This window comes from Sebaldella sp. S0638 (assembly GCF_024158605.1).
Lineage (GTDB): Bacteria > Fusobacteriota > Fusobacteriia > Fusobacteriales > Leptotrichiaceae > Sebaldella.
In genome coordinates, this window is record NZ_JAMZGM010000005.1 from 57,672 (window position 1) to 105,233 (window position 47,562).

Consider the following 47,562-nt stretch of genomic DNA (forward strand, 5'->3'; position numbering starts at 1 on the left):
ATACAGGATTTGAATTCACAGACAGTAATGACAGTGAGGAAAAAGTAGATACAATTCAGTTAGGATTACATAATAAATATAATACAGATAACTGGATATTGAAAAATGATCTTACTGGAAGAGTAAGTTTCCATAATATGGAAAGAAACATAGACTGGACACATTCAGGAAAATCTGAAATGACAGCAAGATATGAAAGCTACAGTCTGACAAGTGACAATATACTCGGAAAAGAACTGGAGCTTGGAAAAAGAGCAAGTATAATGCCTTATGGAGGAGTTAAGGTAATGTACGGTGTAAGACCGACATTTAGTGAAAAAGGTCTTGAAGCACTGGAAGTAGACGGTAATGACGCATGGAGCGTAAAGCCGAAAGCAGGAGTGGAACTAAAAGGGGAATATCCTTTAGGAAGCAAAGAAAGCTGGAAGCTGAAAGGGTCTCTTGATTTATCATATGAGTACGAACTTGCTGACTTTAATGAAAGAGAATATGCACGACTTACAGCAGCGGAAGATTCTTATCATAAACTGGCAAAGCCGGAAGATGAAAAAGGAGCTTTCAGAACAAAAGCCACATTAGGAGTGGAAGTAGAAGACAGATACGGAGTATTCCTGACTGGGGAATATAAAACAGGTGATGTAGGAAAAGATGACTACAGAGCAGGAATTAACCTAAAAGCAGTATTTTAGGAAGCATATTAAAATAACAGGGACTGTTGTATTATTTATACAGCAGTTCCTTTTTGAGAAAAAGTATTTTTATTAATAAATGTAATGTAAATACTGAAGTTTTTTATATAGCCGTAATTACTGGTAAAGCAGGATAAAACAGGGTTTTTGATGCTCGAAGACAGTGATTTCCGTACAAAAAATAAAAAAATATAAAAATAAACGTGGAAATAAATAAAAATATATAGTATAATAGATAGTAAATGATAAATTTTAATAAAATGCATACTAGATCGACATCAGGCAGCAGCATTAACACAAAGATAAAAACTAACATATCTAAAATATTTTTATATTCCTTGACAAAGCTATGTTTTTTTATTATAATATCTTGTGAATTATATAAAAATATTTAAAAGATGTTGATTATATATATGTTTTATAGGAAGGAGAAGATTAAGAATGGCAGTACCTAAGAAGAGAACTTCTAAAGCTAAAAGAAATATGAGAAGATCACATGACGGAATTTCTACACCTAATATTATAATAGAGGCAGACGGAACAGTTAGAAGACCTCACAGAGTTAATCTTGAGACTGGTGTATACAAGGGTAAACAAGTAATTGAAATCCAAGATGATACTGAGTAAAATATTGAAAAATACATGAGGCAAGATATTAATCTTGCTTTTTTAAATATACAGATGTATAATAAAAAACCAGTGTTTTTTATCAGTTTTTAATTTGAAAAAATAAATACACATATATTAAAACACACTGAACTGTCTGATTTTTTGCTGTTTAGCCATGAACGGACAGAGGGTGCTGATGTTGTGCATAAAAATAATTTAGTAGGTGATAATATTGAAAATAGGTATATTGGGAATAGGGTCATATCTGCCCGAAAGAATTCTGACAAATAAAGAAATGGAATCTATCGTAGACACAACAGATGAATGGATTACTACAAGAACTGGTATAAAAGAGAGAAGAATAGCTGCAGATGATGAAGCAACTTCGGATCTGTCATATAAGGCAGCATTAAAAGCAATAGAAGATGCAGGAATTGATAAAGATGAAATTGAACTTGTGATAGTAGCCACAACAACACCTGATTACTCAATGCCTTCTACAGCAGCAATAGTTCAGGATAAGTTAGGAATAAAAAAAACTGCGGCTTTTGATATGGAAGCAGCATGTACAGGATTCGTATATGCATTGACTACAGGATACAGCTTTATCAAAGCAGGAATTTATAAAAAAGTCCTTGTCATCGGAGCAGATGTTTTTTCAAGAATCCTTGACTGGGAAGACAGAGGAACATGTATTTTATTTGGAGACGGAGCAGGAGCAGCCGTATTAGGTGAAGTGGAAACAGGAGGATATCTCGGAGGAGATCTTCAGGCTGACGGAGCAGGGGCTTTGGAACTGGTAGTGCCTTCAAGCGGCTCAAGAAAGCCGTTTAGAGAAGATGTTCTTACTAACAGAGAACAGTTTGTAAAAATGAACGGAAGAGAGATTTTCAAATTCGCAGTAAGAGCATTTCCAGAAACTTCGGAAGCTTCATTGAAGAAAGCAGGACTGGAAATAGAAGATATAGATTTATTTATACCTCATCAGGCTAATATCAGAATAATAGAATCTATAGCAAAGAGATTTAAGCAGCCTATGGAAAAATTCTATGTTAATCTGGATAAATACGGAAATACCTCAGCAGCAACAATACCAATTGCTATTGATGAAGCCAGAAACGAAGGGAAAATCAAAAAAGGGGATAAGCTTCTTCTTGTAGGATTTGGAAGCGGACTGACTTATGGTTCATGTGTTTTAGAGTGGTCTAAATAGTATTTTGCAGATTTGGGAAATTAATTAATTCATATTATGGTAGCGAATTTATCATAAAAATCTGACTGATGTTTTATAATAATATATAATAAAAAAGTAAATATTCAGAATGAATTTTTAGGAGGAACGTATGGGAAAGAAAATTTTTTTTGGAATAGGTTTAATATTATTAGGGATACTGTATGGATTACAGGTATTCGGAATGATAAACGGAGATACGATAAAATATATACTTAATTATCAGATAATTCTTATTTTGGTGGGGGTATTCGTAGGAATAGCCAAAAAGAAAACATCAGGATGGATAATAACAGGTGTAGGCGTGTATCTTTATATAAAAGAATTTTTTGAAGGATTTACTAATATAGGAATTACTGCGGGGCTGCTTATAGTAGGAACTGCTATTACAGTTTCAGGAATAATGGACAGAAGAAATAAAAATGAAAAAGCAAATGAAAATGTGAATATCAGCATAAAAAGCAGTAATATAAGCAAAGATGCCGAAGATATAGAGGAAGAAGACGATACCAAGGAGGAAACATGGGAAAAATAGCATTTGTATATCCGGGTCAGGGTTCACAGCAGGTAGGAATGGGACTGGATCTTTATGAAAATGCAGGGATAAAAAAAGATATAGACAATATTTTTGATTCAATAGATAATAAAGAGCTGAAGGAAGTTATGTTTAACGGACCTGAGGAAGAACTGAAAAATACCAGAAATGCACAGCCGGCAATAGCGCTGTTATCTGTAATTCTGACAAAGCTGGTTAAGGAAAAAGGGATAATTCCTGATTATGTGGCTGGTCACAGTCTGGGTGAATATACAGCATTATACGGAAGTGAAGTTCTTAGTGAAACAGATATAATGAAATTAATCTCTAAAAGAGGAGAAATAATGGCTGGTTCCGGAATAGAAGGAACTATGGCTGCGATTCTCGGACTGGAAGCCTCAGAAGTAGAGAAAATCTGCGGTGAGATAGACGGAGTTATAGAAGCGGTGAATTTTAACGATCCTAAACAGACAGTGGTAGCCGGAGATAAGAATACAGTGGAGGGTAATCTGGATACCTTTAAACAGAAAGGTGCCAAAAGAGCTATACTTCTTGCTGTATCAGGACCGTTTCACAGTTCGCTTATGAAACCTGTTGCTGAGAAAATAAAAGATGAGTTTTCAAAATTCACTTGGAATACTCCTAAATGTCCTCTTATTGCTAATACAACGGCAACTGAGCTTGAAAACACAGAAAATATACAAAATGAATTATTTAACCAAACTTTTGGTCCGGTAAAATGGGTTGATACAATAAACAAACTCGCTGAAAACGGAGTAGAAAAAATTTATGAGATCGGCCCGGGAAGTGTTCTGAAAGGTATGATCAAAAAAATAAACGGGAATATAGAAGTAGTTAATATTTCAAAACTGGAAGATTTAGAAAATTTATAATAAATAAAAACTGCATTTGACATAATATTGTTTTATGCAGTTTTTTTGTGATTTTTAAAATTTTTTATTTTTCGTTTTAAAACTGTCAGATTTTAAATCTGATTTTTTTTTGAAAACATTTTGAATATTTAGAAAAAAATATAGATAATATTTTATTTTATCTAGAAATTTCATGAAAAATATTTGTGAAAAATATCGGGGAATACACATATGAAAACTATTTTATGAAATTTTGTTCTAGATAAAATGATATTATATCTATAATTTAGGAAGAAGGTGAAGAAATGAAAGAAGAGATTTTCTGGAATTCAGATATAAAAGACATAAAAAAAGGGTATGTAGAAAATGAAGAATGCTTTGAATGCCTGTTATGCGGAATGAAAACCGAAAAAGGCATAATATATAAAGAGGATAATACACTTCGTGACGCGGAAAAAGAGATGAAGTTTCATATATCCAAAGTTCATGTATCTGTCTTTGATTATCTTATAAATCTGAATAAAAAATTAACAGGAATATCAGAACAGCAAAAAAAACTTTTGAAATTATTTTATCAGGGAAAAAATGATAAAGAAGTGCAAAAAGAAACAGAAACCGGGAGTATGTCTACTATCAGAAACCATAGATTTACACTAAAGGAAAAAGAAAGACAGGCGAAGGTATTTTTATCAGTAATGGAACTTTTGAGAGAAAGAGACCAAAATGCTGCTAAATTTATAGAACCACATAAAACAGCAAGATTCGTAGATGACAGATACAATATAACAGTAGATGAAAATCAGAAAATGCTGGAAAAATTCTTTGAATTTCAGGACGGGAAAGCTGTGAAGCTGAAAAGATTTCCCGGAAGGGAAAAGCAAAGAGTAGTCGTAATAAGGGAGCTTTCCAAAAGTATAGAATCAGGAAAAAAATATTCTGAAAAAGAAATAAACAGTGTAATAAAAAAATTCTTTGATGATTATGTAACACTGAGAAGATACCTTATAGAATACGGTTTTCTGGATAGAAAAAAAGATGGAAGCGAATATTGGTTGAAATAAATATGCAAAAATGATATAATCTTTCAGTATGAAATTTAACGCATTATGAAAGTCGCTTTATATGTTGATATTCGGAAGTAATTCTGTATTATCTGTGATAATTATAAAAATATAGGTAAAAGCAGTTTTATCCTGTAATACCATATATTTTTTATATATTATTTGGATAAATATCGCTTGATTTATTAAAATGACTTTGCTATAATGCTAACATGGAGGTGGATTGTATGTTAGATAAAATAAAAACAATAGTTGCAGAACAATTAGGTGTAGATGAAAGCCAAGTAACAGAGGATGCATCTTTTATAGATGATTTAGGAGCTGACTCATTAGATACAGTAGAATTGATTATGGCTTTTGAAGAAGCATTTGACGTGGAAATTCCTGATGAAGATGCACAAAAAATTAAAACTGTAAAAGATGTAATTGATTATATTGAGTCAAAATAATATAGTTATCTAAGTAGAGGGGAAAAAAACACCCCTTTTTTTAATAATTGTACGAGTGTTATTTTTTCGGCGGGAATTTTTTGACGGGAAAATATAAAAACAGGCAGTTTAAATTTTTGAAAGTTTAATAAATATGCCGATTAGAGGTTATTTTTAGAATAATGATATTATAACAAAGATTATTTTATTTGAAAAAAAAACCAAAATAAAGTAAAATATAGTGAAATATAATTTTTGGTGAGGTGAAAAATGAGACGAGTAGTTATTACCGGAGTTGGGCTAATAACAGCTTTGGGAACTGGTACGGAAAAAACATGGAACTCTTTGTTGAACGGAGACTGCGGAATTAACACAATAGAATCTTTTGATACTAGCGATCAGTCGGTTCATATAGCAGCAGAAGTGCGTGATTTTAATCCGGAAGATTACATAGAAAAAAAGGAATTAAAAAAACTGGGAAGATTTTCGCAATTTGCAATTGCTGCTTCCAAAATGGCACTTGATGATGCAAAACTGGATATAAATGAATCTAATGCAACAAGAGTTGGTGTTATTATAGGTTCCGGTATAGGAGCTCTTGAAGTTATAGAAACTGAAATCGGAAAAATGATAGAAAAAGGACCTAAAAGAATATCTCCTTTTTATATACCGGCAGTTATTACAAATATGGCATCAGGAAATGTATCTATATATACAGGGGCGAAAGGGCCTAACAAAGCAATAGTAACAGCATGCGCATCAGGGACACACTCTATAGGTGATGCTTTCCAGACTATTTTACTTGGAAAAGCAGATGCTGTAATTGCAGGAGGATCGGAAGCTACAATAACAAGAAGTGGAATCGGAGGATTTGCCAGTATAAAAGCATTATCGAATAACCCGGATCCTAAAAAAGCTTCAAGACCGTTTTCTGCAGACAGAGACGGATTTGTAATGGGTGAAGGTGCAGGAATATTAATAGTGGAAGAACTGGAACATGCATTAAAAAGAGGTGCTAAAATATATGCAGAGGTAGTAGGATACGGAGAAACCGGAGATGCATATCATATGACAGCGCCTGAAGAAAGCGGAAACGGAGCAGCACGTGCAATGCAGATGGCTTTGGAACAGGGGAATATTAATCCTGATGAAGTAGACTATATCAATGCACACGGTACGTCAACACCGTTAAACGACAAAATTGAAACACGTGCAATAAAAACTGTGTTTGGCGATCATGCAAAAGAACTTGCAGTTAGTTCTACAAAAGGAGCTGTAGGGCATCTTTTAGGAGGAGCAGGAGGAGTAGAAGCAGGATTCCTTGCACTTGCAATACATGAAGGTATTATGCCTCCTACAGTAAATTATGATAACCCTGATCCTGACTGTGATTTATATTATGTTCCTAATAAATCAGAAAAGAAGGAAATAAGATACGGGATATCTAATACACTTGGATTTGGCGGACATAATGCAGTAATAGCGCTAAAAAAGTATGAAAAATAGTAGTACAATAGAAGTAAGTTTTTTAGAGAGCCAAAATGTCTTATTTTAGGCTCTCTGATGAAACTATTTTTATCATTAATAAAAAACTACAGGAGGTGTAATAAAATGGATGATTCAAAATTAAGAGAATTAATGGAAAAAATCGGATATGAATTTGATGATATTAAGCTTTTAAAAGAAGCATTGATTCATCGGTCATATGCAAATGAACATGGTGAAATAGAGAATATAAATAACGAAAGGCTGGAATTCCTCGGGGATGCGGTACTGGATTTGATATCAACAGAATATATATACACAAAAGAGAAAGATGATAACGAAGGTGATCTTGCTAAGCTGAAAAGTAGAATAATCAGTGAACCTATATTTTCTGCCGTTTCAAAAGAAATAGCACTTGGAGAATATCTTTTTTTGAGTAACGGTGAAGAAATTACCGGAGGACGTGACAGAAAGTCTATACTGGGCGATGCTTTTGAAGCACTGATAGGTGCTATATTTATGGACTCAGGATTTGATGAAGCAAAAAGAATAGCCCTTAAATATCTGAAAGATAAAATAGATAATATAGATGATCTTGAAGAGCTTAAAGATTATAAAACACTTTTACAGGAACTTTTCCAAAGTAAGTTTCACATTATACCCAATTACGAGATTCTTTCAGAAAAAGGACCTGATCATAATAAAAAATTCGAGATAGCAGTAAAATTAAAAGATGAAATAGTAGGCATAGGAACAGGAACAAGCAAAAAAGAAGCAGAGAAAAATGCCGCTAGAGAGGCTTATTTTTTATTCAAAAAATAATTTATACCTTTATCTGTGTGTATGTCAGATATAGAGTTAAGGGCATAAAACCAAATAAGGAGATTCCATGAAAAAAACAGCAGTATACCCAGGGAGTTTTGATCCTATAACAAAAGGTCATATAGACATCATAAAGAGAAGTGCCAAATTGTTTGATGAATTAAAAATAGGAATTTTGATTAATTCGTCGAAGAAAAACTGGTTTACAATAGAAGAGAGAATAGAGCTGGTAAAAAGAATACTTAAAGAAGAAAATATAGAAGCTGAAGTATTGAGTTTTATGGGTTTAACAGTGGATTTTATGGCAGAACAAAATGCTGATATACTGGTAAGGGGACTAAGAGCAGTTTCAGACTATGAATATGAGCTGCAGTTTACTCTGACTAATACTATATTAGCAAAACAACCATTTGAAACGTTATTCTTTACGGCGCCGAGAGAATATCTGTATTTGAGTTCCAGTCTGGTAAAAGAAGTAGCCTTAAACAGCGGGAGACTGGATAAATTTTTACCGGAGGTTATCATAAAAGATATAGAGGAAAGAGCCGAAAGAATTAGAAAAGGATAAGATATGGCGGCAAAATCAGGATATATTTGTTCCGAATGTGGATATACAAGCAGAAAATGGCTGGGAAAGTGTCCTAATTGTGAATCGTGGGGAACTTTTGAAGAGGAAGTGGATATAAAGAAAACACTTTCGAAAATATCAGCAGAAGATGTAGAATTAATAAGGCTCGAAGAGATAGAACTAGGCAAAGAATTCCGTATGGTAACTAAATTCAGTGAATTTGACAGAGTTCTGGGCGGCGGGCTGGTAAAAGGAGAGGTAGTTCTTATAAGCGGAAATCCCGGAATCGGGAAGTCCACTTTTTTGCTGCAATTAATTGATGAATATTCTAAAACCGGAAACGTTTTTTATATATCTGGTGAAGAGTCTCTAAGGCAGATAAAACAGCGTGCAGACAGACTTGGGGTAAAGAGTAAAAGTCTGTATCTCGCGAATGAAACGAATTTGGAAAAGATAGAATCAATAATTTTAAAAGATAATCCTAAGATTGTTGTGATAGACTCTATTCAGACACTATATTCAGAGAATGTAAATTCAATACCGGGAAGTGTAACGCAAATTAGGGAAACAACACTGAAAATAATAGAACTGGCAAAAAGCAGGGAGATATCTTTTTTTATAGTAGGACATATAACTAAAGACGGAAAGGTAGCCGGCCCTAAACTTTTGGAACATATGGTGGACGCGGTTGTTCAGATAGAAGGCGAGGAAAATAATTTTTACAGAATTATAAGAACTCTGAAAAACAGATTTGGTTCTACGAATGAAATATCAATCTTTGATATGAAAGAAGACGGGATAAGTGAAATTACAAATCCATCGGAATTCTTTATAGGAGAAAGAGAAGAAAAAAATGTAGGAAGTATAATAACACCTATATTGGAAGGAAGCAGGGTATTTTTATTTGAGGTACAGTCTCTGCTGACTAACACAACATTCGGACTTCCCCGCAGGATAATCGAAGGCTATGATAAAAACAGGGTAGAAATATTAGGAGCCGTTTTGAGTAAGTTTCTGAAACTGGATCTGAGCTCAAAGGATATTTTTATAAATATTCCCGGAGGGCTTACGCTAAAAGACAGAAGTTCTGATCTGGCAGTAATTTTTTCACTGATTTCTTCTATAAATGCTCTGGCAGTAAGCCAGAAAATAGCAGCAGTAGGTGAGTTAGGATTACGAGGAGAGATTCGACGGGTTGCTTTTATAAAAAACAGAATAAAAGAGTTGGAAAGACTGGGCTTCAAAGGTGTCTATCTTCCTACGGCAAATAAAAAAGATTTAGAATCCGAAGATTTTAAAATAAAACTTATTTACCTGAAGAATATTGAGGAGTTGATAGAGAGGGTGAAAAAATAATGACAAGAAAAGAGATATTAACCGGAATATTTTCCTTAGTCGCACCTGGAACATTATTAAGAGACGGTTTAGGCAGAATACAAGAAGCAGGATTGGGAGCACTGATAGTAGTAGGAGACGAAGAGAATCTGAAATATATGATAGATGGGGGATTCAATTTAAACGTGGATTTTACTCCGCAAAAATTATATGAGCTTTCCAAAATGGACGGAGCAATAATGATATCCGAGAATTTAAGAAAAATTTCGTATGCCAATATTCAGCTTCAGCCAAAGGCTACTATCCATACAGATGAAAGCGGAACGAGACACAGAACCGCAGACAGAGTGGCTAAGCAGACAGGTAATCTGGTACTGGCTGTATCTGAAAGAAGAAATAAAATTACTATATACAAGGGTAGTTTTAGATATGAAATTTTGGACATGAAGGATATACTGGCTAAAACAAGTCAGGCTTTAATGGCTCTTGAAAAATATGCAACAGCAATACATCATCACTTAACTAATCTTACAATACTTGAGTTTGATAACATGGTTACTGTTAATGAAGTGGTGGAAGGAATAAAAAAATACGGTCTTTTATACAGAATAACCGATGAACTGGATGAATATATTCTGGAACTCGGGAGTGAGGGACGTCTGATAGTGCTGCAGTATGAAGAACTGATGCAGGGTATAAAAGAAGACCTCTATGATCTTATAAGAGACTATAATAACAGTGAGGAAACTGTGGATAAAATATTCGGCGATATTAGAAAACTGAATAAGGAAGAACTGCTGGAACTGGGGAAAATCGCACATATAATGGGATTCGGGAAAGCATACAGCAACTTTGACAAGAGAATAACGCCGAGAGGATACAGAATACTGAGCGAAATCAAAAGAATAACAAAAAAAGATATAGAATTATTAATAAAAGCTTTTAATGATTTGCCGGAGATTCTGGATGCCACATCTGAAGATATATCAAAAATAAAAGGAATAAGCAAATTCAAGGCAAGTTCCATTGTAAGAGGACTGAAGAGACTGAGAAATACACTAATAATGGAAAGATAGTTTAGGAGGAAAAAAGTGGATAAAAAAGTAGTAGTAGGCGGACAGGCTGTCATAGAAGGAGTTATGATGAGAGGGCCTAAAGCAATAGCAACAGCTGTAAGAAGAAAAGACGGAACAATAGTATATAGAAAAAAAACACTTGATGAAAAAAAGAATAAATGGTTTAAAATGCCTTTTGTCAGAGGAGTTCTTGCATTATTTGATGCAATGGTAGTAGGAACAAAAGAGCTTATTTTCGCCTCAAATCAGGCAGGCGAAGAAGAAGAACAGTTAAGTGACAAAGAGGTAATGGGAACTGTTTCTATGTCTCTTATTATAGGAATAGGAGTATTTATGGTTATTCCTTCACTTGTAGGCGGACTGGTTTTTAAAGATAATAAATTAATGGCGAACATTGTAGAAGCAGTAATCAGACTTGTAATGTTTCTTGGATATATATGGGGAATCTCGTTTTTCAAAGATGTAAGAAGAGTTTTTGAATATCACGGGGCTGAACATAAGTCAATCTACAATTATGAAATGGAAAAAGCCCTTGAAGTGGGAAATGCCAAGTCATGTACAAGATTTCACCCTAGATGCGGTACAAGCTTTCTGCTTTTAGTTATGTTTATAAGTATAATAGTATTTTCAATTGTGGACTTTATATTTCCGGTACCGGATAATAAATTTCTTCTGATTATTTACAAAATATTTACAAGAATTCCTTTTGTACCTGTAGTAGCGGGGATTTCATTCGAAATTCAGAGATGGACAAGCTATCACCTGAATAGTATAATTGGTAAAATGATAGCAGGGCCGGGGCTTCTTCTACAGAAAATAACTACAAAAGAACCTGATGAAAGTCAGCTTGAAGTAGCACTCGTAGCACTGAAAGTAGCTTTAGGAGAAGAAGTAACTAATGCAGTGGAAGTGGAAAGATAAGTCTGCTCTGAATATTAAGGAGATAGTATGGGGAAGAAAAGTGTATATTTATGCCTTTTAGCAGTAGTAATATTTTTTTTTACAGGGTGTGAGGTCTTGAGGACAGCTTTGCATCATGATTACAAAGTAAATAAATATAATAAAACAGAAAATAAAGAATATGTAGTAGTATTTCACGGAATATACGGAACAGAAAAAGATATGAAACCAATAGCAGAAATGCTGGAAAGTAAAGATTATAATATAATAAGTATTCAATATCCCACAAACAGCGACAGCGTAGAAACAATTACCGAAAAATATATAAAACCTGTTGTGGAAGATCTGGAAAAAGACAGAAAGATTCACTTTGTGGTACATTCCATGGGAAGCGGGATATTAAGATATTATTTGAAAAATAACAGTATGGAAAATCTGGGTAAAGTAGTGTTCATTTCACCGCCAAGCCACGGAAGCGCACTTGCGGATCATGTGATATCCAAAGTGCTGAAAGATCCGTTAGGGGAAGCAGTGTTTCAGTTTAGTGTAAAAGATGACAGTTTTGTTAATAAGCTGGGAGATCCTGATTACGAATGTTATGTATTAATTGGGAATAAAACCAATAATCCGCTGTATTCAGCCATGATACCCGGAAAAGACGACGGAATGGTGCCGCTTGACAGTTCGAAGCTGGATTCCTGTGCATATAAAGTCGTGGATAAGACTACACATACATCAATACTGAAAGATAAAAGAACATTCGATGAAATAGAAAATTATCTGAAAAATTAATAATATAAATGCAGAAAATACTTTTTTGAGGAGATTATCCCTGAAAAGTATTTTTTTTATGTTATATTTTTATTTTATAAATAGCTGATTTTGCTGGGAAAATTAGAGCAATGGAAGAATTTTAGCATGATGTATAAAGAAAATTTCTGGAAATATTCAAAATATATATCATTCGAGTTATTTATTGACAAGATAGATAACAATATGTTATATTTATGGAATAAAAGTAAAAGGCTTTTGCCAGTATCCAAGATTAGGCGTTTTTTTCGGAAAAATTCCTATGAGCATATTGTAAACTGTTTTTGGTTTACTCATTGAGACTGGTTCAATCAGTCTTTTTTTATAAAATTATATATAGGAGAGGGTAGCACATGACTGGGAAAACCAGAATTTTGATAAAAATGCTGATCTTTATAGTGTTATTAGCATTGATATTTAAAACAATCGATTTGAGTTTCCTGAAAAAAAGCGACTGCATCTTTTTACTTCAGGGATTATGGGTAACTGTACAGATAACATTCTGCGGAGTACTTCTAGGTGTAATACTTGGAACTCTGCTTGCATTTTTGAGGTATTTGAATAATCCCGTTATTGATACAATTATAGAAGAATATGTGGATATACTGCGTGGAATACCAGTAACAATACAGCTTCTTATATTTGCTTATTTTATTTTAAGCGGAGTTATTCAGTCAAAATTTCTAATTGCAGTAATTGGTTTTGGTATAAATAGTTCGGCATATGTTTCTGAGATAATAAGGTCGGGAATAGAAAGTCTGGATAAAGGACAGATGGAAGCAGCAAGAGCGTTGGGAATGCCTTATTCTATGTCGATGTTCGAGATAATAATACCGCAGGCTGTAAGAAATATTCTTCCGGCATTAATAAATGAATTTATAGCCTTATTTAAGGAAACATCAGTAGTAGGGCTGGTACTTATAAATATGTATGATCTGACTTTTGCAAGTAAGGCACTGCAAAGTAAATATTATAAACCTGAACCGTATATCCTTGCAGGAATAATATATTACATTTGTGTAAAACTATTTTCAATTTTTGCTGGCAGTCTGGAAAGGAAGTTGAAAAAATGATAGAAATCAAAGGTTTATATAAAAATTTCGGCAGTCTGGAAGTACTGAAAGATATAAATAAAACTATAAATAAAGGCGAAGTGGTAGCTATAATCGGACCCAGCGGAAGCGGGAAATCTACTCTTCTAAGATGTATAAATCTTCTTGAAACACCAACTAAAGGAGAAATTTTAATTGAAGGAACGAATATACTTTCCTCAAAATCAAATGTAAATAAAATCAGACAGAAAGTGGGAATGGTTTTTCAGCATTTTAACCTTTTTCCGCATAAAACAGTATTACAGAACCTTACTTTGGCTCCAATGAAACTGAAAAAAATGTCAAAAGCCGAGGCTGAAAAAACAGCAATGGATCTTTTGAGAAAAGTAGGGCTGGAAGAGAAAAGAGATGTTTATCCGAATACACTTTCAGGAGGACAGAAACAGAGAGTAGCAATAGCAAGAGCTCTTGCCATGAATCCGGAAGTAATATTATTTGATGAGCCTACATCAGCATTAGATCCTGAAATGATAGGGGAAGTTCTGGATGTAATAAAAAAACTTGCCCATGAAGGAATGACAATGCTTCTTGTGACACATGAGATGGGATTCGCAAGAAATGTAGCCAAAAGAGTAATATTTATGGATGAGGGAAGAATAGTAGAAGATGAAAATCCTGAAAAAATATTTACTAATCCTGAACATGAGAGAACAAAAGAATTTTTGAACAAAGTATTAAATCATTAAAAAAAATTATAATATAAAAATTTGAGAGGAGAAACAAATGGAAAAAACATTATTTTTATTGAGTCTTATGCTTTTATTCATACTAAGCTGCGGTTCTAAACAGGAAGCTGCAACTGCTGATGGAGGAGACAAGGCTGCTGACGGAAAAGAAAAAGTATTACGTGTAGGGACTAACCCAGAATTCAAACCGTTTGAATATGTAGGTGAAGGCGGAAAAACAGAAGGTTTTGATATAGATCTTATGAATATGATCGGTGAAGAGCTTGGGTATAAAGTAGAGTGGAAAACAATGGCATTTGACGGGCTTATTCCTGCACTTAAGAATAACGAAATTGATGCAATAATAGCCGGTATGAGTGTTACTGAAGAGAGAAAAGCAGCAGTGGATTTTAGTGATGAGTATTATATCTCAAAGTTTGCCTATGTAAAACTAAAAGGTGATACATCATTAAACAGCATTGATGATATGAAAGATAAGAGACTTGGTGCACAGTTAGGGACTATTCAAGAACAGGAAGCTAAGAAAAATAGTGAAAAAACTGTTGTTAACGAAGCTATAACTTCATTAATCCTTGAATTAAAAAATAAAAATCTTGATGCTCTTGTACTTGAAGATGTAGTAGCAAGTGCTTATGTAAGTGAAAATCCCGAACTTGAAATTTTTGCCACTAAAGATATGACTGATAATGGAGGAACAGCTATTGCTTTTGATAAAGGTAAAAATGCAGAGTTAATCAAACAGGTAAATGAAACTATAAAAAAATTAAAAGAAAACGGAAAATATGACGAATTATTGAAGAAATATAATTTGAAATAGTTTATTATAAAGAAATACAAAAAGCCCTTGATTTTTCAGGGCTTTTTTGTAATAATGGGAACTTTTTGGGAATTAAGCATGTTAAAACTCATTACAGTCAGAATAGATTATGTTTCTTACTGTCATAAAATTACTTTTATTTATTTTTTTATATTCTTCAATGTATTTTCCTATGAGTTCATTCTTTTTTGAACTCCCTGTATAGAAACTGCATTGTTTCAGAGACTTGTTTTTCAGTACAGGAATAACAGATTCCGGCATAAACTTAGACGGGCAGCAGGAAAAAGATGCACTTTCAAGATTTTTGACGTATTCCAGCGGAGAAATATCTGTAAGCGACTTCATATCATCAAATAAAATGTGTTTTAAATGATTATGTTCTGACAAATCCGGTATATAATCAATATTTCGCAGGCAGGATAATTCCGCAGCAGTGAGATTCGGCAGCTTAGCAATAAGTTCTATATCTGTAAATTTAGTAATTCTAAATAACTGTAATGCCTTGATTGTTTTATTGCCGTATAATTCGGAAAAATCATGAGTATTCCCCCAATGTATCTTTAGTGATCTTAAATTTTTTATATCATTTAAGAATGCTGTGCTTTCAAGTGTAATTCCTTTTAACATAAGACTTTCAAGCATTGGAAGATTTACTATGGAATGTATATTTTTTTTGTAACCGTGAAGATAGAGAACTTTTAACTATTTGAACCGCTTTAATAAAGATATGTCAAACGAAGATTTCTTTGTTTCCATTGAAAACTGTTCCAGCTTATCTGAAATTTCTGGTATAAAGCTGAAATTATCCAGCAGATAAACATTTAACCGAAGACTTTTCAGATTTTTTAGATATTTCAGCGAAGAAATATTATCAGTATTTTCTGTGTAATCAATACTTAGCTTCTCAATATTCGGTAAATATTTTAGAAAAGATAAATCAAGATTTTTTTTATTATAGCTGTATAAACGAAAGCCTGTCTTTGGAAATTTTGAAAAATATTGTTCATTCAAAGCTGTAAGTGTCTCGCGGGAGGGAATGTCATTAGTCTGAATTCTGTCAAATACACCTATTTTTATTATTTCATTTAGTTCTCTGCCGGTAAGACCGCCTTTGAGATCAATAAAATTGATCTTATCACCGGAAGCATTATAAGAAACTGAATACCCCATAAATAAATATTTCCTTTCTAGATATTATAAATAATTAAAAATCATATCTGATAAATAACTGAGACTTTTTAATTTATTATATCAGTAAAATAAAATGAAATAAAGCTGTAATACTTTTATAATAAAAAAATCGGGAATTTGTGATATAATTGTATAGTTATATACTTTAACCAAAATACTGATTATTATAATAAATAAACTTTTAAGAAATATGCATAAAGGAGAAAAATATGGATAAACCAATGGTGGTAAAAGTAGTGGGGATAATAACGCTTATACAGCTGGGGATGAGTACCCTGATAGCTCTGATCGGCGGTTTCAGGGTAGAAAATAGCGAAATAAACGGAGGTTACGCAGTATTGGCAGTGATTATTATTTCTGCGATTATTATGGTTGCCGCGTCAATACTTTTATTAAAAGGAAACAGGTACGGAAGAATAATTTATCTTATAGGTACTATTATGACTCTTACAGGAAATGTAGCAGCGAGAGGTGTGGAATTCGGGCTTCAGGCTTCGCTTATACCGTTGTTGTTTACAGTTTTATTGTATGCGAAAAAATCTGCAAGAGAATATTACAAAGAGATAAAATAAATATTTCATAATTAATGTTCAACAGGAAAAGTAATTGTTTATTTGTAAAAAGGGCTGATTTATGATATAATTTTTAGGTTAAAAATAATGAAAATGAAGGAGCAGGTAATGTTTCAGAAATTAGATGATGTAGTAAAAAAACACGAGGAACTTACACAATTATTAATGGATCCAGAGGTGACAAGCGATCCTAAAAAAATAATGGAATATAACAAAGCATTAAACAGTATAAATGATGTAGTGGAAAAATATAAATACTATAAGGATAAAAGAGAAGAACTGACTTCATTAAAAGAAGATCTGAAAAATGAAAAAGACAGTGAAATGAAGGATATGATTCAGGAAGAAATAAAAAACGTAGAAGAAGAGATACCAAATATAGAAGAAGATCTGAAAGTACTTCTGCTGCCTAAAGATCCTAACGATGAGAAAAACGTAATTATGGAAATAAGAGCAGGAGCAGGGGGAGACGAGGCGGCATTATTTGCATATGACGTTTTCAGAATGTTCTCTAGATATGCTGAAAGAAACAGATGGAAAGTGGAAGTAATAGACAGAAATGATATAGGTGTAGGCGGATTAAAAGAGATAGTATTCCTGATACAGGGAAAAGGAGCCTATTCCAAGCTGAAATATGAAAGCGGCGTTCACAGGGTGCAGAGAGTACCAGATACAGAATCTTCAGGGAGAATACATACATCTACTATTACAGTAGCCGTGCTTCCTGAGATAGACGATGTAAGTCAGGTGGAAATAAATCCCGGTGATCTGAAAGTAGATACATACAGAGCGAGCGGAGCCGGCGGACAGCACGTAAATACCACTGATTCAGCTGTAAGAATTACTCATATTCCTACTGGCATAGTGGTAACTTCACAGGATGAAAGATCGCAGCTGAAAAACAGAGACAGAGCAATGAAGGTGCTTGCTTCTAAGATTTATGAAATGGAAGTGGAAGAACAGAGAAAAACTGTAGAAAGCGAAAGAAGAATACAGGTAGGTTCCGGAGACAGATCAGAAAAGATCAGAACATATAATTTTCCTCAGGGAAGAGTAACAGATCACAGAATAAAGCTTACATTGCATAAATTAGATCAGGTTCTCGACGGTGATCTGGTAGAGATGATAGATGCATTAACAGCGTACGCACAGGCGGAACTTTTGAAGGCAGTCGGTGAGAATGAATAAGTTAATTGATATATTGGAAAAATCCAAAAAATATCTTGAAGACAATAAAGTAGAAAACCCAAGAATAGAAACTGAGCTAATCCTATCACAGGTCTTAAATCTGGATAGGATTATGCTTTATGCATATTTTGACAGGGAACTGAATGATGATGAAGTATCTGAAATAAGAGCTCTGTTGAAAAGTAAAATAAATTCCGGGGAAATTCCGGGGAAAAATGATGAAATAAGTATGAAAACACTTATGGATCAAAGTATAAAATATCTGGAAAACCACCAGATAGAAGAAGCAAGACTAACAGTGGAACTTATCTTTTCCTATGTGCTTTCTGTTGACAGAATGATGCTCTTTACCAAGTATGCTGTGCAGCCTGAGGAAGAGAGCAAGAATAAAATAAGAAATTTACTGAAATTAAGGGCGAAGGACAAAATACCTCTCCAGTATCTTCTGAATGAGGAAGAATTCTACGGAAGACCTTTTTATATAAATAAAGGAGTTTTGATTCCGAGAAATGAAACTGAGATAGTAGTAGAAAGAGCCTTGGAAGAGCTGAAAGGCATCACAGCACCGAATGTTCTGGACATAGGTGCAGGAAGCGGAGTAATCTCAATAACTATTGCCAAAGAAAAAACTGATTCCAAGATTCTGGGTGTGGATATATCAGATAATGCTTTGGAAATAGCAAATAAAAATAAGAGTCTGCTAAAAGCCGACAATGTAAAGTTTTTGAAGTCTAATTTATTTCAGGAAGTAAATTATCATAATTTTGATATGATAATTTCTAATCCCCCTTATATTCCAAAATCTGAGTATGATACACTGAGTGATGACGTAAGAATGCATGAACCGGAAGAAGCACTTATGGCTGAAAATGAAGGATTGTTTTTTTACTACGAAATAAGCAAAAGTGCTGTAGATTACTTGAAAAACGGCGGAAAACTTATATTTGAATGCGGATATAACCAGGCAGAAATAATAGAAAATATAATGAAAGAAGCCGGATATAAAAATATAGAAATATTCAAAGATCTGAACGGAATAAACAGAGGTATCACAGGATGTATTTTTAAAGAGGAATAATGTTTTTTCAATAAAAGATACGATTATTAAAAAAAAACAATCATATTTTAATTAAATAAAATTCTATATTATTTTTTATTAAATTGTAAAACATGACTTGGAAGTCATAAAATTTGTTTTTTATTAAAGAATAAAAAACAGACTAATGAGTCATTTTTATGTTATAATGTATGGACAGAGTAGAAATATTAGTTTAGGAGGTACAGATGAAAAAATTGTTTATGATTTTTGGCTTTTTAGCTGTTGTTATATGCTTTCCGGTAAAAACATATGCTATCACAAGATATATTATAAATAATGGAAAAGTTTATTATCAGCGTCTTAAATTCAGGGACGAAATGACAGAAGCAGATGCTCAGACATTCAAAAATCTGGATTATTTTTATGCGAAAGATAAAAACTATGTTTATTATGAGGGAGACAAACTTCTGGGGGTAGATCCGCTGACTTTCAGAATACTGGATTACAGCTATACCAAAGATAAGGACAAGGTTTATTACTACAGAACAGCTTTGGGAAATGTAGATCCTGCCACATTTAAAATACTGGACTACTATTATACCAAAGATAAAAATAATGTATATTATCTGAGAGATACTTTGAGCGGAGCTGATATACCGTCATTTAGAGTATTAAGATTCAGCTATGCAAAAGATAAAAATAATGTTTATTATCACGGGAATAAAATAGAAAATGCTGATCCAGCTACATTTAAAATACTGGATATAGATTATGCAAAAGATAAGAATCATGTATATTATACAGGAAAAGTCATTAAGGATGGGAATCCTGCCGATTTTGAGCTGATAGAGCCAAACTGGTATTTATTTTACAGATAGGTTTTATCATAAACAGGCCGTTTTTTAGAACGGCTTTTTTTCTTGAAATAAATAATGTAAAAATACATTTTTAATATATTTTAATAAGGAAAATGTGTTATAATATAAAAGATTCTAAAATAAAACAGTGTAAGCAGAAACACAAGGAGAAAAAATGAAACTATCAGATTTTGATTTTGATCTGCCTGAGAATTTAATAGCGCAGAATGCCGTAGAGCCGAGAGATCACTCAAAGTTAATGGTACTTAATAAAGAAAAACAAACTATAGAACATAAAAAGTTTTATAATATATCAGATTATCTGAAAAAAGGAGATGTACTGGTAGTAAACAGAACAAGAGTCATTCCGGCAAGATTATTCGGGAAAAAGGACACAGGAAGTGTTCTTGAGTGTTTTTTATTAAAACGTCTTGATTTAAACACATGGGAAGTCCTTTTGAAACCTGCTAAGAAGCTTAAAATCGGGCAGAGATTGATTTTTCTTGAAGGTAAGCTGGAAGCAGTGCTGAAAGAAATAAAAGACGACGGGAACAGAATTCTGGAGTTTATATATAACGGAAGCTTTGAAGAAATATTGGACGAACTGGGAGAAATGCCTCTTCCGCCTTATATTACTGAAAAGCTGAAAGATAAAAACAGATATCAGACAGTATACGCAAAAGAAGGAGAGTCAGTGGCAGCACCTACAGCAGGACTGCACTTTACAAATGAGCTTTTAGAAAAACTAAAGGATTCAGGAGTAGAGCTTACTGAGATATATCTGGATGTGGGGCTGGGAACATTCAGACCTGTACAGGTAGAAAATGTACTGGAACACAAAATGCATTATGAAAAATATCATATTCCCAAAGAAAGTGCCGAGATTATTAACAGGGCGAAAAAAGAAGGAAGACGTATTGTCGCTGTGGGAACTACCACGGTGAGAACACTGGAATCTTCAAATGACGGATCAGAAGTGATTCCCGGTGAGGGTGAAACAGATATATTCATTTACGGGGACTATAAATTCAAAATAGTAGATGCTTTGATCACAAATTTTCATCTGCCTAAGTCAACTCTGCTGATGCTTATATCAGCATTTGCAGAAAAGGATTTTATTTTCAGGGCATATGAAACGGCTATTTTGGAGAAATACAGATTTTACAGCTTTGGAGATGCTATGTTTATATATTAATATTCAGATAAAAAATAAATTTATATCAGGTGTTTTATGAATAAGATAAAAAAATATATTTTGAATCTAAAAAGTACAAAAATAAGAGAGTTATCAAAGATAATTCTGGAAGAAAAATATGATGAATTTGAAAAATATATCAATTTGTTCTATGAAGACAGGAAAAAATATTTGGCTGATATATTGAAAGACAGGGAAGTATTCGGAAGTGATCCGAAGAATGAAGATATTTACACAGCTTTGAAAAATTTTGCAGTGTATAACAATAAAGGAGTCTTTTACTATAAAGCAGATATATTTGATAAAGATGCAGAGTGGAACAGAACAGCGGAGATGTTTGATATTTTATTTCAGGATATGCTTTCTCAGGAGATAATACTGGATATATTGAGGATGTGCTTTTTTACAGATGAGAAATACAGTGCGGGATTATTTTTTGATTTTATCTCTGGTGTACTGGAAAAGAACAACCTGAAAATGTATTTCTGGAATGATGATTCAGATTTACTTTTATTTTTTATTTTGATGAAAGATATAAGGATTAAATATATGAACTTTTCAGAATTTTTATCAAACAGTGAAACGGGTTCCAAATCAGGAATTTATTCGGTAAAAAAGTAATGAAAAACAGAAACAGGGAGGAACATGTGAAAAAAGTAATAGTATTCTTAATATTTTCAGCATTTTGTTTTTCTGAAAATAGTATAGCAGAATCTAAATTTATTAATATAGGAAATATGAAAATAGTACGTGAGCAAAATATAAAGATAACTAAGGAAGTCATAGATATAAAATTTTTGAAGGATAATAAAATATCAGTAAAAACGAGATATTTTCTGGAAAATACAGATAACAGGGATATTAAAGAAACATATATTTTTTCGCTGGATCAGTATCCGGGGAAAGTTCCTGCTAAATATATAGAAAAAATAAAATATAAAATCGGGGAAAATGATGTGCCGAATCTGCGAGCAGTAATCAGTTTTGATGAAGACGGCAGAAAAATACAGAGGGAATGGTTCGGTATAGGCGGAAAAATACAAATGGGGCAGTCAATAGTTATGCAGGTTTCTTATATATTGAAGAATATAGAGGACAATGAACTGAACTATAGTTTTAATATAAAGAATAATTTTCTTGAGAATAAAGCTGATACTTTGGAAATAAATATAGATAAAGGCGAAAGAAATATAACTTCTATTGCCTACGGCATATATGAATTTTATGAAAATTCCGACGGAACTTACTATATGAATGCCAAAGATGTGCAGCTGGACGGCATACTTACGATAAAATATGAATAAACAGGGAGAGTTTATGGAAAAGAAAGAGACTAAATATTCTCTTGAAAAAGAAATAAGGGAAGCACTTGCTTCGGGAAGAAGCCAGAAGAGTATATATGATACTCTGAAGGAGGGAAAAGACGACAGTGTCCTTGCAGATAAAGTGGGAGAATATCTTCCTCTTAATGTAAGAAACAAAACAAAATATTATAACTGTGCAATTATATTTTTATTAGTGGCAAATGCAGCATTAAGTATGAATTTTCTTGTAATTATACTAGCTTTTTTTCTGTATTTTTATTTGAAGGAAGGAAACGGTTTTGGATATAGAATCTTGTTTTTATTTTCACTTTTGAATATGATGTATGCATTTTATACAGATAAAACAGAAGTCGTTCAGGTAAAAATGATATTGTGGGCTTTGCTGGGAATAACAGGAATTCTGTTTTATAAATTCGTTTTTACTAATAAAACCATAATGGGAAAAACAAAAAAAGATCAAAATGATAATTATATATTTTTAGACTAAGGTGGTAATATGAGAGTAGTGGCTGGCAGTGCCAAAAATAAAAAACTGAAAACCAAAGAGGGAAGAGAGACAAGACCAACGCTGGAACGTGTGAAAGAAGCTATTTTCAGTATTATAGGCGATGAGATTACAGACTGTAGTTTTCTTGATCTGTATGCAGGGACGGGAAGTATAGCAATAGAAGCATTAAGCCGGGGGGCCAGAAGGGCGATATTAATCGAGCAGGATAGAGAAGCACTTAGAATAATTATAGAAAATATAAATAACTGCGGATTTGAAAATATATCCAGAGCATATAAAAATGATGTAAATCGTGCATTGGAGATATTACAGAGAAAAGGCGAGCTGTTTGATATAATATTTTTAGACCCTCCATATAAAGAAAATATATCATATGATACGCTGAAAAAAATTTCGGAATGTAAAGTTCTGAAAGAAGACGGGATGATTATATCAGAACACGGGAACTATGAAAAACTTCCTGATGAAATAGGCAATTTTGTGAAATATGACGAGAGAGATTATAACAAAAAGATTTTATCTTTTTACAGATATAAATAAAAATATAAAGAGGTGATTTTATGTCGGCAAAGAAAAAGAACTTTGAAGAGAGAATACAGGAAATTGATGAAATAATAGAAAAATTAGAAGCCGGAGAGCTTTCTCTGGATGATTCCATAAAAGAATACGAAAAAGCTATAAAGCTCATAAAAGAGTCAGAAACACTTCTGGAAGCAGCAGAAGGAAAAGTTATGAAAGTTTTGGAAAAAAATAATAATGATGTGGAATTAGAGGAGTTTGAGTAATGCTGAAAATTTATTTAAAGGAAAAAAGAGAGATTTTTGAAAAATATCTGCAGGAAAAAATGACAGAACTGAAATATCCCGAAAGACTATCTGAATCTATGGTTTATTCTGTGATGAACGGGGGAAAAAGATTAAGACCGGTTCTTATGTATATGGTAGCAGATATATTTAACGCAGATTACAGCAAAATAGAAGATACAGCGGCAGCATTGGAATGTATACACTCATACTCGCTTGTCCATGATGATCTTCCTGCGATGGATAACGATACATACAGAAGGGGAAAGCTGACTACACACAAGCAGTTTGACGAAGCTACGGCTATTCTTGCAGGTGATGCTCTGCTGACTTATGCTTTTTATGTAATATCTGCCTCTGAAAAAATAGAAGACACAAGAAAAGTAAATATAATCAGAATTTTGTCAGATTATTCAGGAGTAAACGGAATGGTAGGCGGACAGTATGTAGACATGGAATCAGAAGATAAAGAGATTTCTTTTGATACACTGAAATATATACACAGCCACAAAACAGGAAAGTTATTAAAAGCTGCGGTAGAACTTCCCATGACAGCGATAGGAGTGGAAGGGAAACAAAAAGAAGTTCTTCTGGAGTATTCGGAATTAATAGGAATTGCTTTTCAAATAAAGGACGATCTTCTCGATATAGAAGGAGACTTTGAAAAAATGGGAAAAGAGTCAAGTGATGAAAAAAACAACAAGACTACTTATCCAAAGCTTTTCGGAGTAGAAAAAACAAGAGAAATTCTTAATGATTACACTGAAAAAGCTAAAAACTTAATAAGAGAAAATTTTGAAAATGCTGAAATTCTGGTAGAACTGGCAGATTATATCAGTAACAGGGGTGAATAATATGAGAATACAAAAAGTTTTTCTTCTTTCTTTAATGGTTTTGGGGATTACTTCATGCAGAAGTGTTACAAATTACGAAAAAATAGTAAATACAGGATATAAAGAGGCCAAAGAATATAATACTTATGCAGCACAGAACGGAATAGAATTATTGGAAAAGAAAGATAAAGTTTACTTTAACAGTCTTTCTGATGATGAAAAAAAGGAAATATTTCCGGAATATCCTGAAAAACCCGGTGCTGTAAAAAAGTTTATGTATAATTTTGTTAAGGTGGATTTTGAAAAAGAGCCGGTTTACTACAGGCTTGAGAATGATATTTTTAAGCAGGACGACTATGTTTTTTTCTTTATAAAAGATGATAAAAAACTTGATAATAAAAAATATCTTTATCTTTCTATAAAAAACAGAAGCAAGAACTGGTTTCATATGGGAGCGATTGATTTTAGCAGTTCGAGAAATCTTGTAAGAATAAATTTTGAAGCTATGAAACTTTCAGGTGATTCATACTGGCTGGACAGAACCAGAGCTAATCTGAATACGGAAGAGTATATAGCTTTTATACTGGAAGATAAACAGGCTGAAGATCTGGTAAGACTTTTGAGATCAGGTGAAAAAATAGAAGTGGTTTTATACAGCGATTATACTAATACAAAGAGAACAAGGGACTTGAGTGAAAAAGAAAGAGCTGATATGCTGAAAATATATGACTTTTATGAAAATGAACTGGACAGCGAACAGTAATTTTTTCTGAACGGAGGTAATGTTATGTATAAAGAGGAAAAAGATTATTACTATGTGGATAAATTTAGAAAACACGGAATAACTGCGGTGTATACGAAAAAGAGTCTTGGTAATATGTCGAATTACTGTAAAAGCGAAGATAATCCCCGTGAAAACAGAATGAAGCTGCTTGAGATGCTGGAACTTACAGACAGGACAGAAATAGAATCTCACCAGACACATAGCAATAATATCAAGATAATTAATGAACATGTAACAAGGCATTCTTACCATGGTATAGACGGATTCGTAACAAACAGAAAAGATGTGGCGCTGTTTACATTTTATGCAGACTGTCTTCCTGTATTTATTTACGACATGGAAAATGAAGCTGTAGGAGTGGCACATTCAGGATGGCCGGGAACATATAAAGAAATACAGAAAAGACTTTTGGAAACTATGACTAAGCAGTATGGAACAAGTCCTAAGAATGTATTGCTGGCATTAGGCATAGGAATAGGAGTTTCTGATTATGAGGTAGGACAGGAATTTTATGAAAGATTTGCAGAAAAATTTGACAGAGAGCTTATAGAAAATTCTTTTATTTATTCCAAAAATAAATCAAAATATTATTTTGACAATATAGGTTTTAATAAAATAATAGCTTTGAGAATGGGAATTTCAGATAAAAATATAATTACAGCTTCAGAAAGTACCATGGAAGAAAAGTTTCATTCTCACAGAAGAGAGGGAGCAAGTGCAGGAAGAGCAACTGCCCTTATTGCATTCAAGTAAAAAATTCAGATAAAAAACATGCGGATATTAATGATATCAGGCATGTTTTTTTATTTACAGGTAAATTTAATTTGACAAAATAAAAAAATATGGTATAAATTAGTGGAACAAAAATTTATTTTTACAATAAAAAAAGGAACAAATTTCCAAAAAAGGAGAGAATATGAAAAATGAAGAAGTGATGGAGACTTTGAAAAAGAACCTTATTGTTTCATGTCAGGCACTGGAGGATGAGCCTTTGCACAGCTCGTTTATCATGGGAAGAATGGCTCTTGCTGCCAAAGAAGGCGGAGCCAGCGGAATCAGGGCAAATACCGCAGAAGATATAACAGAGATAAAAAAAATAGTAGACTTACCTGTAATAGGGATAATAAAAAAAGAATATCCTGATTCCAATGTTTATATAACACCTACAATGGATGAAATAGATGCTCTTGTCCAAAGCGGTGCCGAAATAATAGCATTAGACGCAACTCTGAGAATGAGACCAAAAGAAACAGAACTGAATGATTTTTTCAAAAAAGTAAAAGAAAAATATCCAAAGCAGATGTTTATGGCTGATATTGCTACAACAGAGGAAGCTGAAAATGCTGAAAAATTAGGATTTGACTTTGTAGGAACAACGCTTCACGGCTATACAGAGAATACAAAAGATCAAAATATAGCTGATGATGATTTTAAATTTTTGAAAGATGTAATGGCTTCAGTATCTGTTCCTGTAATAGCAGAAGGAAAAATAGATACACCGGAAAAAGCCAAAAGAGTATTGGAACTCGGTGTATTTTGTGTAGTAGTGGGCGGGGCAATAACAAGGCCTCAGTTAATAACTAAAACGTTTAGTGATAAAATAAAAGAAGTATAATTTAGGAGGAAATCATGAAGAGTATATTTTCTGTTTTACAAAAAATAGGAAGAGCTTTTATGCTGCCGATTGCGATATTGCCGATGGCAGGTATTTTACTGGGGGTAGGAGGTGCTTTTACTAATCCTACGCTGATTCAGACATATAATCTTAATTTTTTAGCAGAAGGTACAATAATGAATAAAATTTTGATTTTATGTTCTACTGTGGGTTCATTGGTATTTGCAAATCTTCCATTGTTATTTGCAGTGGGGATAGCAATAGGACTTGCGAATGTTAATAAGGAAACAGCAGCATTGTCTGCAGTTCTGGGATTTTTAATATTCCATACTGTAATAAATCTTGTATTAAAATTCATGGGAATAACACCAGACGTAGTAGCAGTGGATTATCTGGTGCAGGCTGGTAAGAGTATAGCAGAAGCACAGGGGATAAAAGCTTCATATGCCAGCGAGCTTGGAATATTTACATTGCAGACCGGTGTATTCGGCGGAATTATATGCGGTATGGTTTCAGCTTATCTTACTAACAGATTTTCAAATGTTTCACTGCCTGACTATCTGGCATTCTTTAGTGGAAACAGACTGGTACCGGTAGTTACAATACTTATTTTTATTCCGATAGGGGCAATATTTCCGTTTTTCTGGCCGGCAGTATTCAGACTTATAGTAAAAGCAGGAGAGGCATTTTCGGCTATGGGATATCCAGGAACATTCCTATACGGATTCTCAATGAGACTTCTGAATGTATTCGGATTACACCATGCAATCTACCCGTTATTCTGGTATACACCGCTTGGAGGAGTTTTGGAAGTCGGGGGAAGAATGGTCGAAGGAGGACAGAATATCTTCTTTGCACAGCTTGCAGATCCTACTGTAACACACTTTAGTGCTAATGCAACAAAAACAATGACTGGGGGATTCCTGCCAATGATGTTCGGACTTCCGGCAGCAGCACTGGCAATGTACAGAACAGCAGATTTTAAAAATAAAAAAATAATAAAAGGTATATTGGTTTCAGCAGCACTGACTTCATTCTTAACAGGTATTACAGAACCGATAGAGTTCACATTCTTATTCGTGGCACCGCCGTTATATCTGATTCATGCAATACTTGAAGGACTTTCATATATGCTTATGCAGATGCTGGATGTAGCTGTGGGAATTACATTCTCAAGAGGACTTATAGATTTTACTTTCTTTGGCCTCCTTCAGGGAATATCAAAGACATCATATCAGTGGATTTTGATTTTAGGGCCTGTATACGCAGTAGTATATTATTATGTATTCAAATTTATGATTATAAAATTCAATTATGCGACACCGGGAAGAGAAGGTGCCGAAAATAAACTGTATACAAAGAAAGATTATCAGGAAAGAGCCGGAGAGGATAAACTTCTAACTGATATAGTAGATTCTTTGGGAGGAATAGAAAATATACAAAATATTGACGCATGTATAACAAGACTTAGAGTCAGTGTAAAAGATGAGGCAAAAGTATCTGATGACAGCAGATGGAAAGAATTAAATGCAAAAGGTGTAATACGTTCAGGTAAAGGGATACAAATAATATATGGAACACAGGCAGAAATCTATAAAAATAAAATAAGAAAAAAATATAATATATAAAAAGTTTAATAAATATTGTCAGTGTAAAATTTAGAGCAAGTGCTTAAAAACACTTGCTTTATACTATTTCATTCAAAGCAGCCTGTAAACAAAAACTTTACAAACTTCAAGTTTTATTGTAATATTATTTTGATAGAAAAGAATATATAAAATAATAAAAACAGGAGGAATAATAATGAAAAAAGTATTAATTTTAACAGCTGTAATATCAGTGTTATCAGTTGCAGATGATATTAAGGAATTAAAATATAATACTGGTTATGCAGGAGGAAATATGGACAGTTCCAGATTACAATACAGTCAGTTTATAAATGAACTATCTGGAAAAATTTCTCTTGATGATGAGTGGGCAGGCCTAATGTTTAATTTTGATGTAACAAAACGTAATTTTTATGATACAAATCAAGATGCCGGCGGAGATACGTGGGATACGGATTTTAATGTTATGAAAACACAAATAGTTGGTAATATGGCTATGGAATGGACACTGGGATTTAAATACGGAAATTCGGATAATTTGAAAATAGGATATCTGGACGGATTAATTCCTTTGAAACAGCTAAACGGACATGGATATGAGTTCTACTTCGGTCCTACAATGGCTTTCAAGATCTTCGGACAACAAGCGGCAGTTACACCAAGAATAGTATATTATAATGATTCTGATAAGTATACCAGAGATTATAAGGATCAGGGAACAGAAGGTGTCGGAGGAGATTTCGATATAGCTGTGGGAGGGCCGATAGCAGAAGGTAAGTTCGGAGGGCTGACATATGGTGTTCAGCTGAATAACCATTTGAGAAAGCCGACGAATACTAAAGGAACAACACCTGATAAAGAAAACTCAATATATTTGAACTACATGATGCTGCTTACTTATTCGACACCAAGATTTTACGGTTTTGGATTTGATCTGAATATAGTTAACCAATGGGAAAAGTTTACAGGGGATAGTCAAAGAAACAATGGTTTTTATGTATCGCCTAAGCTGCTTTATACACACACTTTTGATACAAAAATAGGAAAATTGACAGTAAACCCTTATGTGAGTTATAATGTAGTGGACGAACAGCACAGACAGATAAAATATAAAGATAAATTTTTTGATTATGACGGAAATAAAGAGCTGACAGGAGGTATCCAGTTTAGTCTGGATAGAGAATAAATAAAAAGGATACTGCCTAAATGTTATTTTTAGGCAGTATTTTAATAAAAATTCCAAAATCATCACATACAGTTTTATTTCCTGATAAATAAGGAGTTGAAGAAATAATGAAAGTATTGGATGATAATTTATTTAATAAAATCAATAGTTTGAAGAAGAGCTTTACTGCCTCTGAGACAAAAGTATTTAACTATATCGAAAAGAATCCTGAAAATGTGGTATGTATGAATATAAGAGAACTATCAGATGCAATAGAAACCGGTGAAACAACAATTATCAGATTTTGTAAGAAAACAGGGTTCAAAGGTTATAATGACTTCAAGATATCGCTGGTCAGCAGTCTCAGCAAAGAAAAGCAGACTAATAAACATAAGATCGATATCCTCGCAGATGAAAACTATAATTCTATAGCAGAAAGTATCTATAATAACTCGTTTAATGTGCTGAAAGATACCTTGAGCCTTATTAATAACGAAGTACTGGATAAATGTATAAATCTTATTAATAGTGCAAGACATATAGAGTTTATCGGAATAGGGCATTCGAATCTTACTGCACAGGATGCAAAGTATAAATTTCTGAGGATAGGAAAAAGCGTTGCTGCACATTCTGATCCGCACTTATTTAAGATGGCTGCATCTATCTCAGATAAAGACGATGTTATCTTGGGAATATCACAGACAGGTGAAACAAAAGAAGTAATAGAATCATTGCAGAGCGGTAAAATGAGAGGTGCTAAGACCATAGCAATCACAAATAATGATAAAACAGAGATTACCAAATATGCAGATTATGTCTTGCTGAATGGTTTTAATGAGGAGCTTTTTGAGACAGGATCATTTTCTGAAAGGATGTCTCAGCTTTTTATTATAGAACTTTTATATCTGGGAGTGCTTTCCAAGAATAAAGATAAGGCTATGGAACTAAAAGATCTGACAATAAAAGCAGTAACATAAATTTTTTAGCATGGAAGTATCGTATTTATAATTATTATCATTTTTTTGTTTATACAAATGAAAAAGGGAAGAGAATATTAAACTGAAAATATAATAGAAACAAATAATGTAAAATATACAATAGAAAAATCAGACAGGACGAAATTAATGAAAAAAAGGGCTGATACTAGTTTTAAACGAGGCACAAAAGGAAAAATACAGATTTAAAATGGGGGAGATCATATCGTTCGGTGTTTTTTATGACAGATTGAAAAAGATTACAACAATATAGCAACAAAAAAAGAGGCCGTTTTTTGCCTCATTTTTTTATCCGCCTAAATAAGCTTTTTTAATATCTTCATTATTGGCAAGTTCATTAGCGTCACCAGACATGATTATTCTGCCGGTTTCCAGAACATAAGCCCTGTTTGCTATAGATAAAGCCATATGTGCATTTTGTTCAACAAGAAGTATTGTAACATTATTTTCCTTATTTATTTTTTCTATATTTTTGAAAATTTCCTGAACCAGAATAGGAGCCAGCCCCATAGAAGGTTCATCCATAAGAAGCAGTTCCGGACGTGACATCAAAGCTCTTGCTATAGCGAGCATCTGCTGTTCTCCGCCGCTCATAGTACCTGCAAGCTGCTTTTTTCTTTCCGCAAGTCTTGGAAACATATCAAATATATTGTTAAGGTCTTTTTTTATTTTATCTTTGTCGTTTCTGATATAGGCTCCCATCTCAAGATTTTCCATAACAGTAAGATTGGTAAAGATTCTTCTGCCTTCAGGAACATGTGCCATACCCAGACCAAGGAGTTTATGAGCCTCTTTATTGGTAATATTCATACCGTTTAATGATATTTCACCGGACTTAGGTGTAAGCAGCCCGGAAATAGCATGAAGGGTAGAAGTCTTACCGGCACCGTTGGCACCTATAAGAGTAACTATTTCACCCTTTTTTATTTCAAATGATATGTCTTTTATGGCATGAATGGCACCGTAATAAACATTTAAATCATTTACTTCTAAAATATTCACTTATTTTCCTCCTAATTAAAGTGTCAAAATGGAAATATTATTCTCCGAGATAAGCTGTTATAACCTCAGGATTATTCTGAATTTCCACAGGCGTACCCTGTGCAATAATTTTTCCAAAATTCAACACATACAGTCTTTCACATATTCCCATTACCAGATCCATATCATGTTCAATAAGTAAAATAGCAATTTCAAATTTATCCCTTATCAGCTGAATAGTTTCCATTAATTCTTTTGTTTCCTGAGGATTCATTCCTGCAGCAGGTTCATCAAGAAGCAGCAGTTTCGGACTGGTTGCCAGTGCTCTTGCAATTTCCAGTTTTCTCTGCTGACCGTATGAAAGATTCCCGGCTAATACATCAGATACTTTATCAAGATCAAATATTTTCAGAAAATCCAAAGCTCTTTCATCAGCGCTTTTTTCTTCTTTCCAGTATTTAGGAAGTCTCAGGGTAGCTGTAAGTACAGAATACTTCAGACTGCTGTCCAGAGCCAGCTTAACATTATCAAGAACGGAAAGATTCTTAAATAATCTTATGTTCTGAAAAGTTCTCGCCAGACCGAGGTTTATGATCTGCGGGGTAGAAAGCTTTTCTGTCTCTGCACCGTTTACTCTCACACTGCCGCTGGTAGGCTTATAAACACCGGTTAAAAGATTAAAAAGTGTAGTTTTGCCGGCACCGTTCGGCCCTATAAGTCCGATTAATTCTTTATCGTTAAGTGTTATGTTAACATCGTCAACTGCTTTTAGTCCTCCAAAGGATATACATAAGTGCTCCGTTTCTAATAAAGACATATATTTACCCCTTTCTCGCTTCATTTTTCTTTTTTCCTGAAAAAAGTCTTCTTATAATACTGCTGATCTTTAATTCACCAGTACCCAGAAGTCCGCTTGGTCTGAATATCATAATGAAAATCAATACCAGTGCGTAAAAAGCATATCTTCCCTGCTGTACATACATTCCGATATTTGAAGGGAAAAAATTTGCAAAACTTCTTAGTGATTCATTCAGAATTGTAAGAAGCGATGCTGAAACGATAGCACCTGTAATACTTCCAAGACCGCCTAAAACAACCATTACCAGTATATCAATAGAGAATACAAAGTTAAACTGGAGCGGTTCCAGAGTGGGGTAGCTGTGTGCCAGAAGAGCACCGCCTACACCCGCGAATAAAGCAGATACCGTAAAGCCGAAAAGCTTTATTTTATTGATAGGAATTCCTATATTTTCTGCTGCTATTTCATCTTCTCTTATGGAAAGAACAAGTCTTCCGTATTTTGAGGTCATCATCATGGTTATAATAATAATAGAAACTACAACAATCCAAAAAATAGATGTAAATGTAGTAATCTGCGGGATTCTTCTTATTCCTGCTGCTCCTCCCAGAAAATCAAGGTTTTGGATAGTGAACTTTATCATCTCGCCGAATGCAAGTGTGATTATTGCCAGATAGTCGCCTTTTAGTCTGAGAATAGGGATACCTACAAGGAACCCGAATAAAGCTGCAAACAGACCCCCTATAATACAGCCCAGTATTAATCTCACAGCATCGTTAGGTACAGAAGTAAACACATATTTTGTAAACATGACACTGCTGTATGCTCCCACTGCGATAAATCCCGCATGACCCAGACTCAGCTGTCCCATAAGTCCGACAGTAATATTCAGACTTACTGCAAATAATACATAAATAAATATATTACATAAAATAGTAGAGTAATAAGAATTAATCTGTACTATAATCTGTAAAAGGAAAAATAAAATCACGATAAGCACAGCAGAGAGTATATATGTCAATTTTCTTATATTTTTTTTATCCATTTCTCTCACCTATACTTTCTCTTTTATATTTTTACCAAGCAGTCCGCTGGGTTTAAATACAAGTATCAGAATAAGAATTCCGAAAACTATAACGTTAGCCCATGTAGACGAGATATAAGCTTTGGAAAAATTCTCTATAAGTCCCATAAGATATCCGCCGATCATGGCTCCGGGAATACTTCCGATACCGCCGAATACCGCCGCGATAAATGCTTTCAGTCCCGGCATCATTCCCATATATGGTTCTATTTGTGGATATGTAAGGCTGTAAAGAACTCCGCCTAATGCACCAAGTGCAGAACCAATAGCAAAAGTAATGCTTATAGTAGAGTTAACATTGATTCCCATAAGTCTTGCAGCGTTATGATCTTCAGAAACAGCTCTTGTAGCTTTTCCTAATTTTGTATTTTTAATAAAGAAGTTCAGCACAAGCATACAGATAATAGTAGAAAAAATAGTAACCAGTGTAAGATAACTAATTCTGATTGATCCTATATTAATAGTAGCACTTGAAAGATAAAAAGGAATTTTATCCTGCGGTATAACCTTGGAATCAGCTCCCTGAAATACGAGAAAAACACTTTCCAGAAAGAAACTCACACCGATTGCCGTAATAAGTGCCGAGATTCTTGGGGAATTTCTAAGGGGTTTATATGCAAGACGGTCAATAAGCACACCCAGTAATGAACAAACAATTACAGATACTAGGATAGCTACGATTAAAGGCATATTGTATTTGGTTACACATGTAAAAGCCGTATAGGCGCCAACCATTAATATATCGCCGTGTGCAAAATTTATTAGTTTTACGATACCGTAAACCATTGTATATCCAAGAGCAATAAGTGCATAAATGCTTCCAACCTGTAATCCGTTTATCACTTGCTCAAGGAAAGTTTTTAAAATACTCACGTTATTAATTCACCTCATTTTAAAAAGTATAAAAGAAGATAGCATAGCTATCTTCTGTAGTAATACCCAAATAATTAAATTTATTGTTATAATATTTACTCAGCTTTTTCTTTTAGAGTTAATTTACCATCTTTGATTTCGATAATATCAGCTATTTTCTTAGGATCATTATTTTCATCAAAAACGAGTTTACCAGTAACAAGCTCTAAATCAGTAGCTTTAAGTGCATCTACCAATGCATCTGATGAAGAATCTTTTGCATTTTTAAGAGCATTTACGATAATATCAACAGTATCATAACCTAAAGCAGCGAATAAAATAGGATCTTTTTTATATTTGTCGTTATATGCTTTTATGAAATTCTGAACAAGAGAACTTTCATCATTAGCAGCATACTGGCTTACAAATAATGCACCGTTAGTAACAGCTGCAAAGTTAGTCTGAACTCCGTCCCATCCGTCTCCTCCTAAATACTGTGCAGTAATACCAAGTTCTTTTGCCTGTGTAGCAATAAGACCGATAGTTTCGTAGTAATCAGGAATATAGATAGCATCTACATTGGCATTTTTTATGTTAGTAAGGATAGATTTGAAATCTTTGTCTTCTTTAGTATAAGAACTTTCTATGATTTCGGCTCCGCCTTTTTTAGCTTCTTCTATAAACGACTGTGAAAGTCCTGTAGAATAATCATCTGATTTATTAGTAAGCACTGCTATTTTTTTGAACCCTTTTGCAGTAGCATATCTACCCATTACAGCACCTTGGAAAGGATCAGTAAAAGTAGTTCTGAATACATATTTTTTTCCGCCTGTTATGTCAATGTTAGTTCCAGTAGGACTAATCATAGGTACTTTATCTTTTTCAGCAAGTTCTGCAATTGCATTTGACGGAACAGAAGTAACTGCTCCTATAATCATATCTACTTTATCGTTAGAAACCAGTTTTTTATATGCATTAACAGCTTCTTTAGCATCACCTTTGTCATCTACACTGATAAGTTCCAGCTTTTTACCGTTTATTCCACCCTGAGCATTAATTTCCTCAATTTTTAATTCGATTCCCTCTTTAGTGGCTATTCCATATTGGGCAACGCCTCCTGTGAGCGGTCCGATGAAACCTATCTTAACGACAGTTTTTTCCTCAGTTTTTGTTTCGGTACCGGCAGCAGCTGTATCAGCTTTTTTCCCGCAGCTGACTAAAGTCAATGTAGCTATAGCCAGTAATGAAAATAGCTTTTTCATATAATTCCTCCTCATTTAAATATATAATTTTATTTTAATCTGAAATTTTAACAACAGAAAATTTTACTGTTTAAATCTATTTGAAAACATTAAGATAAAAATTCAAATTGTTAGCTAATTATAACATTAGTTTATGTATACGAAAAATATTTAATATTTATCCTATTATTTATTTTTTAAATGATTGTGCAGTTCTTCAATTTATATTAGAGATTTTTAGTAATTACAGTACATTTGAGCATAGTAAAAATATCCGGATGAAAAAAATAAACATAAATAACATTTATGTTTGGATTCTATAAAATATGTTTTTGAGATTGTTGACTTTGTGATAGTGGATATGTTAATATTAATCATACTTCAAATGTGTGTCTGGATAATTCCAACTGCACAGATGCAGAATTGCAGAAGTATAGTAGAATTTATTTGAGTAGGATAGTAGGATAGTAGGTAATTACAAAAAAAATTTTAAGTAGAAAAATGTAGGATTGCATGAAATAAAATTATTTTTAGTTTCTGTGCAATAAGTAGGTACTTAAAAGAGGGCTTCATTTTATAATGTATTTTCAATAAGCCTTAGATTTGTGTTAATTACTCAAAAATATTAATTTTATTAATAAATATCCTAGCTCTCTATATACTGCATTAGAGAGTTTTTTTAAAACAAAAAATACTAAAAAACAGGAGGCAATTATGATTTTAAAAGTAGACGGAAAGATCCCTAGAGAAATGCTGGAAAGACTGATAAAAAAATTGGAAGAGGACTTAAATGTAGAAGTATATCCCACAATCGGCAAGGAGTTTACCATATTGGGCCTAGTCGGAGATACAAGTGTTATTGATATAAAGCATGTAAGTTCTTTTGAATATGTAGTCGATGTACAGAGAATTCAGGATCCGTTTAAGAGAGCCGGGAGACATTTCAAACCTTCAGATACAATAGTAGAAGTAGGCGGAAAAGTAAAAATAGGAGGAAATGATCTTGTAATGATGGCTGGTCCGTGTTCTGTAGAAAGCGAAGAGCAGGTTATGACTATAGCAAGAGCTGTGAAAAAAGCCGGGGCAAATATGTTTAGAGGCGGAGTGGTAAAGCCAAGAACATCACCTTATGCATTCCAGGGAATGGGTATGGAAGGTATAAAAATCATGAAAAAAGCAAGAGAAGAAACAGGACTTCCTATAGTATGCGAAGTTATGTCCATAGAGCAGCTTCATGAATTTGGTCCTCATCTGGACATGATACAGCTTGGAGCAAGAAATATGCAGAACTTTGATTTACTGAAAGAAGTAGGAAAGACTAATATACCGGTTCTTTTGAAAAGAGGACTTTCAGCAACTATAGAAGAGTGGATTATGTCAGCTGAATATATAATGGCAGGCGGAAATGAAAATGTGGTGTTATGCGAAAGAGGAATAAGAACATTTGAAACAGCATACAGAAATGTACTTGATCTTAATGCTGTTCCTATGCTGAAAAGCAAAACACATCTTCCGATTGTAGTAGATCCTGCACATGGAACAGGAAAATGGTGGATGGTAAAAGATCTGGCAAATGCCGGAGTAGCAGTAGGAGCACATGGTCTGATGGTGGAAGTTCATCATAAACCGGAAGAAGCTTTTTCAGACGGACCGCAGTCATTGAAACCTGAAAAATTCGAGGAACTAATGACAGATGTCCAAAAAGTAGCAGAAATTTTTGGAAAGAAATTTTTTTAGATTTTTAGGATGCCTCTCTCATTAAAGTTTTTTTTGAGAGAGGTAAATAATATATACGGACAGGAGACAGAATGAGACTGGAAGAAATTACAGTAACTGTAGTAGGTCTGGGAGTTATCGGCGGCTCATTTGCCGAAGGGTTGAAAAAAGCCGGAGCGAAAAAGGTGTATGGAATAGATAATAACAAAGATACTATAAAAAAAGCTGTAGAATCAGGAATAGTGGACGGGGCATTTGAAGATGGGAAAGTGCCGCTTCCTGAATCAGACCTTGTAATTATTTCGCTGTATCCCGAACTCCTTGAGAAATTTATACTGGAGAATAACGGGAATTTTAAGGAAAATAGTATTATTACAGATGTTACTGGTATAAAAGAAAAAGTTCTTCTTGAAGTAAAACCCAAGCTGCGGAAAGACGTTGATTTTATTCTCGGACATCCAATGGCAGGTAGGGAAAAAAGAGGGATAGACTATGCAGACAGCAATGTATTCAGAAATGCTAATTATATTCTTATAAAAGACGGCAATAAGGAAGAAAATGTCAGTCTGATGATGGAAATAATAGAAAAACTCGGATTTAAGAATGTGAATTATCTGGATGCAGGGGAACATGACGAGATCATAGCCTTTACCAGTCAGCTTACACATGCTATAGCTGTTTCGCTTATAAACAGTGATGATAATAAATATGATACAAATAAATTTATTGGTGACAGCTACAGGGATTTAACAAGAATTGCAAAAATAAACGAAGATTTATGGGCTGAATTATTTCTGGGGAATAAAGAAAATCTGCTTTTTATGATAGATAAATTTGAAAAAAGACTGGATATTTTGAAAGATGCAATTAGAGGTGAAGATATAGAGACTTTGAAAAAAGAATTCAGGGAATCATCAAGCAGAAGAGAGAAAATTACCTGATTTTTTTTGAAATATATTTGTGAAAAAGTTATTTTTGATAGAATATGCAGATAATTTACAGGTATAAACCTGTGATTTTAAATAATATATATGTAATATTCCCGGGATAAAATTTTTAAACAAAGCATGTTTTGTGTTATAATAAAATCGTAAAACATTATCTTGGACAATTATGGAGGTTAATATTTTATGGCTGAATTTTATAAGAAAATTATCGGGGAAAGATGTTACCTTAGTCCGATAAGCATGGAGGATGTGCCTAAGTATACAAACTGGCTGAATGATTTTGAAGTAGTGATGTCTACTACATTATACAGCAGAATTGTAGATGTGGAAGCAGAAAGTGAAGCGCTTGCCGAGCTGAAAAAAGGGTATCATTTTGCAATAAGGCTGAATCAGACAAATGAACTTATCGGAAATATAGGACTGAATGATGTTGATTTTTTGAACAGGAATGCTGAACTGGGGATTATTATCGGCAACAAAACATATTGGAAACAGGGTTACGGGAAAGAATCCATTGAGCTTTTACTGGATTTTACATTTAATATATTAAATATGAAAAATGTTTATCTGAAAGTATTTGAATTTAATGCTCCGGGAATAAAACTTTATGAAAAAACAGGGTTTAAAATGGCCGGCAGGCTTAGAAAGGCTCTGGAGATAAACGGAAACAGATATGATCTTATATTTATGGATATATTAGCCGAAGAATACAGGTCAGTCTATGTAGATAAGGTATTTACCAAAAGATTTGGAGTTGGGAAAGAATGAGGGAACTACATGTTAATCTGGGAGAAAATTCTTATGATATTCTTTTTGGCAGTAATCTGCTAAAAAATCTTCCGGAATATATAAAGCGAGTTTATAAAGGAAAGAAATTATTTATAATAACAGATAATAATGTGGAAAAATATTATAGAAAACAAATGGAAGAACTGCTGAAAGATTATGATTTCACTTTTTATATTCTGGAAGCCGGCGAGAAATCAAAAACATTGGAAAATGTATCGAAAATATATAAAGCAATGATAAATGCCGCTTTGTCCAGAGATGACCTCGTGGTTGCTTTCGGCGGCGGAGTTACAGGTGATATAGCAGGATTCGCAGCTGCCACTTATATGAGGGGAGTTCCTTTTATACAGATTCCCACTACATTACTGTCACAGGTAGACAGCAGCGTGGGAGGAAAAGTCGGTGTGGATCTTGAAGAGGGGAAAAATCTGGTAGGTGCATTTAATCAGCCGAAGATAGTTTTAATTGATACATCTGTATTAAAGACTCTTACAGACAGATATTTTTTTGACGGTTTGGCGGAAGTGGTGAAGTATGGCTGCATATATGATGAGGAACTGTTCTCTCTTTTGGAAGAATTGAAAAGCAGGGAAGAAGTAATGGAGCATATAGAAGACATATTATACAGATCATGTGATATAAAGAGAGAAGTAGTGGAAGAAGATGAGAAAGAACATGGTCTTAGAATGATACTGAATTTCGGGCATACTGTAGGACACGGACTGGAACAGTATTATAATTATGAAAAATATACCCACGGGGAAGCAGTATCTCTGGGAATGGCAGAGATATTAGAGACCGGTGAGATAGAAGGAATAACTGAGAAAGGAAGTTTTGAGAGAACGAAAAAACTTCTGGAACAGTTTCATCTTCCTGTAGAGGACAAATATAACAGAGAAGATGTACTAAAAATCATGAAAAGAGATAAGAAGAATAAAAAGGGCGAAGTGAATTTTGTAATGATAGAAAAAATAGGTAAGTGCAAAATAGTAAAGATAAGTGAAGATAAGATGTATGATTTTTTATATAAAAACAGATAAAATGGAGGAAAAAACTTGGAGATAAAGATTATACCAACAAAATTAAGAGGTGAAATTAATATACCGCCGTCAAAGAGTTATTCTCACAGAGCAGTTATAGCAGCTGCACTTGCTGATGGTGAAAGCCGTATAGGAAACCTGAATTTTTCTGTGGATATTCAGACAACAACAGATATAATGAAAAATTTTGGTGCAGTAATAGAGCAGGGTGAAGATTACCTGAAAATAGAAGGAAATAAAGGGAATGTAGTAATAGAAAATAATTATATCCAGTGTAATGAGTCAGGATCTACAATCAGATTTATAATCCCTATTGCTTTAAGCAAAAATAACGGACAGCTCACAATTGACGGAAAAGGAAAACTGGTAGAGAGACCTTTGGATACATATTATAAAATTTTTGATAAACAGGGAGTAGAGTACAAAACTACAAACGGAAAACTTCCGTTATATGTGGAAGGAGAGCTTAAGGCTGATACATTTGAAGTAGAAGGTAATATCAGTTCACAGTTTATAACAGGTCTTTTGTATGCTCTGCCGCTTTTGGACGGAGATTCGGAAATAATAATAAAAGGTCCTTTGGAATCTAAGGGGTATGTTGATCTTACGCTTAAAATACTGGAAATGGCCGGAGTAGAAATTAAAAATAATAATTATAAAAGTTTTCAGGTAAAAGGAAATCAAACCTATAAAGAATTCGACTATACAGTGGAGGGCGACTATTCACAGGTAGCTTTCTGGATAGTAGCCGGTATATTAAGTGAAGAAATAAACTGTAAGAATGTGTATAAAGACTCGCTTCAGGGAGACAGGGCAATAGTGGAAATAGTACAGAAAATGGGAGCAAATCTTGAAATAAATGATAAGAATATAAAAGTTTTTCCCGGAGAAACAAAAGGGACAGTAATAGATGTATCACAGTGTCCGGATATAGCTCCGATACTTACTGTACTTGCAGCTTTGAGTGAAGGGGAGACAAGAATAATAAACGGTGAACGTCTGAGAATAAAAGAGTCAGACAGAATAACTTCCATGAGAACTGAGCTGAATAAGCTCGGGGCTGATATAAAAGAAGACGGGGATACTCTGATAATAAACGGTGTAAAAGAATTAGAAGGCGGAGTGGCTGTAGACTCGTGGAATGATCACAGAGTAGCAATGGCACTGGCAATAGCTTCCATAAAATGTAAAAATCCTATTCTTATCACAGGTGCAGGTGCAGTGAGAAAATCTTATCCGAATTTCTGGAATGACTTTGTGAGTATGGGCGGAAAAATTGGGGAGATTTAAATTTTTTGTAAAAATAAAGACTAAAAAAGAGGTGTCATGGGAAAAATAATATATAGTTTTTTACTTATAATATTAACAGGAAATTTTATTTATGCTGAAAATATTAAAAATACAGATTTCGAAAAAAAAGTATTGAAAAGAAAACAAATACTGCTGACTAATGAGATGGAATATAAAGACGGTCAGTCTTCAAATGGAGCATCAGCATTTCTAATACATTATAATGGAGAAATATATGCTGTTACAGCAAAACATCTTTTAGGAAAAGCAATGGGAATAGTGCCGGAAGTATTGCCTTCAAATTTTAACAGCGAAATAAAAGAATGGACTCTTTTTAGAAGATACAGTCCAAATGAAAAACTGACAGTAAAAAAATTAATATCAGAAGATGATAATATGAGTAATGATGTAATTCTTTTTCAGATAAACGAGATTCCAAGGAAAACTCCCCCATTAAAGGTAAGTACAGAAAAGTTAATAGAGAATAAAAAATATTATTTGATAGGATGCCCGTATAAAGAAACCACATGTAATCAAAATATTTATAGAATATCTTATAAAGAAAAACAACATAATATGGAAATTTTTACTTTGGAATCAGAACTTGAATTATCTGGTTTCAGCGGGGCTCCAATAGTGGATGAAAAAGGAGATGTAGTATCAATACTTGTAGCTGGATGGGCAAATAACACAATAGGAAGCATTGATCTAAGAACAGTTTTAAAAAATATAGAATAAGAACAGGTAAAATAAAAAAGTACGCTTGAAAATAAGAATGTCATAAAAACAGGTTACGAAGAAACGGTATTAAATTATCAATTTAAGGGGAAAAATATGAATAATTTAAAGACACTTATGGAAAAAAGCAGAGAAAAAAAGGCACTTGATGAATTTATCGGAGCGGTTTATAAAAAAGACGGTGAAGTAAAGTTTCGTTTTAGAAAAGATTATGAGAAGCTTTTTGTTCCCGCCGCACTATATGATGAATTTCTGGGCGGAAAAAACTATGACGGTGTAATTGCATTTGTCATAGAAAGTCCTCATATACATGAATTTAAGATCGATATCAGCTTGTATCCCGAGGGAAGGTATAATGCAAGACCGCTTAACAATCCCAGTACAAAAAAATATCTGAAAAAGATGGTGGAAGGGCCTTTGAAAAACTTTTTTTCTGACAGAATAAAAGAAGGAGAAATCTATCTGTTTCTCATAGTGAACTCTGTACAATACCAGTGTTCTCTGGGAGAAAAAACCGATAATTACAGGGATTTACTCTTTGTGGCAAACTGGATGAAAAACTGCAGAACAGATTTTTTGGATAGAATAAAGCAATATTCACCTGATCTGTATGTAAATTCATGTACTAAAGGAAGTATAAATAAAAAATTTTTAATGGATAATTTTAAGCTGGATATTTCAGCAGATAAAAACAGTCTTTTATGTGCAAAAGAAACAAAGGGAATACTCACTTTACAGGATATTGTGGAGTCTGCCTTAGAAATAGAAGGTATGATAAATAAGGGGAATTATCTGAAATATAATCATCCAAGCTATTTTGTATATCAGGAAGCAAGGGGAAACGGGAATATATTTTATCCTGCACCAAAATTTCTTGATGAAAACAGTATAATATATTTTGGAAAACAGAAAAAAACTGGTGATAATCCGGGATTATTCTAACAAGAAAATAAACAGGAGGTAACAAATGAGCGCAAACTGGGGTAGAAACTACAGAATTTCTATTTTCGGAGAATCACACGGAAAAGCTTTAGGTGTAAATATTGACGGAATACCTGCCGGAACAAAACTGGATCTTGATTTTATCAAAGAAGAAATGCAGAGAAGAGCACCGGGAAAATCAGAATTCTCCACACCAAGAATAGAAAAAGATGAATTTGAGATACTAAGCGGGTATATTAATGAACTCACTACAGGAACTCCTTTATGTATGATAATAAGAAATACAGACCAGAGATCAAAGGATTACTCGGAGCTTGCTCAGAAAATGAGACCGGGACATGCTGATTACAGCGGTTTGATGAGATATAAGGGATTTAATGATATAAGAGGAAGCGGACATTTTTCCGGTAGAATAACAGCATCAATTGTATTTGCGGGAGCAGTGGCAAAATTAATTCTTAAAGAAAAAGGAATACATGTCGGAGCTCATATAAAAAGCATTTTTGATACAGAAGACAGAGAATTTGAGGATAAAGACAGAAATCCGGAATCTTTTGACAATTTGAGAAAAGAATTCCTTCCCTTTTTAAATAAGGAAATAAGAACTTCTCTGGAAAATAAAATAAGAAAGATAAAAGATGAAGGTGATTCTGTGGGCGGAGTAGTGGAAATTTCCGTGATAGGAATGCCCGCTGGTGTTGGAGATCCTTTCTTTAATTCGCTGGAGAGCGAACTGGCTTCTATGATGTATTCGATACCGGCTGTAAAAGGTCTTGAATTCGGAGCGGGGTTTTCCATTGCAGAGATGCTTGGCTCAGAGGCAAATGATGAAATGTATTTTGATAATGATAAAAATCTAAAAACTTTTACTAATAATAACGGTGGGATAATTGGCGGGATTACAAACGGGGAACCTGTGAATTTTAAAGTTGCAATAAAGCCGCCGGCTTCTATCAGTAAAAAGCAAAAAACAGTAAATATAGTAACTAAGGAAAATACAGTTCTTGAAGTAACAGGAAGACATGATCCTGTGATAGTTCCCAGAGCTGTGGTGGTTCTGGAATGTGCAACAGCTATTGTAATGCTGGACTGCCTTCTTGAAGCTGAAAAAAACAGGGGATTATAATATTATTTAGTTCTGCACTAGAAATCTATTTTTTAAAGAGGTAAGAAAATGAAAAAAAATACCATATTGGATATAGCTAAATTGGCGGGGGTCAGTAAATCGACAGTTTCCAGAGTCATTAACAATGAATCGGGCGTAAAAGAGGAAACTAAGATAAAGGTTTTGAAAGTAATAAAGGAAAATAACTTTTCCCCTTCCAAAAGTGCAAGAGAACTAAGGGGGATAAAAGTAAAAACATATGGAATACTTGTTACAAGGCTGGATTCCAATTCAGAGAGCCAGGTCGTGAGAGGTATTACAAAAGAACTTTATAAAAATAACTGTGATTATCTAATATTGGAAAATCAGTTTTCTGTGGAAAAAACGAAACATTTTGTGGACACTCTCCTGAAAAGAGATGTTGATGGTTTTATAGTATTTGCAATTGCCAATGAAAAATATGATTTTCTGAAAGATACCGGGAAAAGAGTAGTGCTTATAGGTCAGGATGTAGGAGGGTTTAACTGCATTGTATATGATGACTATAATGCGGTAAAAATGGTATTGGATTATTTATGGAAATCAGGAAAAAGGAAAATAGCCTATGTAGGTGTTCATAGAAATGATCCCACTACAGGTGAGAAAAGATATAAGGCATATGAAGATTTTGTAAATATGAAAAAAATAAAAAATATTTCCGGATTTGGAAATTTTGAATATTATTCGGGATACGAAGTTGCTGAAAATATTAATGAAAATGATATTGATGCAATTGTGTGCGGGACTGATAATTTGGCACTTGGAGTAAAAGAGTATCTCAGAAAGAAAAATATAAATGATGTAGTGGTAACAGGAATCGGAAATAATAATTTATTAAGATTTTTAGATTCCAATCATACAAGTATAAGTTTTTCATACGAACAATCTGGCGAAAAAGCAGTTCAAATAGTTACAGACATAAAAAATACAAAAATTAATACTTATACATTTAAAGCTGAATTAATTTTAAATAATGTACTTGACAATTCCTGAAAATCAGGGTACATTATTATTGTTTAATGGGAACGTTCCCTGAATAAGGAGGATAAAATAATGAGTAAATATAGTGAAGAATCAGGAAAATTATTGGAATATATCGGCGGAAAAGAAAATATTATAAGTGTAACACATTGTGCAACGAGATTGAGGTTTGCTCTGGTAGACGATACAAAAGCAGATACTAAAAAAATCGGGGAACTCGAGACTGTAAAAGGAACATTTGTTAATGCAGGGCAGTTTCAGGTAATAATAGGAAATGATGTGGCGGATTTCTATAAAACATTTATAAGTGCCGCCGGGCTTGAAACAGCTTCAAAAGATGAGGTGAAAAAAGAGGCTTTGAAAAAACAGTCCTTTTTACAAAAAATGATTGCGCATCTGGCAGAAATATTCGTACCGTTATTACCCGCTATTATAGCAGGAGGTCTTATACTTGGATTTAGAAATATTCTTGGTGATATGAAAGTATTTGGAAACGGGACACAAAGTCTGACTGAACTGCACTCTTGGGCAGCAACATTAAATGATTTCTTATGGTGGTTTGGTAATGCTATTTTTCCATTCTTACCGGCATTGGTAGCATGGTCTACTGTGAAAAAATTCGGCGGTACAGAGGTACTCGGGGTAGTTTTAGGAATTATGCTTGTTTCTCCGGAATTTTTTATGAATGCATACCAGTATGGAAGTCTTGCCACTGATCACGCGGTATTAGCAGAAGCTTTGGAAAAAGGAAACTATATATGGCATATTTTCGGTCTTAATATAGCTAAAGTAGGGTATCAGGCACAAGTGCTTCCAGCGATATTTTCCGGGATTACACTTTGCTATATTGAAAAATGGTTCACAAAACGTGTACCTGAAATATTAAAGCTTGTGGTGGTACCATTTATGGCACTCTTTATTACAGGAATACTTACGGTTACAATAATAGGACCTGTGGCTAGAGAAATAGGGAACTATATTGCGCTGATATTTAAAACATTGATGCTTACACCAGGATTGAAGTATCTGGGAGGATTTGCATTCGGGCTTCTTTATGCACCGCTGGTAGTAACAGGACTGCATCATACGTTTCTTGCAGTAGACTTTCAGCTGATAGCAGATCCGACATTACAGGGAACCATGATATGGCCTATGATTGCATTAAGCAATATAGCACAATCTGGTGCAGTGGCAGCAACTTACTTTATATATAAAAAAGATAAAAAACAGGAATCACTTTCAGCTTCGGCAACAATATCTGCATGGCTTGGTGTTACAGAGCCGGCGATGTTCGGGGCGAATTTAAAATATATGTATCCTTTTGTGGCAGCTATTACAGCTTCAGCGATAGCAGGATTAATTTCGGCAGCTTTCGGCGTGCTTGCAGGAGGAGTAGGGATAGGGGGACTGCCAGCTATTCTGGCAATAAAGGCGCAGTATTGGCCTGGTTATATTATTGCTATGGCAGTAGCACTTTTTGGGTCATTTTTTCTGACTTTCGTTTTTAAAGGAATATATGATAAAAGACAGGGATTAAATAAGTAAATGTAGCGTTTTTAGAATTATTTGAAGCAGTTTGTGTACAATTATAAAAGTATACAGACTGTTTTTTTATTTCATATACATATATTTGTAGAACATTTTTTTGTTTTTGTGTATATATTTAAATTTATTATAATTATTTATAAATGTTATATAATGTTAATTTTTTTAATTAATAGAAAATAAAAGTAAAATATTTTCAAAATGATTATTTGAAATACTCTTTTCTTAAAATATTTATATCAAATATGTTCTACAATTTTAAATATTAAAAATGTTATAAAATATTTTTTTAAATAAACTTATGTTTATGATGAAATGTTAGTATTTTAAGTATATAAATAACTTTAAATAAGATCCTATCTAATGTTTGTACTAAAAATGATGTAAAAAATACTATAAAAAAATTTTACAATAAAAATTTAAAATAAATTGATAAAATATGTTGAAAATTGTGAATTTTTTTGATAAAATCTTAATGCAGATAAAAGTATAAATTTTATCTACATAATTCTATTTGTGTTTAATTATTTATAATTATGATTTTTTTATGTAAATAATATATTAAATTTAATTAGAAAAGGGTTTTGAAAAAAATAGTATCTCAGCTAAATAAGATTTTATATGTCAGATGAGTAAAACTGCTTTATGAAATTAAATATACAGCTGGGGAACTAAGACGAAAATTAGACCAGTTATAAAATGTCAAGGAAAAAAAGAAGAATTTTTAAATAAAAAAATGAGTATCACAAAATAGACAGCA

The 47,562-nt window shown here is 33.5% G+C and carries 51 protein-coding genes (1 of these 51 cut by a window edge); 44 read left to right on the forward strand and 7 right to left on the reverse strand.

Annotation, left to right across the window (positions count from 1 at the left end; all coding sequences use genetic code 11):
- The 17 genes from NK213_RS02850 to NK213_RS02930 form a co-directional block, all read left to right on the forward strand.
- Nucleotides 1-689, forward strand: partial view of an autotransporter domain-containing protein gene (locus tag NK213_RS02850; RefSeq protein WP_253346450.1) — the final stretch only. Its footprint begins 6,661 nt before the window's first position; only the last 689 of its 7,350 coding nucleotides appear in the window; its start codon lies beyond the left edge, outside the window; its stop codon occupies nt 687-689.
- A 441-nt stretch (nt 690-1,130) separates the two neighbouring features.
- Nucleotides 1,131-1,316 (forward strand): 50S ribosomal protein L32, encoded by a 186-nt coding sequence (gene rpmF / locus NK213_RS02855; protein ID WP_253346454.1) that lies wholly within the window; start codon nt 1,131-1,133, stop codon nt 1,314-1,316.
- Nucleotides 1,317-1,530: 214 nt separating this feature from the next.
- Nucleotides 1,531-2,511, forward strand: coding sequence for a beta-ketoacyl-ACP synthase III (locus tag NK213_RS02860; protein WP_253346456.1), 981 nt, complete (start codon nt 1,531-1,533; stop codon nt 2,509-2,511).
- Between the two features lie 130 nt (nt 2,512-2,641).
- Nucleotides 2,642-3,064 carry a hypothetical protein gene (locus tag NK213_RS02865; protein WP_253346458.1) on the forward strand — a complete coding sequence of 141 codons (423 nt, stop codon included), beginning with the start codon at nt 2,642-2,644 and terminating at the stop codon, nt 3,062-3,064.
- Nucleotides 3,052-3,957, forward strand: a complete 906-nt coding sequence (fabD, locus tag NK213_RS02870; protein ID WP_253346460.1) for an ACP S-malonyltransferase — start codon at nt 3,052-3,054, stop codon at nt 3,955-3,957. Before NK213_RS02865 ends, fabD begins: the two co-directional genes overlap by 13 nt.
- Before the next feature lie 284 nt (nt 3,958-4,241).
- Nucleotides 4,242-4,997 (forward strand): DUF2087 domain-containing protein, encoded by a 756-nt coding sequence (locus NK213_RS02875; RefSeq protein ID WP_253346461.1) that lies wholly within the window; start codon nt 4,242-4,244, stop codon nt 4,995-4,997.
- A 227-nt stretch (nt 4,998-5,224) separates the two neighbouring features.
- Complete coding sequence (locus NK213_RS02880; protein WP_253346468.1) at nt 5,225-5,446, forward strand: acyl carrier protein; 222 nt, start codon at nt 5,225-5,227, stop codon at nt 5,444-5,446.
- 249 nt (nt 5,447-5,695) lie between these two features.
- Nucleotides 5,696-6,931: a beta-ketoacyl-ACP synthase II gene (gene fabF / locus NK213_RS02885; RefSeq protein WP_253346472.1), complete on the forward strand. Its 1,236-nt coding sequence runs from the start codon at nt 5,696-5,698 to the stop codon at nt 6,929-6,931.
- A gap of 105 nt (nt 6,932-7,036) precedes the next feature.
- Nucleotides 7,037-7,732 (forward strand): ribonuclease III, encoded by a 696-nt coding sequence (gene rnc, locus NK213_RS02890; protein WP_253346474.1) that lies wholly within the window; start codon nt 7,037-7,039, stop codon nt 7,730-7,732.
- Between the two features lie 67 nt (nt 7,733-7,799).
- The gene (coaD, locus tag NK213_RS02895; RefSeq protein WP_253346483.1) at nt 7,800-8,300 is read left to right on the forward strand and encodes a pantetheine-phosphate adenylyltransferase; all 501 of its coding nucleotides are present in this window, start codon (nt 7,800-7,802) and stop codon (nt 8,298-8,300) included.
- Nucleotides 8,301-8,303: 3 nt separating this feature from the next.
- Nucleotides 8,304-9,656, forward strand: a complete 1,353-nt coding sequence (gene radA, locus NK213_RS02900; RefSeq protein WP_253346486.1) for a DNA repair protein RadA — start codon at nt 8,304-8,306, stop codon at nt 9,654-9,656.
- Complete coding sequence (gene disA / locus NK213_RS02905) at nt 9,656-10,711, forward strand: DNA integrity scanning diadenylate cyclase DisA (RefSeq protein WP_253346495.1); 1,056 nt, start codon at nt 9,656-9,658, stop codon at nt 10,709-10,711. Before radA ends, disA begins: the two co-directional genes overlap by 1 nt.
- 63 nt (nt 10,712-10,774) lie before the next feature.
- Entirely contained in the window at nt 10,775-11,632 is an 858-nt protein-coding gene (locus NK213_RS02910; protein WP_253346575.1) for a DUF1385 domain-containing protein, read from the forward strand.
- A 27-nt stretch (nt 11,633-11,659) separates the two neighbouring features.
- The gene (locus NK213_RS02915) at nt 11,660-12,403 is read left to right on the forward strand and encodes an alpha/beta hydrolase (RefSeq protein ID WP_253346497.1); all 744 of its coding nucleotides are present in this window, start codon (nt 11,660-11,662) and stop codon (nt 12,401-12,403) included.
- Nucleotides 12,404-12,774: 371 nt separating this feature from the next.
- Nucleotides 12,775-13,494, forward strand: a complete 720-nt coding sequence (locus NK213_RS02920; protein WP_253346500.1) for an amino acid ABC transporter permease — start codon at nt 12,775-12,777, stop codon at nt 13,492-13,494.
- A complete protein-coding gene (locus NK213_RS02925; protein ID WP_253346502.1) occupies nt 13,491-14,219 on the forward strand; it encodes an amino acid ABC transporter ATP-binding protein in 729 nt (242 codons plus the stop codon). Before NK213_RS02920 ends, NK213_RS02925 begins: the two co-directional genes overlap by 4 nt.
- Nucleotides 14,220-14,256: 37 nt before the next feature.
- Nucleotides 14,257-15,036 carry a basic amino acid ABC transporter substrate-binding protein gene (locus NK213_RS02930; protein WP_253346504.1) on the forward strand — a complete coding sequence of 260 codons (780 nt, stop codon included), beginning with the start codon at nt 14,257-14,259 and terminating at the stop codon, nt 15,034-15,036.
- Between the two features lie 81 nt (nt 15,037-15,117).
- Here NK213_RS02930 and NK213_RS02935 read toward each other — a convergent pair whose 3' ends face one another.
- A complete protein-coding gene (locus NK213_RS02935) occupies nt 15,118-15,663 on the reverse strand; it encodes a hypothetical protein (protein ID WP_253346505.1) in 546 nt (181 codons plus the stop codon).
- Nucleotides 15,664-15,738: 75 nt separating this feature from the next.
- The gene (locus NK213_RS02940; protein ID WP_253346507.1) at nt 15,739-16,206 is read right to left on the reverse strand and encodes a hypothetical protein; all 468 of its coding nucleotides are present in this window, start codon (nt 16,204-16,206) and stop codon (nt 15,739-15,741) included.
- A gap of 230 nt (nt 16,207-16,436) precedes the next feature.
- Here NK213_RS02940 and NK213_RS02945 point away from each other — a divergent pair, with 230 nt between their 5' ends.
- The 17 genes from NK213_RS02945 (at nt 16,437) to NK213_RS03025 (ending at nt 30,695) form a co-directional block, all read left to right on the forward strand.
- Complete coding sequence (locus NK213_RS02945; protein WP_253346509.1) at nt 16,437-16,799, forward strand: hypothetical protein; 363 nt, start codon at nt 16,437-16,439, stop codon at nt 16,797-16,799.
- 108 nt (nt 16,800-16,907) lie between these two features.
- A complete protein-coding gene (prfA, locus tag NK213_RS02950; RefSeq protein WP_253346511.1) occupies nt 16,908-17,987 on the forward strand; it encodes a peptide chain release factor 1 in 1,080 nt (359 codons plus the stop codon).
- Nucleotides 17,980-19,065, forward strand: a complete 1,086-nt coding sequence (gene prmC, locus NK213_RS02955; protein ID WP_253346513.1) for a peptide chain release factor N(5)-glutamine methyltransferase — start codon at nt 17,980-17,982, stop codon at nt 19,063-19,065. Before prfA ends, prmC begins: the two co-directional genes overlap by 8 nt.
- A gap of 206 nt (nt 19,066-19,271) precedes the next feature.
- Nucleotides 19,272-19,904, forward strand: coding sequence for a DKNYY domain-containing protein (locus NK213_RS02960; RefSeq protein ID WP_253346515.1), 633 nt, complete (start codon nt 19,272-19,274; stop codon nt 19,902-19,904).
- Nucleotides 19,905-20,058: 154 nt separating this feature from the next.
- Entirely contained in the window at nt 20,059-21,078 is a 1,020-nt protein-coding gene (gene queA, locus NK213_RS02965) for a tRNA preQ1(34) S-adenosylmethionine ribosyltransferase-isomerase QueA (RefSeq protein WP_253346517.1), read from the forward strand.
- A 36-nt stretch (nt 21,079-21,114) separates the two neighbouring features.
- The gene (locus tag NK213_RS02970; protein WP_253346519.1) at nt 21,115-21,699 is read left to right on the forward strand and encodes a hypothetical protein; all 585 of its coding nucleotides are present in this window, start codon (nt 21,115-21,117) and stop codon (nt 21,697-21,699) included.
- 26 nt (nt 21,700-21,725) lie between these two features.
- Entirely contained in the window at nt 21,726-22,382 is a 657-nt protein-coding gene (locus tag NK213_RS02975; protein WP_253346521.1) for a hypothetical protein, read from the forward strand.
- A 13-nt stretch (nt 22,383-22,395) separates the two neighbouring features.
- The gene (locus NK213_RS02980; protein ID WP_253346523.1) at nt 22,396-22,890 is read left to right on the forward strand and encodes a hypothetical protein; all 495 of its coding nucleotides are present in this window, start codon (nt 22,396-22,398) and stop codon (nt 22,888-22,890) included.
- A 9-nt stretch (nt 22,891-22,899) separates the two neighbouring features.
- Nucleotides 22,900-23,451: a 16S rRNA (guanine(966)-N(2))-methyltransferase RsmD gene (rsmD, locus tag NK213_RS02985; protein WP_253346526.1), complete on the forward strand. Its 552-nt coding sequence runs from the start codon at nt 22,900-22,902 to the stop codon at nt 23,449-23,451.
- A 20-nt stretch (nt 23,452-23,471) separates the two neighbouring features.
- Entirely contained in the window at nt 23,472-23,696 is a 225-nt protein-coding gene (gene xseB, locus NK213_RS02990; protein ID WP_253346528.1) for an exodeoxyribonuclease VII small subunit, read from the forward strand.
- On the forward strand, nt 23,696-24,568 hold the full coding sequence (locus NK213_RS02995) for a polyprenyl synthetase family protein (RefSeq protein ID WP_253346530.1): 873 nt from the start codon (nt 23,696-23,698) through the stop codon (nt 24,566-24,568). Before xseB ends, NK213_RS02995 begins: the two co-directional genes overlap by 1 nt.
- 1 nt (nt 24,569) lies before the next feature.
- Nucleotides 24,570-25,310, forward strand: a complete 741-nt coding sequence (locus NK213_RS03000; protein ID WP_253346532.1) for a hypothetical protein — start codon at nt 24,570-24,572, stop codon at nt 25,308-25,310.
- Nucleotides 25,311-25,334: 24 nt separating this feature from the next.
- On the forward strand, nt 25,335-26,084 hold the full coding sequence (locus NK213_RS03005; protein ID WP_253346533.1) for a polyphenol oxidase family protein: 750 nt from the start codon (nt 25,335-25,337) through the stop codon (nt 26,082-26,084).
- A 163-nt stretch (nt 26,085-26,247) separates the two neighbouring features.
- Nucleotides 26,248-26,946 carry an N-acetylmannosamine-6-phosphate 2-epimerase gene (locus tag NK213_RS03010; protein ID WP_253346535.1) on the forward strand — a complete coding sequence of 233 codons (699 nt, stop codon included), beginning with the start codon at nt 26,248-26,250 and terminating at the stop codon, nt 26,944-26,946.
- A gap of 14 nt (nt 26,947-26,960) precedes the next feature.
- Nucleotides 26,961-28,574: a PTS transporter subunit EIIC gene (locus NK213_RS03015; protein ID WP_253346538.1), complete on the forward strand. Its 1,614-nt coding sequence runs from the start codon at nt 26,961-26,963 to the stop codon at nt 28,572-28,574.
- Nucleotides 28,575-28,749: 175 nt separating this feature from the next.
- Complete coding sequence (locus NK213_RS03020) at nt 28,750-29,739, forward strand: hypothetical protein (protein WP_253346540.1); 990 nt, start codon at nt 28,750-28,752, stop codon at nt 29,737-29,739.
- Nucleotides 29,740-29,846: 107 nt separating this feature from the next.
- Nucleotides 29,847-30,695, forward strand: coding sequence for a MurR/RpiR family transcriptional regulator (locus NK213_RS03025; RefSeq protein WP_253346543.1), 849 nt, complete (start codon nt 29,847-29,849; stop codon nt 30,693-30,695).
- A gap of 306 nt (nt 30,696-31,001) precedes the next feature.
- Here the strand turns inward: NK213_RS03025 and NK213_RS03030 are convergent, their stop codons facing one another.
- From NK213_RS03030 to NK213_RS03050, 5 genes are all read right to left on the reverse strand, one after another.
- On the reverse strand, nt 31,002-31,715 hold the full coding sequence (locus NK213_RS03030) for an ATP-binding cassette domain-containing protein (RefSeq protein WP_253346544.1): 714 nt from the start codon (nt 31,713-31,715) through the stop codon (nt 31,002-31,004).
- Between the two features lie 37 nt (nt 31,716-31,752).
- Entirely contained in the window at nt 31,753-32,511 is a 759-nt protein-coding gene (locus NK213_RS03035; RefSeq protein ID WP_253346546.1) for an ABC transporter ATP-binding protein, read from the reverse strand.
- 4 nt (nt 32,512-32,515) lie between these two features.
- Nucleotides 32,516-33,538, reverse strand: a complete 1,023-nt coding sequence (locus tag NK213_RS03040) for a branched-chain amino acid ABC transporter permease (RefSeq protein WP_253346547.1) — start codon at nt 33,536-33,538, stop codon at nt 32,516-32,518.
- 9 nt (nt 33,539-33,547) lie between these two features.
- Nucleotides 33,548-34,444, reverse strand: a complete 897-nt coding sequence (locus tag NK213_RS03045) for a branched-chain amino acid ABC transporter permease (protein WP_253346577.1) — start codon at nt 34,442-34,444, stop codon at nt 33,548-33,550.
- A gap of 101 nt (nt 34,445-34,545) precedes the next feature.
- Nucleotides 34,546-35,691, reverse strand: coding sequence for an ABC transporter substrate-binding protein (locus tag NK213_RS03050; RefSeq protein ID WP_253346549.1), 1,146 nt, complete (start codon nt 35,689-35,691; stop codon nt 34,546-34,548).
- A gap of 693 nt (nt 35,692-36,384) precedes the next feature.
- Here NK213_RS03050 and aroF point away from each other — a divergent pair.
- The 10 genes from aroF to treP all read left to right on the forward strand — a co-directional run bounded on the left by aroF (nt 36,385) and on the right by treP (nt 46,802).
- Complete coding sequence (aroF, locus tag NK213_RS03055) at nt 36,385-37,407, forward strand: 3-deoxy-7-phosphoheptulonate synthase (RefSeq protein ID WP_253346551.1); 1,023 nt, start codon at nt 36,385-36,387, stop codon at nt 37,405-37,407.
- Nucleotides 37,408-37,478: 71 nt separating this feature from the next.
- Entirely contained in the window at nt 37,479-38,327 is an 849-nt protein-coding gene (locus tag NK213_RS03060) for a prephenate dehydrogenase (protein WP_253346553.1), read from the forward strand.
- A 189-nt stretch (nt 38,328-38,516) separates the two neighbouring features.
- The gene (locus NK213_RS03065) at nt 38,517-39,101 is read left to right on the forward strand and encodes a GNAT family N-acetyltransferase (RefSeq protein WP_253346555.1); all 585 of its coding nucleotides are present in this window, start codon (nt 38,517-38,519) and stop codon (nt 39,099-39,101) included.
- Nucleotides 39,098-40,162, forward strand: a complete 1,065-nt coding sequence (aroB, locus tag NK213_RS03070) for a 3-dehydroquinate synthase (RefSeq protein WP_253346557.1) — start codon at nt 39,098-39,100, stop codon at nt 40,160-40,162. Before NK213_RS03065 ends, aroB begins: the two co-directional genes overlap by 4 nt.
- A 15-nt stretch (nt 40,163-40,177) precedes the next feature.
- Nucleotides 40,178-41,452 (forward strand): 3-phosphoshikimate 1-carboxyvinyltransferase, encoded by a 1,275-nt coding sequence (gene aroA / locus NK213_RS03075; protein ID WP_253346559.1) that lies wholly within the window; start codon nt 40,178-40,180, stop codon nt 41,450-41,452.
- Between the two features lie 36 nt (nt 41,453-41,488).
- Complete coding sequence (locus tag NK213_RS03080) at nt 41,489-42,190, forward strand: trypsin-like peptidase domain-containing protein (RefSeq protein ID WP_253346561.1); 702 nt, start codon at nt 41,489-41,491, stop codon at nt 42,188-42,190.
- A gap of 96 nt (nt 42,191-42,286) precedes the next feature.
- A complete protein-coding gene (locus NK213_RS03085; protein ID WP_253346563.1) occupies nt 42,287-43,132 on the forward strand; it encodes a hypothetical protein in 846 nt (281 codons plus the stop codon).
- 25 nt (nt 43,133-43,157) lie between these two features.
- Entirely contained in the window at nt 43,158-44,258 is a 1,101-nt protein-coding gene (aroC, locus tag NK213_RS03090; protein WP_253346565.1) for a chorismate synthase, read from the forward strand.
- A 48-nt stretch (nt 44,259-44,306) separates the two neighbouring features.
- A complete protein-coding gene (locus tag NK213_RS03095; protein ID WP_253346567.1) occupies nt 44,307-45,269 on the forward strand; it encodes a LacI family DNA-binding transcriptional regulator in 963 nt (320 codons plus the stop codon).
- A 60-nt stretch (nt 45,270-45,329) separates the two neighbouring features.
- Complete coding sequence (gene treP / locus NK213_RS03100; RefSeq protein ID WP_253346569.1) at nt 45,330-46,802, forward strand: PTS system trehalose-specific EIIBC component; 1,473 nt, start codon at nt 45,330-45,332, stop codon at nt 46,800-46,802.
- Nucleotides 46,803-47,562 lie beyond the last annotated feature (760 nt).

Excerpts from the sequence above, each read along its gene's own strand:
- NK213_RS02980 (WP_253346523.1), top strand. The coding sequence starts at position 22,396 with ATGGAAAAGAAAGAGACTAAATATTCTCTTGAAAAAGAAATAAGGGAA.
- NK213_RS03025 (WP_253346543.1), top strand. The coding sequence starts at position 29,847 with ATGAAAGTATTGGATGATAATTTATTTAATAAAATCAATAGTTTGAAG.
- NK213_RS02945 (WP_253346509.1), top strand. The coding sequence starts at position 16,437 with ATGGATAAACCAATGGTGGTAAAAGTAGTGGGGATAATAACGCTTATA.
- NK213_RS03060 (WP_253346553.1), top strand. The coding sequence starts at position 37,479 with ATGAGACTGGAAGAAATTACAGTAACTGTAGTAGGTCTGGGAGTTATC.
- NK213_RS03010 (WP_253346535.1), top strand. The coding sequence starts at position 26,248 with ATGAAAAATGAAGAAGTGATGGAGACTTTGAAAAAGAACCTTATTGTT.
- xseB (WP_253346528.1), top strand. The coding sequence starts at position 23,472 with ATGTCGGCAAAGAAAAAGAACTTTGAAGAGAGAATACAGGAAATTGAT.
- NK213_RS02935 (WP_253346505.1), bottom strand. The coding sequence starts at position 15,663 with ATGTTAAAAGGAATTACACTTGAAAGCACAGCATTCTTAAATGATATA.
- radA (WP_253346486.1), top strand. The coding sequence starts at position 8,304 with ATGGCGGCAAAATCAGGATATATTTGTTCCGAATGTGGATATACAAGC.
- NK213_RS02960 (WP_253346515.1), top strand. The coding sequence starts at position 19,272 with ATGAAAAAATTGTTTATGATTTTTGGCTTTTTAGCTGTTGTTATATGC.
- prfA (WP_253346511.1), top strand. The coding sequence starts at position 16,908 with ATGTTTCAGAAATTAGATGATGTAGTAAAAAAACACGAGGAACTTACA.
- NK213_RS02970 (WP_253346519.1), top strand. The coding sequence starts at position 21,115 with ATGAATAAGATAAAAAAATATATTTTGAATCTAAAAAGTACAAAAATA.
- NK213_RS03085 (WP_253346563.1), top strand. The coding sequence starts at position 42,287 with ATGAATAATTTAAAGACACTTATGGAAAAAAGCAGAGAAAAAAAGGCA.
- NK213_RS02920 (WP_253346500.1), top strand. The coding sequence starts at position 12,775 with ATGACTGGGAAAACCAGAATTTTGATAAAAATGCTGATCTTTATAGTG.
- aroC (WP_253346565.1), top strand. The coding sequence starts at position 43,158 with ATGAGCGCAAACTGGGGTAGAAACTACAGAATTTCTATTTTCGGAGAA.
- NK213_RS03065 (WP_253346555.1), top strand. The coding sequence starts at position 38,517 with ATGGCTGAATTTTATAAGAAAATTATCGGGGAAAGATGTTACCTTAGT.
- rnc (WP_253346474.1), top strand. The coding sequence starts at position 7,037 with ATGGATGATTCAAAATTAAGAGAATTAATGGAAAAAATCGGATATGAA.
- aroF (WP_253346551.1), top strand. The coding sequence starts at position 36,385 with ATGATTTTAAAAGTAGACGGAAAGATCCCTAGAGAAATGCTGGAAAGA.
- NK213_RS03005 (WP_253346533.1), top strand. The coding sequence starts at position 25,335 with ATGTATAAAGAGGAAAAAGATTATTACTATGTGGATAAATTTAGAAAA.
- NK213_RS03035 (WP_253346546.1), bottom strand. The coding sequence starts at position 32,511 with ATGTCTTTATTAGAAACGGAGCACTTATGTATATCCTTTGGAGGACTA.
- NK213_RS03050 (WP_253346549.1), bottom strand. The coding sequence starts at position 35,691 with ATGAAAAAGCTATTTTCATTACTGGCTATAGCTACATTGACTTTAGTC.
- NK213_RS02940 (WP_253346507.1), bottom strand. The coding sequence starts at position 16,206 with ATGGGGTATTCAGTTTCTTATAATGCTTCCGGTGATAAGATCAATTTT.
- NK213_RS03040 (WP_253346547.1), bottom strand. The coding sequence starts at position 33,538 with ATGGATAAAAAAAATATAAGAAAATTGACATATATACTCTCTGCTGTG.
- NK213_RS02995 (WP_253346530.1), top strand. The coding sequence starts at position 23,696 with ATGCTGAAAATTTATTTAAAGGAAAAAAGAGAGATTTTTGAAAAATAT.
- fabD (WP_253346460.1), top strand. The coding sequence starts at position 3,052 with ATGGGAAAAATAGCATTTGTATATCCGGGTCAGGGTTCACAGCAGGTA.
- coaD (WP_253346483.1), top strand. The coding sequence starts at position 7,800 with ATGAAAAAAACAGCAGTATACCCAGGGAGTTTTGATCCTATAACAAAA.
- NK213_RS02875 (WP_253346461.1), top strand. The coding sequence starts at position 4,242 with ATGAAAGAAGAGATTTTCTGGAATTCAGATATAAAAGACATAAAAAAA.
- NK213_RS02925 (WP_253346502.1), top strand. The coding sequence starts at position 13,491 with ATGATAGAAATCAAAGGTTTATATAAAAATTTCGGCAGTCTGGAAGTA.
- NK213_RS02915 (WP_253346497.1), top strand. The coding sequence starts at position 11,660 with ATGGGGAAGAAAAGTGTATATTTATGCCTTTTAGCAGTAGTAATATTT.
- NK213_RS02910 (WP_253346575.1), top strand. The coding sequence starts at position 10,775 with ATGATGAGAGGGCCTAAAGCAATAGCAACAGCTGTAAGAAGAAAAGAC.
- NK213_RS02930 (WP_253346504.1), top strand. The coding sequence starts at position 14,257 with ATGGAAAAAACATTATTTTTATTGAGTCTTATGCTTTTATTCATACTA.
- NK213_RS02865 (WP_253346458.1), top strand. The coding sequence starts at position 2,642 with ATGGGAAAGAAAATTTTTTTTGGAATAGGTTTAATATTATTAGGGATA.
- NK213_RS03095 (WP_253346567.1), top strand. The coding sequence starts at position 44,307 with ATGAAAAAAAATACCATATTGGATATAGCTAAATTGGCGGGGGTCAGT.
- rsmD (WP_253346526.1), top strand. The coding sequence starts at position 22,900 with ATGAGAGTAGTGGCTGGCAGTGCCAAAAATAAAAAACTGAAAACCAAA.
- aroB (WP_253346557.1), top strand. The coding sequence starts at position 39,098 with ATGAGGGAACTACATGTTAATCTGGGAGAAAATTCTTATGATATTCTT.
- NK213_RS03080 (WP_253346561.1), top strand. The coding sequence starts at position 41,489 with ATGGGAAAAATAATATATAGTTTTTTACTTATAATATTAACAGGAAAT.
- prmC (WP_253346513.1), top strand. The coding sequence starts at position 17,980 with ATGAATAAGTTAATTGATATATTGGAAAAATCCAAAAAATATCTTGAA.
- NK213_RS03020 (WP_253346540.1), top strand. The coding sequence starts at position 28,750 with ATGAAAAAAGTATTAATTTTAACAGCTGTAATATCAGTGTTATCAGTT.
- queA (WP_253346517.1), top strand. The coding sequence starts at position 20,059 with ATGAAACTATCAGATTTTGATTTTGATCTGCCTGAGAATTTAATAGCG.
- rpmF (WP_253346454.1), top strand. The coding sequence starts at position 1,131 with ATGGCAGTACCTAAGAAGAGAACTTCTAAAGCTAAAAGAAATATGAGA.
- NK213_RS02880 (WP_253346468.1), top strand. The coding sequence starts at position 5,225 with ATGTTAGATAAAATAAAAACAATAGTTGCAGAACAATTAGGTGTAGAT.
- fabF (WP_253346472.1), top strand. The coding sequence starts at position 5,696 with ATGAGACGAGTAGTTATTACCGGAGTTGGGCTAATAACAGCTTTGGGA.
- NK213_RS03015 (WP_253346538.1), top strand. The coding sequence starts at position 26,961 with ATGAAGAGTATATTTTCTGTTTTACAAAAAATAGGAAGAGCTTTTATG.
- NK213_RS03000 (WP_253346532.1), top strand. The coding sequence starts at position 24,570 with ATGAGAATACAAAAAGTTTTTCTTCTTTCTTTAATGGTTTTGGGGATT.
- disA (WP_253346495.1), top strand. The coding sequence starts at position 9,656 with ATGACAAGAAAAGAGATATTAACCGGAATATTTTCCTTAGTCGCACCT.
- treP (WP_253346569.1), top strand. The coding sequence starts at position 45,330 with ATGAGTAAATATAGTGAAGAATCAGGAAAATTATTGGAATATATCGGC.